This is a genomic window from Campylobacter sp. RM12654, from assembly GCF_020137585.1.
In the GTDB taxonomy this organism is placed as follows: domain Bacteria; phylum Campylobacterota; class Campylobacteria; order Campylobacterales; family Campylobacteraceae; genus Campylobacter_E.
The window spans coordinates 1-42,645 of the sequence record NZ_JACGAR010000016.1; the positions used below are offsets into that span (position 1 = coordinate 1).

The window sequence follows — 42,645 nt, forward strand, 5'->3', positions numbered from 1 at the left end:
GGGTTGGGGGGGGGGTAATGGGTGTTTTTAGTATTTAATGGATTAGTGGTTTATGGTGGGGGAATAGTTTATGTATTTATAGTATATTGTTTGGTTTAAAAAATTGAAAGGTTGAAAAATGAAAAAAATATTAGCTTTAATTTTATCGCTATTTGGATTATCTTCTAATATTTATGCTGATGATAATATTAATAATAAAATGTTGGTTAGAATTTCTGTTGTTGAAGTTTATCCAGAGTATCTTGATGAATACCTTGTTATTGCAAAAGAAGTTGCTGAAGCTTCAATTGAAAAAGAAAAGGGTGTAATATCTATTTATCCAATGATGCTTGTAAAAAATAATAATATAATTAATATTTTAGAAATTTATAAAGACCAAGAATCTTATAATAAACATATTAATTCCGAACATTTTCAAAAATATAAAAAAGGCACATTGCATATGGTAAAATCTCTTGAGTTGCTTGATTCTTATCAATTAAGTGATAAAAATTTTAAAGCAATTTTTAAAAGACAATAATTTCTATATGTTTTTTAATTAAAAGTATTAAATAGATTGTGTGTTTTATAGACAAGGAGTATAATAATTTATTTTAATATAAATTATTTTAATTAGTAATTATTATCTTAATTAATTATAGCAGTAATTTTTATAGTATTTTTAATGTATGTATTAATGCTTAATTGTACTAAAAATACATTATAAATATTAAAATATTATATTTTATACAGATATAATAGTCCCTATTAAAAAATAGGTTTAATTAAGTGGTAATAATGAATATTTTATATAGCTAAAATTAAAATAAATTTTTCAAATTCCATTTTAATTTATTGATGTAAGTAAAACTAATTTTTTATTAAATTAGTTTTACTTTATAATATTTATTTTTTTAAAATATCTTGAACGCATTCAAGTGGGGTTGTAAATATTTTATCGCAACTTTGCTTGAGAGTATTCATATCTGTGTATTCAAATAAAGTTACATAAGCATTCACTCCGGCAGCTTTAGCAGCTTCTGTATCGTTTAAAGTATCTCCTATCATATAAATTTTACTAAAGTCAAATTCTTTTTTAAGTTCGTTAATTTCAAGCATTTCAGAGCCTTTTAAACGACTTAGTGCTTTATAAATTGGTTCTGGATTTGGTTTGCAGTATTTTACTTCATCACCACCCACAACTACGCTAAAATCATCTAAAATATCAAAATCTTTTAAAATTTCTTTAGCAAAATAAACAGATTTTGTAGTTACTAACCCTACTTTAGCATTTTTACTAGCAAGTTTTACTGCTTCTTTTGCCCCATTTAAAAGACTAGTTCCGTCTTTATAATATATTTTATAATTTTGTCTATATAATTTAACTATATCAGCAACTTGCTCTTTTGGCACTCCTATTGTTTCAAACATTCCTTCAGTAGACATTCCAATTAATGTTTTTATATATTCATCACTTAAATTAAAATTATAACTTTCTAAGGCTTTTCTAAGGCTAGTAATTATTGGCTGGGTAGAATCGATTAAAGTTCCATCTAAATCAAAAAATATAATCATTTGTATCCTTTTTTTATTTTAAGCTTAGCAAAATAAAGCTAATTTATTGACAATTTACAAATTTAATTATAAAATCTAATTTAATTGACTTTATCAACTATTAGGAATAACATGTTTTTTAAAAAAATTACCTATGCAAATAGAAAAATCATCAGTAAAGTAAATGAAATTTTAAAGCCATTTAATATTAATGCGACTGATTGGAGAGTATTTTATTATCTTAGCTCAACAAAAAGTGCTAGTTTAAGTGAGATTTGCGAGTTTTATCAGATGGATAAGGCTATTGCGTCTAGGATTTGTAAGAAACTAGAAAAAGCAAATTATTTAGAAATTTCAAGCTCAAATGATAAAAGAGAAAAAATCATTTCACTTAGTTTAAAAGGTAAGGAATTGTTTTTTGATGCAAATATTTTAATTTCTAATTACGAAAAGCAAATTTGTGATGATCTAGACTATGCTGAATTTGGATTATTCATTAATATACTTGATAAAATCAATAAAAAATTATAAGGAGTTTTTATGGGATTATCCAAAAAGTATAATATTTGGAATAAGAATTTTATTTGTGTTTTTATTATTAATTTTGTTATTTGTTTAGTGTTTTTTATTACTACTATTGCTTCTACAGATTTTGCAAAAACTATATTACAATCTAGCACAGCAATAGCAGGTCTTGCCAATGGTATTTTTGTAATTGGAGCACTATTATCAAGACTTTATTTTGGCTCAATTATTGATAATATAAACATAAAAAAAGTTATGATTATTAGTTTAGTTTTGTATTTTATACCTAATTTATATTACTTGTTTTTATCAACTAATTTTGAATTAATATTATCAAGATTGCTTGCTGGTATGTGTTATGGTGCATGCTCTTGTGCTTGTGGTGCTGCAGTAGCTAGACTAGTACCTAGCAATAAAAGAGGAATTGGTATAGGATATTATGCGGTTAGTGTTGTATTAAGTTCTGCTATTGGACCATTTTTAGCAGTATATTTAGTGGGTAAAAATAATTTTAATTTATGTTTTATAATTTCTTTAATTAGTATATTAATAGCATTAATTTCAAGTGTAGTAATAAAAGTTAAAAGATTTAGAAAACATAAGATAAATCACGTTAAAAAATCTTTTTCAATTTTTAATTACATTGAAAAATCGGTTTTGGGTGTTGCTTATGTCGTATTTTGTATGGGTTTTGTTTATGGAGCAATTATTGCTTTTATAAGTTCTTATTCAAAAGAGCTTAATTTAATTGAAGCAGGTTCATTATTTTTTGTATTTTATGCTTGTATTAGTGTGTTTTCAAGACCAATTTCAGGTAAAGTATTTGATAAAATAGGTGCGGATTATGTAATAGTTCCTTCTATTTTGTTTTATGTAGCAAGTTTAATAATTTTAGCTTATACAAACAATTCTTTAATGATGTATTTATCGGCTATTTTTTGTGCTTTAGGATATGGAAACGCTACTTCAAGTCTTCAATCACTTGCTATAAAATTATCTCCTAAAGAGAAAATGGGCTTAGCAAATTCAACATTTTTTATAGCTTTAGATGTTGGAATGGGTATTAGTCCTTATTTATTAGGTTTGATTGAGCCTAGTTACGGGCATTCTAGGATTTATGAAATATGTGCGGGGATAATTTTGTTTTCTTTAATATTGTATTATGCCTTTGTTATGAGAAAATCAAAAGATTTTAAAAAAGATTTAAAAGATTATGAAGATAATTTTTTAGAAAAAAATCACTCGGATATTATCATTAAAGACTAGGAGAAAATATGAAATTTAGTGGAAAAAATGTATTAATTACAGGTGCATCTAAAGGCATAGGTGCTGAAATAGCTAGAGTTTTAGCGGGATTTGGTCTAAAAGTATGGATTAATTATCGTTCAAAACCTGAACTTGCAGAGAATTTGAAACAAGAAATTGAAAAAAATGGTGGTAAAGCAGCAATTATTTGTTTTGATGCAAGTTGTGAAAGTGATTTTACAAATGCTATTAAAACAATAATTGATTGCGATGGAGAATTAAGTTATTTAGTAAATAATGCAGGAATTACAAAAGACAAATTAGTTTTAAGAATGAGCGAAGCTGATTTTGATGATGTTATAAAGGCTAATTTAAATTCAACTTTTATAGGTTGTAAAGAAGCATTTAAAGTGATGAGTAAAAAGCGTTTTGGTAGTGTTGTAAATATTAGTTCAGTTGTTGGTGAGATGGGAAATGCAGGTCAAGTAAATTATTCTGCTAGTAAAGGTGGAGTTATTGCTATGACTAAGTCTTTTGCTAAAGAAGCAGCTAGTAGAGAAGTTCGTTATAACGCAATTACTCCAGGATTTATAGAAAGTGATATGACAGATGTATTAAGTGATGAAATTAAACAAACTTATTATAAAGCAATTCCACTTGCTAGATTTGGTAAACCTAGCGAAGTTGCAAATGCAGTTGCGTTTTTATTAAGTGATTATTCTAGTTATATTACAGGTGAGATTTTAAAAGTTAATGGCGGAATGTATGTGTAATTTATTTACACTTTTTTGTAAGAATACGAGTTTAATTTTATTTTAGGAGAAAAAAATGTCTATTTTTGAAGATGTTAAAAAAGTTATTGTAGAAGAATTAGGAGCTGATGAAGCTAGTATTACACCTGATGCTAAAATTATTGAAGATTTAGGTGCAGATTCACTTGATGTAGTTGAATTAATTATGGCTTTAGAAGAAAAATTTGATATTTCTATTCCTGATGAAGATGGTCAAAAAATCGCAACAGTTAATGATATAGTAAAATACATAGAAGCAAAAAAACAATAAGGATTTAAATTGAGAAGAGTAGTAGTAACTGGCATTGGAATGATAAATGCCCTTGGGCTTGATAAAGAAAGTTCGTTTAAGGCGATTTGTGATGGAAAAAGCGGTGTTGGAGAAATTACTCTTTTTGATACCAGTGATTTAAGTGTTAAAATTGCCGCAGAAGTTAAGGATTTCGATCCTTTAACAGTATTAAATGCAAAAGATGTTAAAAAAGCTGATAGATTTATTCAACTTGGATTACACGCTGCAAAAGAAGCTATAAGTGATGCTAATTTTAAAATGGTTGATGGCGTGATTAGTGAAGTTGATTTAGATGAATTTGGAGTAGTAAGTGCAGCAGGAATTGGTGGCTTACCTAATATTGAGAAAAATTCTAATGTATGTTTGCAAAAGGGCGCAAGCAGGATTTCGCCTTTTTTCATACCTTCAGCTCTAGTTAATATGCTAGGGGGAATGGCTTCAATTGATTATAAATTGAAAGGTCCAAATTTATCTTGTGTAACTGCTTGCGCAGCAGGAACTCACGCAATTGGCGAAGCTTATAAAACAATAGTTTGCAATCAAGCAAATAAAATGTTAGTAATTGGAGCTGAATCAGCTATTTGTGCAGTAGGTATAGGTGGATTTGCTTCAATGAAAGCTTTATCTACTAAAAATGATACTCCAGAAACAGCTAGTAGTCCATTTGACGCTAGTAGAGATGGCTTTGTTATGGGAGAAGGTGCAGCTGCTCTTGTTTTAGAAGATTATGAAGATGCTAAAAAAAGAGGTGCTAGAATATATGCTGAAGTTATAGGGTTTGGTGAAAGTGCAGATGCAAATCATATAACTTCTCCAGCTTTAGATGGTCCATTAAGAGCTATGAAAAAAGCTTTATGTATGGCAAAGGGATTTGATTGCTCTGCTAATAAAATTAAAATTGATTATATTAACGCACACGGAACATCAACTCCAGCTAATGATAAAAATGAAACAGCGGCAATGAAAGAATTGTTTAAAGATGATATGCCTTTAGTAAGTTCTACAAAAGGTCAAACAGGACATTGTTTAGGTGCTGCTGGTGCTATTGAAGCAGTAATTTGTCTAATGGCTATGAGAGATAGTATAGTTCCACCTACAATAAATTATAAAAACCCTGACCCTGATTGTGATTTAGATTATGTGCCTAATGTGGCTAGAAAGCATACAATTAAAACAGCTATGAGTAATTCGTTTGGTTTTGGCGGAACGAATGCTTCAGTGATTTTTAGAAAATTGGATTAATTAAGATGGCAGCTTATTTAGATTTTGAGAAAAATATTCAGCAATTAGATGAAGATATTATTAATGCTAATATTAAAGGCGATATAGAAGCAGTTAAGATTTTAAAAAAGAATTTAGAAAAAGAATTAACAAAAACCTATAAAAATTTAAGTGATTTTCAAAAGCTACAGCTAGCAAGACATCCTGATAGACCATATTCTCTTGATTATGTGAGAATAATTTTAAAAAATGCCCATGAATTACATGGAGATAGAGCATTTAGAGATGACCCTGCTATAGTTTGTTTTGCTGGTTATATTGGTGAGCAAAAAGTAATGTTAATAGGCGAACAAAAAGGTCGTGGAACAAAATATAAATTACATAGAAATTTCGGTATGCCACATCCAGAGGGTTATCGTAAGGTTTTAAGATTTGCTAAAATGGCTGAAAAATTTAAAATACCTATTGTATTTTTAGTAGATACTCCAGGTGCTTATCCTGGAGTAGGAGCTGAAGAGCGTGGTCAAAGTGAGGCAATTGCTACAAATTTATATGAATTAAGTGCTTTAAAAACAATAATTATTTCTATAGTAATTGGAGAAGGCGGAAGTGGTGGAGCTTTAGCTTTAGGTGTAGCTGATAAATTAGCTATGCTTAAAAATTCAGTGTTTTCTGTAATATCTCCTGAAGGTTGTGCTGCTATATTATGGAATGACCCAAGTAAAAGTGAAGCTGCAACAAAGGCTATGAAAATAAGTGCTGATGATTTATATGAGCAAGGATTAATAGATGATATTATAGAAGAAGGCATTGCTCATAGAAACAAAGAGATTACTGCAAATAATATACAAAATTATGTTTTAGAAAAAATAGAAGAACTAAAACCATTAAATCTTGATGAATTGGTTGCAAAAAGAATGCAAAAAATTCTCAAATTGGGTTCTTTTAATGAAGACAAATAATATTTATCCAAGTATCTTACTTGGATAATTTTAGGTTTGTATATGAAATATGTTTTTTTACTCAATATGGGTGGCGTAAATCAAATTGATGAATGTGAAGTATTTTTAAAAAATATGTTTAATGACCCAAATATTTTGGGAATAAAATCAGATTTTTTAAGAAGTCTTGTAGCGTTTATGATAAGAAAATTTCGTATTAAATCTATGAAAGAAAATTATAATAAAATAGGTGGTAAAAGTCCTTTAACTAAAATCCAAAAATCTCTTTGTGATAAATTAAATTCTTTGCAAAAAGATTTTCATTTTGATTTTATATCAACTTATGTTCCGCCTTTTGCTAAAGAAGTCTTAGCTAAATATGATTTTAAAGATAATGATGAAATAATACTATTTCCTTTATATCCACATCATTCTATAACCACTACTACATCATCTTTACAAGATTTTTATAAAAATTTTGATAAAAAAATCAATATAAAAGAAATACCTTATTTTTACCAAGATGAGCTTTATAATAATATTATTTTAAATGAGATACAAAAATATAAAAATATTGATTGTTTGATAATATCAGCACATTCTTTACCGATAAAAACTATAGAAAAGGGTGATATTTACGAAGAGCATATAAAAGAACATTTTGCTATATTAAAGGATAAATTGCAAAACGATTTTAAAGAAATTAAATTAGCTTATCAGTCAAAATTAGGACCTGTAAAATGGTTAGAACCTGCACTTAGTGATGAGTTAGATAAATTAGGCAATAAAAGTGTTTTAATATATCCACTATCATTTTGTATTGATTGTTCTGAAACTATTTTAGAATTAGATATTGAATATAGACATCAGTATAAAGGTGATTATAATGTGTGTAAATGTCCAAATGATAGTGAAGATTTTGCTAAATATATATTAAGTAAATTGGAATTTGCAAATACTAATTTAAATTATGAAAGTCAAAATAAAATTTAAGCTTAAAATGATTTTTTATAACTAATATAAATAACTTATCAAAAGAATTTCAATAATTTTACTTACTTATATTTGGTATCTTATTTATTCTTTACAATTTATATTAAGTTTTGAAATTCTTATTTTAATTTTTTAGATTTTATGGTATTTATAGATAGATTTATTTAGAGTATAAAATAGTAGTTTGGCTAAAATTAGATTTAAAAAATAAACTTTTATTTTAAATTCCATAGTTTTTAATATTAAATTTTAAACTAATTTTAAAATATAAAAGATTAGAGTTTTAAATATTTTTGTTAGCAAAGCAAATAAAATTATAATTAAAATTGTAAAAATAACATTAAAAAATGTAAGTAGTAAATATATATATCATATACAAAATGTGGCGAATTTTTAAAATCGCTTAAAGTTTTATAATGGAATTTAAAGAGCTTTTAAAGTATAAAAACTAATGCACGAAAAATATGTATAATCGTTATTAAATTTTACAAAATAGGCAAAATTAAATTAATCTTGCTAAGTCTTTAAAATCATATTTTAATGATATTTTATGTAGTTTGAGTTTTTAAAAATAATATTAAGTCAAGCTTAAGCAATATATTCCATAAAAATTCATCTAACTTTAGCGAGTAAAAAAAGTTCTTGGCTTTAAATATTTTTATCTATAATTTAAAGCTAATAGTAAGTTTTTGTTATCACAATTTTAAAATGTTGCAATGGTTAAGAATATTGATTTACAAGGCAAATATTTGCTTTGTAATTTTTTCTGTTTTCATTTAATAAATTTAAAAATTAATAGATTTTTTCTATTCAAAAACTTATTCTGATTTATGTTTACTTAGAAGGGGACGGATACAAACTTCATTTAGTTATTCTCGTATCCTTATTACATAATTAGTCATTATCTTTGTTTTAACATAATCTAGGTTTTTCTAACCTTTATACTTACTTATATTTATAAAAATCAAGGTAGGTTTATTAACAGCAGTTTTTATATTCTAGTTGTTATTTCATTTATTTTGATGTTAAATATTATGGAATTTAAAATAAGAATTTGTATTTGAAATTTCATAATTTAAATTCCATAATTTAATATAAAAAATCACTAATAAAAGCTATTTAAAATACTATTAATTGCGTATGTTTTAAATTCTAATATTTTAGATTTTACAAATAAGTTTAGTTTTAAAATTTAGAATTTAAAATGAGAATTTGATTTTTTAATACAGATTATATTTATGTTATTTTTATTAGCTGTAATACCTTTAAAACTCTTAATAACTTAGATTTAAATTTTAAAGATTTTATCTATAATGCTAAAAACATTATAAAATATTTTATCATCTATGATTGAAACTTGTTTGTTAATGCCTTTTGCGTTTAATAATTCTATGAATTTTTCTAAATCTTCTGGATTAAGCAATTCGGTGTTTATAATGCTGCTAAAGAATTTGTTTTTATAAGATAGATGCAAATTCTTGTGTGATGAAAATCTAATTTTTAAATATTCGAAATAATATTCTTTTAAATCATCATAATATATCCTTGTTTTACTAAAAAGTCTAATGATTTCAAAATATTCATCATAACAGATAATTTTTCTTATCATAAGTGGAAAAAGCACAAAACGAAAATGGTGAGGAAAGATAAGAAAAGTAAGTAACAATGCCAACAAATAACCATCATTAAAATACAAAATACAAGCAAAAATTATAATGATATACAAGCATACAAAAACATTAGGAAGTAATAAAAATAGTGATTTATATATAGAAAACAATAAGCTTTTTTTAAGATTTACTATCAGAATTATTTCTTTATCATTTTGCATAATATAAGCCTTTTTTGATAATTTAAGATTACATTATTTTAGCAATTAAATTAGTTAGCTTTAACACTAATTAAAATATATTTAAACTAAATTCTTATTTTCAATTATATAATGTTTTAATTTTTATGCTATTAAAATTGGGCTTTAATTAATAAGTAAATTGCGAGAAAATCTCGCAATTTTTTATTTAAAGTTTAGATTTTTTACATCCTCATCAACTTTTTTCATAGCTTCTGTTGGTAGAGAACCTGTTGGTGGTTTATGGTCTAGTTTTAGAGGTGCTGCTGGAATTGTTGCTGTTTTTGTTAATTCAATTTTAATTCCATAAGGAGCTAACGCATTTGCTAACTCTGCTTGTCCTTCTCTAGCTACTTCTTTACATTGACCTATAATTCTCATAAATTCTTGTGGTGAGTGGAAGCCATAGCTATTTTCACTAAATGATACGTCCCATCTAATATGTGCTTTTCTATGAGCATATTGTGCTTTTTCTATAACTTTTGAAATAGCATCATCTCTTGCTTTATCTTCAAGATTTGCAAATTCAGGAAGTTTTGCTAATTCTTCACGAGCTGTTTTTATATCAGCAATTAATGCTAATAAGTTATTTTCACAACCTCTAAGCTCATAAGCGTGGCGATTTTGAATAAAGCTAATTCTATCTTTTAATACTTGTTCGCTTTGTGGATGGCAAGTTTTACAAGCTGCATTTATATCAGCTAATGGAGATAGTATATTGTGATTAGTTACTTTGTTTGCTCCATCTCTTTTGTATGGCATATGACAATCTGCACAAGTTACACCACTTCTATAATGTAAAGAGCTTGAATACATTTCAGCTTCTGGGTGTTGCATTTTAATTATTTTTGTTTTTGTATCTTTTTGAATGTAATCATATGGGAATTCACCATTTGCAAATTTTTCATCATAGTATTCATCAAAATTCTCTATTTTAAATGCTTCATCTTTTTTCCATTTTGTCCATGGGAATGTTAAAGTGCTATCTTTACCTTCAAAATAATACTCAACGTGGCATTGCATACAAACATAATTTCTCATTTCTTTTCTACTAGCTTTGATACCACTTTTAGCGTCTGCTTCATAGCCTCTTAAAACCATAGCATTAACAAAAGCAGGGCGAGTTACACGAAGACTCATATCATCTGGGTTATGACAATCTGCACAGGTTGATCCCATATGAGAGCCGTGAATTCCATCTCCGTATTTTTCTTCTACTTTTTTCATAACATCAAAATAAGGCATTTTATTCATATTTGTCCAAGCTTCTTTCATAGCTTCGCCTTTTTCACCAAATGCGTCAAAAAATCCCATTTTCTTTGCACCCATTACTTCAGTTTTACCTAGCATAAAACTTGGGCTTAATTTATCACTTTTATAAATAGCAGTTAAAAATCCAGTATGGCAATTTACACAAGCACCAGGCTGACCTTTAAATGCAGGTAATCCGTGAGCATTTAGATATTCTTTATTGTTTCTTTTTGTTTCCATTTGGTCAATTTGTGAGTAATAGTGAGTTCTTGGTTTAGAATAATCAACCGCAAAAGCATATCCATTCCAAAATGTTGTCGCAGCCGGCCAGCGAATAATCTTACTATAAGGTAAGCTTCCGCCAAATGGTGTTTCAATATATTCATCTTTCATTTGTAAATAACCATCTAATTGAGCTGGGAAATTTCTACCCCATTTTGCAAAATCTGGTTCTTCATCACTAATTTCAAAAGTTTTTAATGGTTGAGTTTTACTTTCACCTTTATGTTCTGCAATGTTTGTATTAAGTGCAAATAAGCCTGCACCACCTAAAGCAGCTACCACAATAGCCGCAACATAAACTGATTTTGACATATTTTCTCCTTTTAATTATGTAAATGACCTATTGTTCTATGACAGCTAAGGCAATCAAGTGGCTCGCTATTTAATTTTGTCGTTGCATTGATTGCATTATGTGCGTAGTCTTTATGACAAGTCGCACAATTGCGATTAACATCTTCGTGTGTCATTTCGGTAGGTTCTAAATTAGGTGGATTTCCTCCTACTGTAAAATAATAGCCGTGTTTTAATCCGTGATAAGCTTTTTTAGTCCAATAAGCTACCACATCACCTTGAGGTAAATGACAATCTACGCAACCTGCATTGCTTGAATGCTCACCTTTTGCCCAGCTATCATAAACATCTGTCATAATATGACATTTGCTACAGGCTTCAGGTTTAGAAGTCATCATTAAAAAGCCATCTGCTATTATAAAAGTATAAATTCCACCACCAATAAAAATCCCAATTACTATGCAAAGGGCTAATAAAAGTTTGTTTGTTGGTTTTTTCATTTATACACCTTGTGAAAATTTGAAACACTACTTTAATATAAAAAAGCTTAAAAATAATTGATGGTAATTAATATATTTTTTTAAATTTAATTTAATTTTTAAATATTTTATATTATTTTATGAATGTTTTTTCAATTTTTATTGAATTAAGAATTTTAAGTTAATTTAATGTTGATAATATTTATGTGCTTTACTTTAAAAAAAATATTAATCTTAATCAATAAGATTTTAAAGCAAATAATCTAATCTATTTTTACATTATTATAAGGAGAATAAATGCAAAGACGAGATTTTTTAAAGAGCACAGCAGTTGCAAGTGCAGCAGCTTGCATAAATCCTACTATTGCCTTAGCAAAAGACGAAACAAGTGAATGGACTTGGGATAAAGCAGTTTGTAGATTTTGTGGAACTGGCTGTGGTATTATGGTTGCTACTAAAAATGGCAAAATTGTAGCTACTAAGGGCGACCCTGAAGCACCTGTAAATCGTGGTTTAAATTGTATTAAAGGATATTTTAATGCAAAAATTATGTATGGAGAAGACAGGCTTGTAACGCCTTTATTAAGAGTAAATGCTAAGGGCGAATTTGATAAGAACGGAAAATTTGCTCCAGTATCTTGGAAAAGAGCTTTTGATGAGATGGAAAAACATATGAAAAAAGCTTTAAAAGAACAAGGTGTAAATGGTATAGGAATGTTTGCAAGTGGTCAGCATACTATTCAAGAAGGATATGCTGCTTCAAAATTATTTAAAGCTGGTTTTAGAAGCAATAATATAGACCCAAATGCTAGACATTGTATGGCAAGTGCTGTTATTGGTTTTATGCAAACATTTGGTATTGATGAGCCTGCAGGTTGCTATGATGATATTGAACTTACTGATACTATTATTTGTTGGGGTTCAAATATGGCTGAAATGCACCCAATTTTATGGAGCCGTGTAAGTGATAGAAAATTAAGAGACCCTGAAAAAGTAAAAATTGTAAATCTTTCAACCTATACAACAAGAACTAGCGACATTGCTGATATGGAACTTATATTTACTCCAAGTTCTGATATTGCAATATGGAATTATATTGCTAGAGAAATTGTATATAACAATCCAAAAGCAATTGATTGGGAATTTGTAAAAAATCATTGTGTATTTACAACAGGATTTGCTGATATTGGATATGGAATGAGAAATAATCCAAATCATCCAAGCTTTAGCGAAGCTGAAAAAGATACCGTAGCTAAAGAAAATGCAATCACTTTAGATAAAGATGAAGCAATAGCATTAAGTCATTTAGGTGTAAAAGATGGCGAAAAATTTGAAATGAAACATCAAGCTCAAGCAGCACTTAACTGGCAAATTCAATTTGAAGATTTCAAAAAAGCACTTGAACCTTATACATTAGATTATGTTGCAAGCGTAGCTAAAGGAAATCCTGATGAAGATATAGAAGAATTTAAGAAAAAATTAAAAGCATTAGCTGATTTATATATTGAAAAAAGCAGAAAGGTAGTAAGCTTTTGGACTATGGGCTTTAACCAACATACTCGTGGTAGTTGGGTAAATGAACTTGCATATACTGTGCATTTATTAGTAGGAAAACAAGCAAAACCAGGTGATGGAGCATTCTCTTTAACAGGTCAGCCAAGTGCTTGTGGAACAGCAAGAGAAGTTGGAACTTTCGCACACCGCTTACCTGCTGATTGGGTTGTAGCAAATCCTAAACATAGAGCTAAAAGTGAAGAGCTTTGGAAAGTTCCTGAAGGAACAATTAATGGTGTTCAAGGAAATCACTTTATGCAAATGATGAGAAATCTTGAAGATGGAAAACAAAAATTCGCATGGGTTATGGTAAATAATCCTTGGCAAAATACTGCAAATGCAAATCACTGGATAAAAGCTGCTAGAGAAAAAGATAATTTTATAGTAGTAAGTGATTGCTATCCTGGAATTAGTGCAAAAGTTGCGGATTTAATTTTACCTACAGCTATGATTTATGAAAAATGGGGAGCTTACGGAAACGCAGAAAGAAGAACTCAACATTGGAGACAACAAGTATTGCCAGTTGGCGAAGCTATGAGTGATTTATGGCAATTATTAGAGCTTAGCAAACGCTTTAAATTAAGCGAAGTTTGGAATGAAGTAAAAATTGATGAAAAGACAACATTACCAAGCGTATTAGAAAAAGCTAAAGAAATGGGATATAAAGAAGATGATACTTTATACGATGTTTTATTTGCTAATAAAGAATGTAAAGAAATTTCATTAGATGATAGTGAAAGCTTAAAAGATTGGTTAAATAGCGAAGTTAAAGGCGATAGTAGAAATGTAAAAGGTAGTGATGGCAATGTATTTAAAGGCTATAATTTCTTTATTCAAAAATATTTATGGGAAGAATATAGAAAATTCGGAGCTGGTCACGGACACGATTTAGCTAGTTTTGAAACTTATCATAAGGTAAGGGGCTTAAGATGGCCTGTTGTTGATGGTAAAGAAACTCAATGGAGATTTAATACAAAATACGATGTATATGCTAAAAAAGCAAATCCTGAAGGTGATTTTGCATTCTATGGGGATTTTGATAAATCAATTAAAAGTGGTGATTTAGTAAAACCAACAAGCGAAGAAGCAACAGCAATTACAAATAAAGCTAAGATTTTCTTTAGGCCATTTATGAAAGCACCTGAAAGACCATCTGAAGAATATCCATTCTGGTTATGCACTGGTAGGGTTTTAGAGCATTGGCATAGTGGAACAATGACAATGAGAGTTCCTGAATTATTCCGTGCAGTTCCTGAAGCTATGTGCTATATTCATCCAGAAGATGCTAAAGCTTTAGGAGTTGAGCAAAGAGAATTAGTATGGATAGAATCTCGCCGTGGAAAAGTTAAAGCTCGTATTGATATGCGTGGAAGAAATAAACCACCAAGAGGTCTTGTTTATGTTCCTTGGTTTGATGAGAATGTTTATATTAATAAAGTTACATTAGATGCAACTTGTCCAATTTCAAAACAAACTGATTTTAAAAAGTGTGCAGTAAAAATAACTAAGGCGTAATATTTATGAGAAGGCAATTTTTTACAAATACTATAAAGATTTTAGCAGTTGGTGTTGGAACTTTTAGCATATTCAAACTAAACGATACACCAAAAAGTGAAAGCAAAATTGAACTTAAAAAGAGTTTTTTTCTACGCCCACCAGGAGTTGTTAGTGAAAAACATTTTTTGGCTAATTGCATTCGTTGTGCTAAATGTGTAAAAGCTTGCCCTTATAATACTTTAAGTTTAGCTAAGATAGGGGAATTTGCTAGTTTAGGAACTCCTAAATTTAGTGCAAATGAAATTCCTTGCTATTTATGCGATGATTTGCCTTGTATTAAGGCTTGTCCGACAGATGCGCTAGATAAAAGTATTAATAAAATTTCTTTAGTAAATATTGGTCGTGCAATAGTAGATGAAAGCTCTTGTGTAGCTCATTTTGGAATTCAATGTGATGCTTGCTATAGGGCGTGTCCTTTTATAGATAAAGCTTTAAAGCTTGAATATAAAAGAAATGAGCGAACTAAAAAACATGCAATGTTAGTGCCTAAGGTTGATTATGATTATTGTGTGGGTTGTGGTTTATGCGAAAAAGTTTGTATTACTAAAAAGCCAGCTATTGTTATTTTGCCTACTAGTTTTATATTGGGTGAGAGAAATGATAATTATGTTAAAGGCTGGGTTAGTGGTGATGATGAAAGATTAAAACACATAGATACTAGCAAAAAACACGATGAGAAAAAAGCTATAAATTACCTAAATGATGGAGAATTTTAATGAAGATATTAAAAAATAAATATTTGATTTTAAGAAGATTTATCCAATTAGGACTTTTAGCTTTATTTATATTACCTAGTGCTGATTTTATTTTAAAAGGAAATCTTAGCTCTTCGCTATTATTTAATAGTATTAGCTTAAGCGACCCTTTTGCGTATTTGCAAATATTTTTAGCAACTTTTACTCTTAATGTGGGATTATTTATATCTGCATTTTTAGTTTTTATTATTTATGCTTTGTTTTTGGGTCGCGCATTTTGTTCTTTTGTTTGTCCTGTTAATTTGATTACAAATTTAGCAGATTTTATCAAGCAAAACACAAGTTTTAAAAGCTCTAAGCTGACTAATTTTAAACAAAACACTAGATATTTTATATTATTTAGTATTTTGATTTTGTGTTTGATAGCAAATGAGCCAATATTTGAAAAGTATTCTCATATAGGAATAATTACTAGGGGAATAATTTTTATGCAAACTTCGGCTATATTTGTTGCAATTATTATATTTTTACTTGATTTATTTGTGCAAAGGAATTTAGTTTGTTCGCATCTTTGTCCATTAGGTGCTTTTTATAGTTTAATTTCAAAATTTGCTATGTTAAAAGTAAGTTATGATTTAAATAAATGCACTAAATGTATGAAATGCAAAATGATTTGTCCAGAAGCTCAAGTATTATCACTTATTACAAAATATAGTGGTAATGTTAGCAATAGTGAGTGCATTAAGTGTGCTAGATGTATTGAAGTATGCGATGATGATGCACTTAATTTTAATTTAATTAATTTTTTGAAAGGAAAAAAATGAAAAAAATATTTTTAAGTTTAGCTGCTAGTAGTTTGTTGATTGCTGCTAGTGTGAGTGATACTGAAATTGGTTTAAGAAAACATTCACTAAACGATGAAACAAAATTAGAAATCAAGAATTTTACATACTCTGAAAAAGAAGCTGGAGAAGCAGAGCGTTTTGAAAGAGCTTATTTAAATGCTCCACCACAAATTCCACACAATGTAGAAGATTTTTTACCAATTACTCAAGATAATAATATGTGTCTTAGCTGTCATGATTTAGGTGCTGATAATGAGCGTGTAAAGCTTAGTATTGAAGAAGCAACTCCTATGCCAGCAAGCCATTATTATGATTTAAGAAATGAGAAAAAACTTGATTCTATATCTCAAGCAAGATATAACTGCGTTCAATGCCACGCACCACAAGCAAATATTGATAGTGGAATCAAAAACACATTTAAGCCTGATTTTAGAAATGATGAATTAGGCAAACATCGTTCAAATTTACTTGATGTAATAAATGAAGGATTAAAGTGAAAAAATTGCTATTATTTATAGCTAGTTTAGGTTTAGCAAGTGAGCTAAACCTAAATGAATTAGAATATTTAGAATATGATTGTTATATAAACTATATCAATAATGAATTTGTAGCGTGTGGCAATGATATTTATAAAAATAATGATAAGGTTTTAAGCCTTGATGATAATATTATTTTTATTGATGATTACGATAGTAGCATTTTAGCAATTAGTTCAAAAGATGGATTAAAGACTTTAAACATTTATAAAGATAATAAATTATTGAAATTTAAAATCTCAAGCGATATTAATAAGGCATTTTTATACAAAGATAAAATAATTCTTACTTCTTTAGGAAGCGAACTAATCATAAGAGATTTATCATTTAACTTAATAAAAAAAGTTCATTTTTCAAATGCAAGCATAAATGCTGCAAGTATTAATAAAGAAAAGGCAAAAATTGCTTTAGGATTTGAAAGTGGAAAAATAGTTGTTTATGATTTAAATTCTAATGATTTTATAAGCAAGGAAGTTCATAAAGATAATATTTATAATGTAGATTATAAAAAAGATAATATTATTTCTTGCTCAACTGATAGAAAAGTTATAATTAATGATGATAAATTAAATGAAATTACTAATATAGAAAGTGATAATTTAGTTTATAATTGCGCTTTAAGTGATAATTTAAACTTTGCTTATTCTTGCGATTTAGAAAATAATATTTGTATAGGTAAGGATAAAATAAATATAGGTAATTTATATCTTAATTCAATATTATTTGATAAAAATACATTAAAGCTCAATGCTTATTCAAAAATTTTATACAAAAAGGATTTTTAATGATTTCATCTTTAGTAGTTATTGCAAATGAAGAATTTGAAAACGAAATAAAAAATATAAAAGATGCCAACATAGAACAAGTAATTGATAAAAAGTTTATCGTTTTAATTGAAGCTAGTGATTTTGACAATACTTTAGCAACTTTTAATGCCATTAAGCGATTAGATAGTGTTATAGATGTTAATATGGCTTTTAGTGAAGCTAGTGAATTTGATTTAGAAATTAACGCTCAAAAAATAGCAGATAAAGTAAATGCTTTAGGCAATGCAGAGAATATTGAGTATTATGGAAACATTTATAATAAATATTAATAATTTAACTCGTAATTTTTTTATATTTTTATCTTTTAATATAAAATTCTTATAAGTATTATAATTTTAGATTATAATACTTACTCACATTTTTAATTAGATTAAAAAATTAATTTATTTTTAAGGAGAAGCTATGAATAAGCTTTTATGGATAGTTGTTGCTATTCTTGGAGCATTTTGTATGGGCGTTATTGCTTTAAATAATGGCGAAACAATAAATGCTGCTTGGATAGTTGTAGCTGCTGTTTGTATTTATACAATCGGCTATAGATTTTATGCTTTGTTTATAGAAACTAAGCTTTGCGGCGTTGATGCTACTAAGATTACTCCTGCTGTAGCACTTAATGATGGAAAAGACTTTGTTCCTACAAACAAATATGTTTTATTTGGCCATCACTTTGCTGCAATTGCAGGTGCAGGACCACTTGTTGGACCAATCCTAGCAGCTCAAATGGGATATTTGCCTAGTGTATTATGGATATTAATTGGTGGTGTTTTGGTTGGTAGCGTGCATGATTTTGTTGTGCTTTTTGTATCAAGCAGACGCGGTGGAAAAAGTCTTGGCGAAATGATTAAAGACGAGATGGGGAATTTCGTTGGTGTTGTTTCTATGATAGGAATTTTTCTTATTATGCTAATTATCATTGCTATTTTAGCTATGGTTGTTGTAAAAGCTTTAGCACATTCTCCTTGGGGGACATTTACAATAGCTTCAACAATTCCTATTGCTATTTTTATGGGAATTTATATGAGATTTATTCGCCCAGGTGCAGTCGGAGAAGCTAGTATAATTGGCTTTGTTTTACTTATGATAGCTTTATATTTAGGAAAAGTTGTATCAAACGACCCTGATTTAGCAAGACATTTTGATTTTAGCGTTCTTGAACTTAGCTTTATAATGATGGGCTATGGAATGATAGCTGCGATTTTACCAGTTTGGTTTTTACTTGCACCAAGAGATTATCTTTCAACATTTTTAAAAATCGGTGTAATTTTGATAATGGCTATTTGTGTTGTTTTAGTTTCTCCTGAAATTAAAATGGCAAAAGTTACACATTTTATAGATGGCACAGGCCCTGTGTTTGCAGGTGGATTATTTCCATTTTTATTTATAAATATTGCTTGTGGGGCGATTTCAGGCTTTCACGCATTAATTTCTAGTGGAACAAGCCCAAAAATGCTAGAAAATGAAACACAAGCAAAAATGGTAGGCTATGGTTCAATGCTAATGGAGAGTGCGGTTGCTATTATGGCTTTAATTGCTGCTTGCATACTTCAACCTGGAGTATATTTTGCAATAAATTCAGCACCAGCAATTATAGGCACGACACTTGAGAGTGCGAGTGCAGCTATTAGTGCTTGGGGATTTAGCGTAACTCCTGCTGATATTCAAACACTTGCTAATGATATAGGTGAGAGCACTATATTAAGTAGAACAGGTGGAGCACCTACATTTGCAATAGGCTTATCATTAATTATTCACGAGCTAATCGGTGGAAAGGAAATGATGGCATTTTGGTATCACTTCGCTATTTTATTTGAAGCATTATTTATCTTAACAGCAGTTGATGCGGGAACTAGAACTTGTAGATTTATGGTTCAAGATATGTTAGGAAATGTTTATAAGCCACTTGCAAACACAAGTAATTTAGGAGCAAATATATTCGCTACTTTAATTTGTGTTGCTGGATGGGGCTGGTTTTTATATGGTGGTGCGATTGACCCACTTGGCGGAATTTATTCACTTTGGTCGCTTTTTGGCGTATCAAATCAACTTTTAGCAGTAGTTGCTATGTTTTTATGTGGCTCTGTATTTATTAAAATGGGAAAAAGAAAGTATATCTTAGCTATTGTTTTACCTGCGCTTTTTGTAATCTCAACTACATTTACAGCAGGTATTGCAAAGGTATTACCACAAAGTGAAAGTAAAATCGCAAACTCAATTTCTCACGTAGCAACAGCTCAAATTAATTTTGCTAAAGCTGATGAACTATTAGTAAAAATTAATGCAGGAGATAATAGTGAAGCGACTTTAAAAGAATTTAATAAAGCTAAACAAGTAGCACATTCTAATGTAGTAAATGCTATTTTAACGATTTTCTTCTTATTAGTTACCATAATAGTTGGAATTAAATTCGTTCTAATTTGGAAAGAAAGTTATTCTAATAGGTTTAGCATTCCACTTAAAGAAGTGGTTTATGAAAAAGCAGCTTCGTGAGTTTTTTTACGCAATGCTTGGAGCACCTGATTATGAAAAATATTTAGAGCATTTTAAGAAAATGCACCCTGATAAAACTCCTTTAACTAAAAAGGAGTTTTTCATAGAACAAACAAGCAAGCGTAAAACAAAATGCTGATAAATTTAAGTAGCTAGTTAGCTAATACAAATTATCTTTATTAGCAAATATTTTTATCTTTTTTTATAATTTTATTTTTAAAAATCTTGAATAATTATTAAATAATTTTAATCCATTAACTTCTTGTTAGCGGGGGGGGGTATTACAATAGCTCTTTTATTTAATCAAAGGAGTCATTATGGACAAAAGTTCTTATTTAATGTTGCTTGATAATAAAATATCAAGCGAGCAAAAGTTTATGCTAAGCAATAAACTTGACAGCTTAAGTGAAGAGAAATTCAAAAATCTTTCTTGTATTAATTACAAACACCCTATATTGGCAATGAATTTAGGGTTTTTCTTCGGGATATTAGGTATTGATAGGTTTTATCAAGGCAATAGGTCTTTAGGTTTTTTAAAATTAGGAATATTTTTAATAGGCTTAATTAGTATGCTTCTTTTTATAGGGATATTTATTTTATGGGCTTTATATATTTATGTTTTAATAGATATTTATTTTGTATATAAAGCAATTCAACAAAGTAATTATCAAAAAATTTTACAAGCTATAGGCTAAGTAATAATTGGTTTTCAATACCAAATAACGGCAAAATTAGTGCAAAAGATAATAGCATATAACAGAATTATTAAAAGCTAAATAATTTGTAAGGTTAAATATTGCAAAGTTATTTTGCCTATATTTTGCCTTTAATCCATTTTAAAATTAAAAATAAAGAAAATAAAATTAAAGGAAAAAAATGAAAAAAAAGAAAAATATCGCTATTGGTATTATTGTAGGTTTAATAGCTGCTAGTTTATTTAGCACTAAGGTATTTGCTTTTATGTTGTATTTAAAGAATCCTAATAACCCTTATAACTCGTTGAAAAATATTGAAGCAACAATTAACTTAGTAAAAAGTGTAGGGGAATTTGATAAATTTATATCGCAAGAGCGTTTGGCATTAGAACTATATGCTTCTTATGGTTTAACTTTTATCTTAGGATTTGTAATAGCGTTAATAGCATTATATTTTGTGCAAAAAGCTAAGAATAAAAATAAAACACAAAACTGATTTAATATTTTTATCTTAAAGTTATAAAAACATTAAGCTCTGTTATTTTTATAACAAAGCTTAATGTATAAATAAAAATTAAAATTATGATTAGACTAATTTTTTAAATACTAGAATTTAAAATCATCAAGAAGTTAAAATTAGAAAGCGTAAAATAATAACAAAAAAGCTATTTTATGGCTAATTGATTAAAATTTTTAATAAATCATAAGCTATATAAATCATTATTAGGCTAGTTAATATTTCTATAAAAAAATATATTTTTTTATTTAAAAGTATTTTACTAATTTTACTAACTCCTAATCCTAAAGAAAAAAACCACAAAAAAGAAGCACATACACCACCTAAGAAAAATAATATCCTTTCATTTTGTTGAATATTTATAGCGTTTGCTCCAACTAAAAATATGGTATCTAAATAAACATGTGGGTTTAGTAAAGTAATTGCTAAGGTTAAAATTATTGCTTTTTTTGCATTTAATTTTTCATTATCATTTTGAAAATCACAATTAGTGTTCATAAAGGCTGATTTTAGTGAAATCATCGCATAAGTGATTAAAAATAACATACCTAAAATTGTAACTATTAAACTCATTGTTTCGTTTTTTAATAATACTTTACCAACTCCAAATACTCCACAAGCAAGTAAAATAGCATCGCAAATAAAACAAATACTGCATATTAAAATTATATGATTTTTTAATATTGCTTGTTTTATTACAAACATATTTTGAGCTCCGATAGCAACAATTAATGATAATATTAATATAAAACCTTTTATAAAAACCATTGTAAAATCCTTTTAAAAATAATATTATATAAAAAAATAATTTTAAGGATTAATATGAAAAAACCAACAAAAGCACAAATGCAATTAATTAAAAAATTACCATTTAAATATCAAATAATTGCTTTAATTATTTTTTTAGTAGTTGCAAATTTTTCTTATTTTACTTCTTTTACTAAAGAGTATTTACTAGAAAAAGTAAGTGATGGAGATACTATAGTTTTGCTTAGCAAAGGAGAAAAAATCAAAGTGAGATTTTATGGCATAGATGCACCTGAAAGTGCTCAAGAATACGGGCAATTTTGTAAAAATATGCTAAGTGATTTTCTTAAAAATAAAGATATTAAGTTAGAGATTAAAGACAAAGATAAATATGGACGGGTTGTAGGTATTGTCTATGCTAATGGCGAAGATATAAATAAAGCAATGGTAAGAAATGGTTGTGCGTGGTCGTATCAAAACTATACGAAAAAATATTTAGATGATGAAAAATACGCAAGAGCCAATAAATTAGGATTATGGCAAGGTAAAAATCCACAAAATCCAAGAGAATTTAGATTAGAGCATAAAAGAGATTGATTAGCAAATCTTTTATGTTATCTTTAGATTTTATTTTAACTTAAGGAGAAAGCTATGGGATTTTTTGATAAACTCAAAGCAGCTTGTGGTATTCCTGATTATGAAGCTTATTTAAGAGAACATAAGGAAAAATACCCAAATGAAGAGCCTTTAAGCAAAGAAGAATTTTTAAAGCGTGAGAAAGAGCGTTTAAATTCTAATTGTGCTTGAGGTTAATTAAGAAGCAAGTTTGCTTATACAAGATTAAGGACAAGCAATGTTTAAAAAGCTTAAAGCATTTTTTAAAACAAAAACTCAAAGCTATGAAAAATACTTAGCTGAATGTGAAAAAACAGGCGAAAAGCCAAAAAGTGAAGAAGAATTTAAAACGATTAAAAAAAGTTGTTGATTATTTAAAAGAAGCTAGTTTAGTTTTACAAATTAATTTAAAATAATTCCTATTTTAAAATTAAAATAGGAATTATAAATATTAAAATCTTCTAAAAATTGTTGCTAAAATCCCACCTGAAATATTGTGCCACACGCTAAATAAAGCAGCCACAACAGCAGCTAAAGGATAAGCAGCAAAATGAGTAGTTGCTAGTGAAGCAGCTAAGCCTGAGTTTTGCATTCCTACTTCTATTGCTAGAGTTTTTTGTTTTGCTAATTCTAATTTAAAGATTTTTCCCGCAAAAAAGCCTAAAAGATAGCCTAAGACATTATGAAGCATTACAACTACTAAAATAATGCCTAAATTATCTAAGATTTTTGTTGCATTTGCACCAACTACGCTCATTACTATAGCTACAATTCCAAAGGTTGAAATAAGTGGCAAAGTATCTTGTAATTTTTCAGTAATTTTAGGTAAAAACTTATGAGCTAAAACACCTAATAAAATAGGAATAATTATTACTTGAATAATGCTAACAAACATTGAAATAGCGTTAATATCAATGCTTTTTCCAACTAATAAATAAGTAATAAATGGAGTAATTATCGGAGCTAAAATCGTAGTGCAGCTTGTAATACTAACTGATAAAGCAACATCAGCTTTTGCTAGGTAGCTAATCACATTTGAGCTAGTGCCACCAGGACAAGCACCAACTAAAGCAACACCTATTGCTAAAGCACTATCAAGTTTGAAAACAAAAATCAAAACAAAAGCTATAAAAGGCATTATTATAAATTGTGCAAAAATACCTATAATCACATCTTTAGGTCTTAAAAATAATTCCTTAAAATCACTAGCTCTAACGCTAAGCCCCATTCCAAACATAATAATTCCAAGCAAATAATTAACATAACTTGTCTTAATAATATTAGAAATACTTGGATAAAACAAAGCAAAAGCAGTGCAAACTAAAACCAAAATAGCTAAATTTTTTGAAATAAAATCGCTAATTTTTTTCATAAAATCTCCTTTAAAAAACACGAAATTTATTAAATTAAACTTTAAAGTAAATTAAAAATGAAAATTAGTTTTTTATTAGTTTTATTAATTATTCTTTTGATAACATAAAGGCAAAATCAAAGGTAGAAAATATGAAAAAAATAATAGTAGTAGATACTTTAAATGTGCTATTTCGCTCTTATTATGCGATGAGGAATTTAAAAAGTGCAAAAGATGAAAAACCAATAGGAATGATATTTGGTTTATTAAATTTTATGTTAAAAATTGTTGAAGAAATTGAATGTGATTATGTAGTTTTTGCACTTGATAGCTCTGGCGGGTCATTTAGAAAAGAGCTTTTGCCTGATTATAAGGCTAATAGAAAAGAATTAGAGCCTGAATTAAAAGAGCAAATTCCAGTATGTATCGAGCTTATTAAAAAATCAGGATTTTTATCAATAGAAATTCCTAATTATGAAGCTGATGATATTATTGCTAGTGTTAGTAAGTTTGCTAAGCAACAAGGCTTATTTACTAGCATTTATTCAACCGATAAAGACCTTTATCAATTGCTTGATGATAATAATACTGAGCTAATTGGTAAGAATTATGAGATTATAAATGAGTTAGCTTGTATTGAGAAATTTGGAGTTAAGCCTTATCAAATGCTTGATTATTTAACCTTAGTAGGCGATAGTGCTGATAATTTTAAAGGTATTCCTGGTATTGGACCAGTTGCTGCTAAAAAACTATTAAACGAATACGATAGCCTTGATAATGTATATAAAAATCTAAATGTATTAGGTAATAAAAGTTCTCAAAAAAAATTAGCCGAACATAAAGATGATGCGGTTTTATCTAAAAAATTAGCAAAATTAGTTGATGATTTGCCTTTAGGAGATTTTTTAAGCAAGGCTAGTAAGCCAAGTATTAATATATTTAATAATATTGAAGATGAATTAAGAGAATTTGAATTATTTAAATTCTTAAAATTTATAGATAAACAAAGCGAGATAAAAGAAGAAAAACAAGTAAGCTTAAAATATACAAAAACCTTATTAGATGATAAAGAAGAATTATTTAAGATTATAGATAATTTAGGTGATGAGGTTGGATTTGATACCGAAACAACAGGGCTTAATTATGATGATAAGATAGTTGGATTTTCGTTTTGCAATCAAGATAAAAGCTATTATGTTCCAATACTACATAAAAATGCAAAAAATATTGCTAAAGAAGATGCAATAAAAGCTATAAATAAGATATTTGAAAAAGTAATAATAGGTCATAATTTAAAATTTGATTTAAAAATGCTGAAAAATGACTTAGGTATTTCATATCCAAAGAAATTTAAAGATAGTATGATAGCTGCTTGGCTACTTGATTCAAGTTCTAAATACTCACTTGATTATCTTGCTAAGGAGTATTTTGATTATACTTGTTTAGCTTATGAAGAAGTAGTTAAAAAGGGCGAAAACTTTAGCGATATTGATACCAAATTAGCTTGTGAATATGCAAGTGAAGATGCGTTTATAACTAAAGCAATTTATGAACACGCTTTTAAAAACTTAGATGATGAACGCAAAAAAGAATTTGATTTTGAATGTGAGTTTATTAAAGTTTTAATTTCTTTAGAAAATAATGGAATTACACTAAATAAAGAAAAATTATTAAATCTTCAAAATATATTAGAACTTAATTTAAAAGAATTAGAAAATCAGATATTTAATATGGTTGGCTTAAGCTTTAATTTAAATTCTCCAAAGCAACTTAAAGAGATTTTATATGATAAATTAAAACTACCTGATAATCATAAAGGCTCAACCAATGAAGCAGCCTTGCAAAGCATAGAGCATCCTATTGCTGAATTGATTTTAGAATATAGAACCGCTAGCAAAGTCCTTAGCACTTATGTTTTACCATTGCTTGAGTTAAATGTAGATAATCAAGAGAATTTCAAAGTGCGTTCAAACTTTTTACAAACAGGCACAGCAACAGGAAGACTTAGCTCAAACAATCCAAATCTACAAAATATCCCTGCTAGAAGCAAATACGCAAGTTATTTAAAAGAAGCTTTTATCCCGCAAACTGGTTATTCATTTATTAGTCTTGATTATTCTCAAATTGAGCTTAGAATGTTGGCTCATTTTAGCCAAGATGAAAATTTATTAAAAGCATTTTTATTTGATGAAGACATTCATACAAGAACTGCTATTGAGATTTTTGGCACGAGCGATAAAGATAAAAGAAATTATGCAAAAAGCATAAATTTTGGTCTAATTTATGGAATGGGTGCTAGAAGACTTAGTGAAGAGTTAAAAATACCATATAGTGATGCTAGTGATTATATTAAAAAATATTTTGCTTCTTTTAGTTTGATTAAAGAATATTTTGAAAATACAAAAAAACAAACAAAAGATTTAGGTTATATCAAAACGCTTTTAGGTAGGAAAAGATTTTTCAAATATACAAATGATATTAAGATAAATAATGCAAACGATAGAGAATGTATAAATAGCATTTTGCAAGGTTCGGCAGCAGATTTAATTAAATTAGCTATGATTAAGATTTATCCATATTTGAGTGAAAATGCAAAATTGATATTGCAAATTCACGATGAGTTAATTTTTGAAGTAAAAGATGAATATGTATTGGAATTTTCAAAAATAGCTCAAAATATAATGGAAAATGCTTATGGTTTAAAAGTTAAACTAAAAACGAGTTTGAGTGTTGGGAAAAGTTGGGATAAATTAAAATAAAGGGAAAGGTTATGGAAATAATATTTGCTTGGAATAAAGACTATGAAACAAATATTGATAATGTTGATAAGCAGCATTATTATTTAGTGCAATTAATCAATGAACTAGCTTTAAAATTAAGCGAAAAGAATTTAAATAAAAATGAGTTAGATGAAGCTTTTAATGGTATTTTAAACTATGCTAAAGAGCATTTTTCAGAAGAAGAAACGCTAATGCAAAATGTAAATATTTTTAGTGATTTTTTTCAAGAGCATAAATTAAGTCATAAAATGTTTATAGAACAAACTAAGCAATTATATGATGATGTTGGAGATGGCACTAATAAAGAAGCTGTTAAGAGTTTGTTAGAGTTTTTGATTTCTTGGCTTGCTTTTCATATTTTAGGGATTGACCAAAATATGGCAAAACAAATAGAATTAATTAATCAAGGTCTTGAAGCTAAAGAAGCTTATGAGATAGTAGTTCAAAATGAAAATAAGCAAACAGCACCTTTAGTAAAAGCTCTTAGTAATCTTTTAAATGTTGTAGTTAAGAAAAATAGTGAATTATTAGAACTTAAAAGAAATCTTGAATTAAAAGTGAAAGAGAAAACAAGAGAATTAGCAGCAACAAATCAAACTTTAAGAAGTATAGCTTTAACAGATGTATTAACAAATTTGCCAAATAGAAGACATTTATTTGAAGTTTTAGAAGTTATTTTAAATGAAGCTAAAGAAAATTCATTAATTACAAGTGGTTTAATGATTGATTTAGATAATTTTAAAGAAGTAAATGACACTTATGGACACGAAATGGGCGATAAGGTATTAAGAGAGTTTTCGCAAACAATCAAAGAAACTATTAGAACTGATGATGTTTTAGCAAGACTTGGTGGAGATGAGTTTTTTGTTTTACTACCAAATACAGATATTGATGGTGCTATGTTATTAGCAAAAACACTTTTAAATGTTACTAGAAGTTTAAATATTCAAGTAGGAAATAAGCTAGATGATAGATGGAAAAGTAGTATTAGTATAGGAGTGGCTACAATTTTACCTACTACTATTACAAATTCTAATGATTTTATGAAAAAAACCGATTTAGCAGTGTATGCTGCTAAAAATGCTGGCAAAAATTGCATAAAAGTATATAATGAAGAAATTTTAACTAAATGAATGTAATATTTTAAGATTTAAATAAAGGAAAAAATGTGGATTTAACAACGGTCTTAGGAATGGTTTTAGCTCTTACATCTATTTGCGTAGGGGATATTTTAGAAGGTGGTAACCCATTACACCTTATTCATATTTCATCGGTTTTAATCGTTTTACCAACAGCATTTTTCTCTACTATGGTTGGAACGAATAAATATTTTATAAAAGGAGCTTTTAAAGAGCTTAAAATAGTTTTTAAAGGTAGTGGGGTTAATTTTCAAGCAAGAACCGATCAGCTAATAGAATTTGCTTCTATTGCTAGAAAAGATGGGCTTTTAGCACTTGAACCAAAAGTAGCTGAAATAGATAATCACTACTTAAAATCAGCAATGATGATGATGGTTGATGGTAAAGATGTTGAAGAGATAAAAGAAAGTATGGAGCTTGATATTTCTCATTCAGAAACTTATTATGATGAGTGTAGGGAATTCTTTTGTCGTGTAGGTGAGTCTTGTCCTACATTCGGACTTGTTGGAGCGGTGTGCGGTCTTATGTTAGCACTTCAATTACTTGATAATCCGCAAGCAATGGCGATGGGTATTGCGGGTGCATTTACGGCTACGGTTACAGGGATTTATTGTTGTTATGGAGTGTTTGTGCCTTGGGGAAACAAAATCAAAGGTAACGGACATGATTTAATAGTAGAAAAAGAGCTTATGATGGCTGGGGTAGTTGGTATAGCAGAAGGTGCAAATCCAAGAGATTTAGAGCAAAAGCTATTTTTATATTTCCCACATGGTTTAGTACCTAAATCACAATTTGGTGAATAATAATGTCTAAGAAAAAAAAGTGCCCACCAATACCAGCATGCGAGAAATGGGCTGTTCCTTTAGCAGACTTTTTCTCATTATTACTAGCGTTATTTATCGCACTTTACGCTATTGCTTCGGTAAATACTGATAAAGCAAAGGCTTTAACTAAAGAATTTGTAAAGATTTTTGATTTTCCAAGCACGCAGGTGGTAGAAAAAGAGAGTAAAACAGATGGCAAACATAGCCCATCAAATAACGAAGAATCTCGTGCTTTACAAGCTCAAAATATAAATCAGCAAGAAAGTATAGAAAAACTAAAAGCTATTTTAGATCAAAGAGAAAACCAATTTTATATGGAACTTCCTTCAATATTGTTATTTAATAAAGATGAAACTAGAGTTGCAAATAGTGATGATATTTTATATCTTAAAAGAATTAAAATGATTATGCAAGGCTTAGGAGATGGGGTTCAGCTTGAAATTCGTGGATTTAGCGATAATGATGATAGTTATTTAACAAGTTTTGATTTAGCGACTGCAAGAGCTAGAGAAGTCCTTGAGATACTTATTAAAAGCGGGGTTGATTCATCAAAACTTAGTATCAAAAGCTATGGAGCAAACAATCCTAGATTTGATAATAATAGTTTAGAATCTATCAAAAATAATAGAGTTGAATTATATTTTAAAACTGATATAAACGATATAAAATCTCAAAAAACAATACTTGATGCAGTAGAAAAAGTTAAATAATTTTATATATATTTAAAGTTTTAAGGAATTTCAAATTCTTTTAAAGCTTTAAATATTACATATTTACTACTTTTATCTTTTATAAATTAATAATAAAAACCTTATACTTATTTTACATATAATTAATTGTGTAATTTTGTAACAATTTTAGTTAAGTTTTTATATTTTTACTTTTCTTCACATTTTTTTTCACACTACAATTTCAAAAAGGAGAAAAAATGAGACCAGAAGAGTTAAGAGCTTTAATTTCAAAAAATATATTTTAAAATTAAAGCTTAAAACTATAATGCTAAAAATGATTTAATAATTTTACTTTGTAATTAAAATTAAAGCTATTTTTTAAAGCATTACTTACATAATCTTTTGCATTTTTACAAGCTGTTTTAATATCTTCGTTTAAAGCTAAATTACAAGCAATTGCAGAGCTTAGAGTACAACCCGTGCCGTGAGTTACAATATTTTTTATTTTTTCGCCTTTAAAAATCGTAATTTCACCATTTTCGCTTAAAAAATCACTTGCTTTTAAGTGTCCACCTTTTAACAAAACCTTACAATTTAGAGTTTTTTCTAGACTTTTTGCTGCATTTATTGCATCTTTTTCATTTGTGATTTTTTCTCCTAATAAAACTTCAGCTTCAAATAAATTTGGAGTAATTAAATAAACATTTTTTGCAAAATCTTTTATAGCATTAATCGCCTTTTCATCAAGTAATCTTGCACCACTTGTAGCTACCATTACCGGATCTAACACTATTTTTTTGTAACCTAAAAGGGTGTTTTTAACACAATTTATAATTTCTTCATTATAAAGCATTCCGATTTTTATAAAATCTATCTTACATTCATCAAAACAAGCTTTAATTTGAGCTTTTATAAAATCTGCATCAACCCTTAAAACGCCAAAAACCCCGCTAGTATTTTGAGCAGTTAGGGCTGTAATTACACTCATTGCATACATTTTATGAGCTTGAATTGTCTTTATATCAGCTTGAATTCCTGCTCCGCCTGAACTATCACTTCCAGCTATGCTTAATATCTTTTTCATTTAATTCTCCTATGTTTTTAATGTTTATTTTTGCATTTTCGCAGTTTATTCCAACGCTAAAAATATCGTTTTTATTAGCTAAATCAATTATTTTAAGGCTATCATCAATTAAAATAAATTTATTAGTATTTAGCTTATTCATACAAGTTTTTAAAGCTATTTGAGTAGTTTTTAAATATTTTCTTTCATCTTGAATGAAAGCAAATTCATCTAAAATATCAAATCTTTTTAAAACTAGTTTTGCAAATGGACTAGCTGTGTAAATACACTTTTTATAAGCTTTAAATTTGGCTAAAAAATCATTTACACCTATACATAAATTAGCTTCTTTGCTATAAAAATCAATGCAAATTTTAATGATTTTTTTACTTAATTTAGCTTTGTTTAATTCATCAATTTTTTTAAGCCCATCATAAAAACTTAAATCATCTAAATTATATCCATTAGCTAATTTTTGCCAAAAGCCAACGCTATCAATAATTACGCCATCAAGGTCAATTATAAAAGAGAAATCTTTTTCCATAATTTTTCGCAATTTGCTTTATAATTTTGATTTTCATAAATCGCACTTATGCAAGCTATATTTTTTATTTTAAATTCTTTTAAATTGTCTATATTTTGATAATTTAATCCTCCTATTGCCACTTTAGGAATGTTTATTTCTTGCACTATTTTTATTAGGTCATTTTTGCTTAACATTTTTGCATCTTTTTTAGTATTGCTCTCATAAATTGCTCCAATGCCTAGATAATTCGCCCCTAATTTTAAGCCTTTTAACGCTTCTTCATAATTACTTGCACTTATTCCTAAAAACATATTTTTTGGTATTTTTAGATTTTTGTTTATATCGCTTTGTCCTAGATGAATGCCATCAGCATTTAGCCTAATTGCAAGGTCTAAATCATCATTTATTATTAAAGCTACTTTTTTTATTTCACTAAGATTTTTTAATTTTAAAAGTGTATTAAGGCTATAATTATTCGCTTTATTTCTTACTTGAAAGCAAGTTACATAATTTGCAAATAAAATCTCACAAATATCTAATAATTCATCTTCTTTAATGTATCCATCATCACTAATTGCATAAAATCTTAAAATCTTATCTAAGTTTTTCAATTTTTATCCTTTCTTTTATAGTAGTTCCATCAATTTTGCTTAATTCATCAATTAAATGCATTTTAAACGACATAGTGCCATTTGCTTTAGTTTCGGCTATTTCAGCGCTTATATTAAATGCGCTTATGCCTGTGATTACGGCGTTTAATTTATCATCATTTGCACCCACAAAAACTGCTAAGATATTTCCTAGCATACAACCTGCACCTGTGATTTTCGTCTGCATTGCCGAACCATTGCTTAGCATAAAAACATTTGTTTTGCTGATAATAAAATCATTTTTACCTGTGATTACCAAAATAGTTTTATGTTTTTTAGCAAAATCAATGTATTTTTCTAAATCATTTTGATTTATTTCATCACTACTATCGCAGCCACTTGTATTTAATGTCTTATTTACTAGATAATTTATCTCGCTTGCATTGCCTTTAATTACACAAAACTTTATATTTTGTATTAAATATTTACATAAATTATTTCTTGCATTACTAACTCCTGCTGCAACGGGGTCAAAAACAATAGGAATATTTAATTCATTTGCCTTTAAGGCTGCGTTTTTATGGGCTTTTATTAGATTTTCGTTTAACTGCCCTATATTTAGCAAAACCGCATTACTAATTGTAACAATTTCGCCAACTTCTTCATAAAAATCTCCCATAATAGGTGAGCCACCAACAGCTAAAATAGCGTTAGCTGAGTCATTTATCGTTACATAATTTGTAATACTTTCTACTAAAGTTTTATGATTTCTTGTTTTTTGCATAATGTTTTGATACATATTCTCCTCCTAAGGTTAAAATTAAAATGATTAAAAAAGTTAAAATTGATGCTAAAAAATCAAAATAAATCAGTATTTGATAAATTAAAAATCCAATAAACCAAATTAAAAAATTTAATTTAGCTGAATTTTTGAGTTTAAAACAATATACACATACCATAACTGATGCCATAGGTAAAAATACTGAACTTAATGTATATAAAAAATTTTCATATAAAGAAAAAGGTATAAAAATAGCTATTAATAAAGCAATAAAGATTATTAATAAAATTGTAATTTTATTACCAAATTTATTATTTATATTTTTAATACTTTCATTGGCTGAAAAAATGTCTAAATATGTTGTTGTTATTGTTGAAAAAATAATCAAAAATATTATTAACATTGATAATTTTAAAGTGATTAAAAAACTAGAAAGGTCGCTATAGTATTTCATAGTTAAATATCCAATTATATACATAAGCGAACTTCCTAGAAAATACGCAACTGAAGCTATTAAGCTATCTTTTATTGGATTTTTAAAATATTTTGTATAATCACCAACTAATGCAAGCCAAGAAATTGGCATAGCAATACTTAATTCAATAGCATTTATCAAGTTTATTTTATTAACTTCTATTTGGTTTAAATTAAGATTAATTAAGTTATAAAAAATATAAATTACTATCAAAAAAAGCATGCAAACTATAAAATTATTTATTAACATTAATAAATTTTGTTTTAAGAATAGCCATATTATTAAAAGTGATGATAACAAAATTGTTACTAAGTTAAAATTTATATTTGGATATAGTCCATTTAGCAGTATTGCTGCATTCATAATCATAACTGCACTCCAGCAAATTAAAGCTAGAAAATTGCAAAATGAAAAGAATATTTTGCCATTTTGTGAGTAAAAATATTTAAGACTACCCATAGCATTGCATTTTAGTTTAGTACTAATATACATCATAGCAAAAAATAAAATTCCACTTAAAAAATGTCCAAAAAATATAGCAAATAAAGAATCACTTAAAATAAGACCTGAAAATAAACTACCGGCTTCAATTTCAGCTAGCGAAATACTAGCTCCAAGCCACAAGAAAAAATTACTCATACAACTCTCCATAAAATCAATTTATGGGAATGCTAAGAAAGGATTAGAAAAATTTTGCATCTCCCTACGCTGGCATTACCCAAACAGGTTCAAAGGGTCAAGACTATTACGCCTACTCTCAGCTTTCGCTCCCCTAAAATCATTATTCTAATTAAAATTAGTTATGAAATAGATATATAAAATATTACAATAATTATTTGTTATATTGCAATAATTTCTTAATTTTTAATATAAATAATCAATATATTTAATACTTATTTTATATATAATTAATTGTGTAATTTTGTAACAATTTTAGTTAAGTTTTTTATATTTTTACTTTTCTTCACATTTTTTCACACTACAATTTCAAAAAGGAGAAAAAATGAGACCAGAAGAGTTAAGAGCTTTAATTTCTAAAAATGAATTCAATAAACCTACAGCAGGGGTTTGTAAAGGTTATGTTCAAGCTAATCTTGCGATTTTGCCTAAAAGTGATGCTTATGATTTTTTATTATTTTGTCAAAGAAACCCTAAACCTTGTCCTTTAATTGAAGTCTTAGACGCGGGAGAATATCTTACAAAAATAAGTGCAAATAATGCAGATATTAGAACGAGTATTCCTAAATATAGAATATATAAAAAAGGCGAATTAGTAGAAGAGACAAGCGATATTATTAATCATTTTAAAGATGATTATGTGAGTTTTTTAATAGGTTGTTCGTTTTCATTTGAAGCAGCTTTATTAAATCACAATATACCTTTAAGACATATTGATGAAGAACATAATGTGCCTATGTATATTACAAATATTGATTGTGCAAGTGCTGGTAAGTTTTATGGAAAAATGGTTGTTTCAATGCGACCAATTAAACATAAAGATTTAATCAAAGCTACAACCGCAACAGCTCTTTATCCTAGCGTGCATGGAGCACCTGTTCATATAGGAAATCCTAGTGTAATAGGTATTAAAGATATTAATAATCCTGATTTTGGAGACGCATCTACTATTTATCCTGATGAAGAATGTGTATTTTGGGCTTGTGGGGTAACTCCGCAAAGCATAGCACTTACTAGTAAGCCTGATATTATGATAACTCATTCTCCTGGATATATGTTTGTAACGGATAGAAAAGATAGCGAATATAGTGTGTTTTAGTATTAAAAAATAAATTTAAAGGATGATTATGTATAACAAATTTAAAATTACAAGCGAAACTTCATTGCTTTTATATCTTGAGCCTCCAATAAGCATAGAAAAACAACGCCTATGCTATGCACTTAATTTAGTAATTAAAGATATGCCTTATATAAAAGAAGTAGTGGTCGGAATGAATACTCTTTATGTCTTAACAAGTGATTTAAATTATAAAGATTTATTAGATTTACAAAGTAAATTAAATGATTTAATTACTAGCACTAAACCACTAGAGCTATCAGGAAGATTGATTGAAATTCCTGTAGATTATGGTGGGGATTTAGGACTTGATTTAAAAGTAATTGCAAAGGCTAAAGGTATGAGTATGAGTGAGTTTGCTAAATTACACGCCGAGCCTATTTATGATGTTTATTTTATAGGTTTTCAACCAGGATTTGCATATTTGGGTGGATTAAATGAGATTTTACACACTCCAAGGCTTAGCACACCAAGACTTAAAATTCCAGCAGGTTCGGTTGGTATAGGCGGAGCTCAAACAGGAATATATCCTTATCAAAGTCCAGGTGGATGGAATATCATAGGAAATACAAAGGCAAAATTATTTGATGTAAATAGCGAAAATCCGAGCCTTTTAAAAGCAGGTGATAGATTAAAATTTGTAATCAATAGTATTAAGGAGAGATTATGAAAATTACAAAAATATCATCAATTGCAACTATTCAAGATTTAGGTAGGTTTTCGTATAAAGGTTATGGGGTAAATGAGAGTGGGGCTTTAGATAAGTGGAGCTTTATGTTAGGTAATGCTTTATTAGGAAATGACTTAAATGCACCTGCAATTGAAGTGATTTTAGGTGGGATAGAAATATATTGCAATAAGGCAATGACTTTTTGTATCACAGGGGCAAATTATGAAGCATTCATAGATGAAAAGCCAATTCATAATAATTATAGAATTAGAATTGAAGCAGGAAAAACTCTTAGATTAATAAGAGCTATGTCAGGAATGTGTGCTTATATTTGTGCTTATGGTGGTTTTAGTGCTGATTTTGTTCTTAATTCAGCTTCTACAAATCTTAGCGCATCTTTTGGTGGATTTAATGGTAGAGCATTAAAAGTAGGCGATGAATTAAGCATAGGTTCAAGAATGAATTTATCTCAAATAGCAGTATCTAGGATAAAACCAAGAGATAAAATAAGAATAATTAAAGGTGCTGAATGGGAGCTTTTTAGTGATGAAGCAAAGCATAATTTATTAAATCAAGAATTTAATATATCAAGCTCAAGTAATAGAATGGGATATAGGCTAAATAGTGATTTTAAACTTAATTTAATCAATGAATTAAGCTTACCATCTCACGGAGTTAGTGCAGGAACTATTCAAGTTCCAAGTAGTGGAGAGCCTATAGTTTTATTAAAAGACGCACAAACAACAGGCGGTTATCCAAAAATTGCTCAAGTAATTGAAGCTGATTTAGGGCTTTTTGCTCAAAGTAGAATTAATTCTAAGATTAGTTTTGAATTAGTAAGTATTGAAGAAGCTCTAATGGCAAAAAAAGAAAGAATTTCACATATAAATCAAATAAAGGAGTATGCAAGTGAGAATTGATTTTAATTCAGATTTAGCTGAAGGTATGCAAAATGATGATGAGATATTAGCTTTAATAAGCTCTGTTAATGTATGCTGTGGGCTTCACGCTGGCGGATATAAAGAAATATATAATACTTTAATTAAAGCTAAAGAATATAAGCTAAGAATAGGAGCTCATCCAAGCTTTAATGATAGGGCAAATTTTGGAAGAACTAATGAGAATTTGAATAAGGAATTATTACAAGCACTACTTGCTTATCAATTTGGTGCGATTAAGCAAATGTGCGAATTAGTGGGGATAAAATTAAGCTATGTTAAACCACACGGAGCTTTATATAATATGGCTTGTGTTGATTTAGACTTAGCAAAAAATATTGCAATAGAAGTTGCAAAATTAGGCAAAGATATAGCATTAATGGGGCTTAGCAATTCTTGTTTAATTAGTGCAGCAAATGATGTAGGTATTAATAGTATTAGTGAAGTTTTTGCTGATAGAAGATATACAGATGATGGTTTATTAGTATCAAGAACTAAAGAAAATGCTTTAATTGAAAATGAAGATGAAGCAATAAATCAAGTATTAAATATGATAAAACATTCATATGTAATCAGTGAAAATGGTAAAAAAATTAATATAAAAGCTGATAGTTTATGCGTTCATGGAGATAGCAAAAAAGCACTTTTATTTGCACAAAAAATCAAAAAAACTTTAGAAGAAAACAATATAAGCATAAGGAGTAATTAATGAAAAATAATAAAGCTATATTAGGTGCTGCATTTTTAATGGCTACTTCAGCAGTTGGACCTGGATTTTTAACTCAAACTGCTAGCTTTACGCAAAGCTTAGGGGCTAGTTTTGCTTTTATTATTTTAATGTCGGTTTTAATGGATATTGGGGTTCAATTTAATGTATGGAGAATTATTGCAGTTAGTAAATTAAAAGCTCAAGATATTGCTAATAAGGTCTTTCCAGGTGTAGGATATTTATTATCATTTTTGATAATTTTAGGTGGACTTGCATTTAATATAGGTAATATTGCAGGTGCTGGACTTGGATTTGAAACTATTTTTGGGATAAATCCTATTTTAGGAGCTTGTATTAGTGCAGTAATTGCTATAGGTATTTTCATTAATAAAGACGCAGGTGCACATATGGATAGATTTGCTAAGATTTTAGGTGCTATATTAATACTTATAATAATTTATATTGTGTTTAAATCAAATCCACCTTTAAAAGAAGTGGCTATTGAGACATTTGCTCCATCAAAATTTGATGCTTTAAGCTTGGTTACTTTAATAGGCGGAACGGTTGGCGGATATATTACTTTTTCAGGTGCTCATCGCTTACTTGATGCGGGGATTTGTGGTGTTGAAAACCTAAAAGAAGTTAGTAAAAGTTCGGTTTCAGGAATAATTATAGCTAGTATTATTAGGGTATTTTTATTTTTAGCAGTTTTAGGGGTTATTTCTTTAGGCGTTAGTTTAAATCCTAACAATCCAGCTCTTACTCCTTTTGAATATATTTTGGGTAATTTTGGTAGTGTTGTTTTTGGTATTGTAATTTGGGCTGCTTCTATTACTTCAGTGGTTGGTTGTGCTTATACATCAGTTAGTTTTATATCAAGCTTTAGTCCTTGGCTTAAAAAGAATGAAAATAATATAATAATAGCTTTTATTATATTTTCTACTTTAGTATTTTCAACTATAGGAAAACCAACTGCAGTATTAATTTTGGTAGGGACTTTAAATGGTTTTATATTGCCTATTGCTTTATGTGTGATATTAATTGCAGCTTATAAGAAAAATATAGTAGGAGATTATAAACACTCTAAACTACTAGCTTTAATAGGTTGGTTAATTACCATTGCTATGGCGTATTTGTGCTATGTAACTTTAATGAAATATATAAACTCTTAAAATAATTAGAATTTGAAATTAATATTTCAAATTCTAAAACCCCTTTAGCTTATTGTCTATAACCAAAAGTTATTATATAAGCTTCGTTTCTTGGTATAAAAAGTTCATCTTTTGGCTCATATACTCCTTTTGTCATATCCCAAGGAAAATATACATCAAGATTGCAATCTAAGCCATTATATTGTGTAAGTTGCAAAGTCCCTGCAAAAATTTGCTTGTGTTCTCCTTGCCATAAAGCATTTGTTGAATACAATTCATCATTTTCATTTGGTAATGTAAAAAATAATTCATATTCAATAGGAGCATTTTTTATTTTTTCTTGAAAATCTTTTGCTAAATAATCATTGCTTGTTGTTTTTATTTCTTCTTCGCTTAAAAATTTAACTCCATCTTTTGGTTTAAAAGTCCATCTAGCTGGAAATTTGTTATTGTTTTTATCATCAAAGAAAAAAGTATGAACGCTATAAAATTGAGTATTAGCAACGCTTTTTGAAAACCCTATATTTTTAGTATATTCTGCAAAATTTTTAAAAGATTGAACTTCGCTAAAAGCTTGTTTTATTTTTTCTTTATTTACATTACCATTTTCATCAGGTAATTGCATTTCGTGAAAATATCCAAATTCTTTTAGAGTTTTTGCAAAATTAATTGGATTGCTTAGCATTACCATAGTCCAATTATCATTATCTCCTTCTAGCTTAATAGCTAAACCCCTTGCTTTACTTTTATCATTTAATTCACCACCACCTAAAGAAACTCTTCCATTTACAGGTATGCTTTTTTGTTTAAATAGCTCAATGTTAAAATATTCATTAATATTACTATCTGGCTTAAAAACTCCACCTACGCAAAAACCCTTATGATGATTTGGTTTTTTGCTTTTATCTCCCATAACATTCAACTTTACAATAATATCTGCTAGTTTTTGAGCATCATATTCTTTTGTAGCAATTTCTTCATTTATATTGTTAGCATACAAACTAATTGAAAGGGTTGTTGCGACACTAATTTTTATAAGATTTTTCATTTTTATCTCCTTAATATAAATATAAAAAATCTTATAAGATAAATATTAATAATTAATAATTATTTTTAAGTAATAATTAATTATGTATATCAAATATATCTAATAAAGTAGAAGTTACTTCTTCTATGCTTTTATTTGTGATATTTAAAAATGGGATATTGTTTATCTTCATTAAAAATTCTGCATTTTTTACTTCATTTTTACAATTAATTATACTTGCGTATTCAGAATTAGGCAGCCTTTCGTTGCGTATTTCACTTAGGCGATATGGGTCTATGCTAAGACCAAAAAGCTTGTTTTTATAAGGCTTTAAAGCATTAGGCAAAGCACAAGCCTTAAAATCTTCAGGAGTTAGTGGATAATTAGCTACCTTAATTCCATATTGCATAGCAAGATAAAGGCTAGTTGGTGTTTTTGCTGATCTTGAAACCCCTATTAAAATTATTTGAGCATTATCAAGTGCGTAGATGAATTGCCCATCATCGTGTTCTAAAGTAAAATTAATAGCTTCTATTCTATTTTGATAATTTTTATTATGAGTGTTTGAGTGGGATAGACCTTGTTTTATGCTAGGTTTTACATTTAATTTATTTGAAATTAAGCTAACAAAAGGTTCTAATAAATCTATAAAAACACAATTAGAATTCTTAATATGATTAGCAATATTTACATTAATTAAAGTGCTAAATGCTAGCGGAATATCGGTTTTTGCTAATTCATTAATTTTATTTGCAACTTTAATCGCCTTTTCTTCAGTATTTATAAAAGGTTCTCTAATTTGTGTGAAAACATATTCATCTTCAAATTGAGCTAATACCGAGTGAGCAAATGTTTCAGCGGTTATTCCTGTTCCATCACTTATAAAAAACACAATTTTTTTATTTAATTGTTTCATTTAAGTTATCCTTGCTTGTTAAAATAAAATAATTCTATCAAAAAGGAGTGTGAAAATGGAATATGTTTTAGCTTTTTCAAAACTTAGAATGAGCGATGTAGAAATAGTTGGTGGTAAAAATGCTAGTTTAGGCGAGATGATTTCAAATCTTGCTAGTAGTGGGGTTAGAGTGCCTGATGGGTTTGCAACTACGGCACAAGCTTTTAGAGATTTTTTAAAATACAATAATTTAGATGAAATAATTACTAATGAGTTAAAGAATTTAAATCCTGATGATTTAGATGCACTTGCTAAGTGTGGAGCAAGGATTAGAAGCTTAATAACTAAAGCTAATTTTCAGCCTTTATTTTTAGAGCAAATCACTAAGTTTTATAAAGAATTAGATAGCGATGGATTAGGCACTTTTGCTGTCCGCTCATCAGCTACCGCAGAAGACTTGCCTGATGCTTCTTTTGCTGGTCAGCAAGAAACTTTTTTGAATGTTAGTGGAATTGATGATGTATTGGATAAAATCCGTTTGGTTTTTGCATCACTTTATAATGATAGGGCGATTTCTTATAGAGTGCATAAGGGTTTTTCACATTTTGAAGTATCGCTTAGTGCTGGTATTCAGCGTATGGTAAGAAGCGATAAAGGAAGTAGCGGGGTTATGTTTAGCCTTGATACTGAAAGTGGATTTAAAGATGTTGTATTTATCACTTCATCTTATGGATTAGGCGAATGTGTGGTTCAAGGCTCGGTGAATCCTGATGAGTTTTATGTATCAAAAACTTGCCTAAAAAACAATAATAAAGCAATAATCTCAAGAAAAATTGGCTCAAAGTTAATTAAGATGGAATTTAAAGAAGAAAGAAAAGCAGGAGAAAATGCCGTAAAAGTAGTAGATGTAGCTAAAAATATGCAAGATAAATTTAGCCTAAATGATGAGCAAATAAACGAACTTGCAAGATATGCTTTAATTATAGAAGAGCATTATAAAAGACCTATGGATATAGAATGGGGATTAGATGGATTAGATGGTAAGATTTATATACTTCAAGCAAGACCTGAAACCGTTCAATCTCAAAAGAAAAAAGATATAAGCTATAAATTAAAAGAAGAATCAAAAGTCCTAATAACAGGTAGAGCAATAGGACAAAAAATAAGCGTTGGGGTAGTTAAGGTTATAAACGATATTAGCGAGATTTCTCGTGTAAATGCTGGAGATGTAATAGTTACTGATATGACAGATCCAAACTGGGAACCTGTTATGAAAAAAGCCGCAGCAATAGTTACAAATAGGGGTGGTAGGACTTGTCATGCAGCAATTATTGCAAGAGAGCTAGGAATTGGTGCAGTTGTTGGCACTAGTAATGCTACAACTATATTAAAAGATGGAGATTTAGTAAGCGTTAGTTGTGTTCATGGAGATGAAGGTAGGGTTTATGAAGGGGCATTAAAATACGAAGTAATTGAAAATGAAGAATTTGAAATGCAAAATTGCGGTGTAAAAATAATGATGAATGTGGGAAATCCTGCATTAGCATTCAAATTCGCACAAATGCCAAATGATGGTGTAGGACTTGCTAGACTTGAGTTTATTATAAATAATCACATAGGCATTCATCCTAATGCTATTTTAGATTACGAAAATATAAATGATGATTTAAGAAATAAAATAAATGAAGCTAGCAAAGGCTATTCTAATGCAAGAGAATTTTTTGTATCAAAATTAGCCGAAGGTATAGCTACAATTGCAGCTGCTTTTTATCCTAAGCCTGTGATTATTAGACTTAGTGATTTTAAGACTAATGAATATAGAAAATTATTAGGCGGAGAATTTTACGAAATGCACGAAGAAAACCCTATGCTAGGATTTAGAGGTGCAAGTAGATATTTAGCTCCTAGTTTTGCGGAATGCTTTAAGCTTGAATGTGAAGCTTTAAAAATAGCAAGAGATGAAATGGGGCTAAATAATATTGAAATTATGGTGCCTTTTGTAAGGACTTTATCACAAGCAAATTCAGTTATAAATCTATTAGCAAAAAATGGCTTAAAGCGTGGTGTAAATGGCTTAAGAGTGATTATGATGTGCGAAGTGCCTAGTAATGCTATTTTATGCGATGAGTTTTTAGAATATTTTGATGGTTTTAGTATAGGCAGCAATGATTTAACCCAGCTTACTTTAGGACTTGATAGAGATAGTGGAATGGATATTTTAGTGGCTGATTTTGATGAAAGAGATGAAGCGGTTTTATTTATGTTAGAAAGAGCAATTACAGCTTGTAAAAAAGCAAATAAATATGTAGGAATTTGTGGTCAAGGTCCAAGTGATCATATAGATTTAGCCGTTTGGCTAAAGCAAAAAGGCATTAGCTCAATGTCGCTTAATCCTGATAGCGTTATTAGCACTTCAAAACGCCTAGCTAATATTTAAAAATAGTTAATTTACATTGCTAAAAATAAAAAAGCAATGTAAATTTATTTTTTTT

At 28.3% G+C, this 42,645-nt stretch carries 43 protein-coding genes, 1 pseudogene and 1 riboswitch; of the genes and pseudogenes, 31 read left to right on the forward strand and 13 right to left on the reverse strand.

The genetic code is table 11. The features are described from left to right. Positions 1 to 118 precede the first annotated feature (118 nt). Positions 119 to 520, forward strand: coding sequence for a putative quinol monooxygenase (locus AVBRAN12654_RS06330; RefSeq protein ID WP_214150678.1), 402 nt, complete (start codon positions 119 to 121; stop codon positions 518 to 520). A gap of 365 nt (positions 521 to 885) precedes the next feature. Here AVBRAN12654_RS06330 and AVBRAN12654_RS06335 read toward each other — a convergent pair whose 3' ends face one another. Next, positions 886 to 1,554, reverse strand: coding sequence for an HAD family hydrolase (locus tag AVBRAN12654_RS06335; RefSeq protein ID WP_214120537.1), 669 nt, complete (start codon positions 1,552 to 1,554; stop codon positions 886 to 888). Between the two features lie 111 nt (positions 1,555 to 1,665). On the opposite strand from AVBRAN12654_RS06335, the gene AVBRAN12654_RS06340 reads away from it, so the two are divergent. From AVBRAN12654_RS06340 to hemH, 7 genes are read left to right on the forward strand one after another with little or no spacing between them, the layout of a single operon-like run. Then, complete coding sequence (locus tag AVBRAN12654_RS06340; protein ID WP_336614153.1) at positions 1,666 to 2,064, forward strand: MarR family winged helix-turn-helix transcriptional regulator; 399 nt, start codon at positions 1,666 to 1,668, stop codon at positions 2,062 to 2,064. Between the two features lie 9 nt (positions 2,065 to 2,073). Beyond that, positions 2,074 to 3,324, forward strand: coding sequence for an MFS transporter (locus AVBRAN12654_RS06345; RefSeq protein ID WP_214118268.1), 1,251 nt, complete (start codon positions 2,074 to 2,076; stop codon positions 3,322 to 3,324). A gap of 8 nt (positions 3,325 to 3,332) precedes the next feature. After that, positions 3,333 to 4,076 carry a 3-oxoacyl-ACP reductase FabG gene (fabG, locus tag AVBRAN12654_RS06350; protein WP_214118270.1) on the forward strand — a complete coding sequence of 248 codons (744 nt, stop codon included), beginning with the start codon at positions 3,333 to 3,335 and terminating at the stop codon, positions 4,074 to 4,076. 55 nt (positions 4,077 to 4,131) lie between these two features. Then, positions 4,132 to 4,365: an acyl carrier protein gene (gene acpP / locus AVBRAN12654_RS06355; protein ID WP_214118272.1), complete on the forward strand. Its 234-nt coding sequence runs from the start codon at positions 4,132 to 4,134 to the stop codon at positions 4,363 to 4,365. A gap of 9 nt (positions 4,366 to 4,374) precedes the next feature. After that, positions 4,375 to 5,628 (forward strand): beta-ketoacyl-ACP synthase II, encoded by a 1,254-nt coding sequence (locus tag AVBRAN12654_RS06360; RefSeq protein ID WP_214118274.1) that lies wholly within the window; start codon positions 4,375 to 4,377, stop codon positions 5,626 to 5,628. A 5-nt stretch (positions 5,629 to 5,633) separates the two neighbouring features. Then, complete coding sequence (locus AVBRAN12654_RS06365; protein WP_214118277.1) at positions 5,634 to 6,569, forward strand: acetyl-CoA carboxylase carboxyltransferase subunit alpha; 936 nt, start codon at positions 5,634 to 5,636, stop codon at positions 6,567 to 6,569. Between the two features lie 42 nt (positions 6,570 to 6,611). Continuing rightward, positions 6,612 to 7,541 (forward strand): ferrochelatase, encoded by a 930-nt coding sequence (gene hemH, locus AVBRAN12654_RS06370; RefSeq protein ID WP_214118279.1) that lies wholly within the window; start codon positions 6,612 to 6,614, stop codon positions 7,539 to 7,541. A 1,288-nt stretch (positions 7,542 to 8,829) separates the two neighbouring features. Here the strand turns inward: hemH and AVBRAN12654_RS06375 are convergent. From AVBRAN12654_RS06375 to nrfH, 3 genes are all read right to left on the reverse strand, one after another. Next, positions 8,830 to 9,372 carry a hypothetical protein gene (locus AVBRAN12654_RS06375; RefSeq protein ID WP_336614154.1) on the reverse strand — a complete coding sequence of 181 codons (543 nt, stop codon included), beginning with the start codon at positions 9,370 to 9,372 and terminating at the stop codon, positions 8,830 to 8,832. A gap of 183 nt (positions 9,373 to 9,555) precedes the next feature. Next, on the reverse strand, positions 9,556 to 11,235 hold the full coding sequence (locus AVBRAN12654_RS06380; protein ID WP_214120425.1) for an ammonia-forming cytochrome c nitrite reductase subunit c552: 1,680 nt from the start codon (positions 11,233 to 11,235) through the stop codon (positions 9,556 to 9,558). An 11-nt stretch (positions 11,236 to 11,246) separates the two neighbouring features. Continuing rightward, positions 11,247 to 11,714, reverse strand: coding sequence for a cytochrome c nitrite reductase small subunit (nrfH, locus tag AVBRAN12654_RS06385; RefSeq protein WP_214118286.1), 468 nt, complete (start codon positions 11,712 to 11,714; stop codon positions 11,247 to 11,249). A gap of 276 nt (positions 11,715 to 11,990) precedes the next feature. Here nrfH and napA point away from each other — a divergent pair, with 276 nt between their 5' ends. From napA to AVBRAN12654_RS06435, 10 genes are all read left to right on the forward strand, one after another. Continuing rightward, a complete protein-coding gene (napA, locus tag AVBRAN12654_RS06390; RefSeq protein WP_214118288.1) occupies positions 11,991 to 14,762 on the forward strand; it encodes a periplasmic nitrate reductase subunit alpha in 2,772 nt (923 codons plus the stop codon). A gap of 5 nt (positions 14,763 to 14,767) precedes the next feature. Then, a complete protein-coding gene (napG, locus tag AVBRAN12654_RS06395) occupies positions 14,768 to 15,520 on the forward strand; it encodes a ferredoxin-type protein NapG (protein WP_214118289.1) in 753 nt (250 codons plus the stop codon). Next, a complete protein-coding gene (napH, locus tag AVBRAN12654_RS06400; protein ID WP_336614155.1) occupies positions 15,520 to 16,323 on the forward strand; it encodes a quinol dehydrogenase ferredoxin subunit NapH in 804 nt (267 codons plus the stop codon). Before napG ends, napH begins: the two co-directional genes overlap by 1 nt. Next, entirely contained in the window at positions 16,320 to 16,841 is a 522-nt protein-coding gene (locus AVBRAN12654_RS06405) for a nitrate reductase cytochrome c-type subunit (RefSeq protein ID WP_214118292.1), read from the forward strand. Before napH ends, AVBRAN12654_RS06405 begins: the two co-directional genes overlap by 4 nt. Then, a complete protein-coding gene (locus AVBRAN12654_RS06410; RefSeq protein WP_214118300.1) occupies positions 16,838 to 17,665 on the forward strand; it encodes a hypothetical protein in 828 nt (275 codons plus the stop codon). Before AVBRAN12654_RS06405 ends, AVBRAN12654_RS06410 begins: the two co-directional genes overlap by 4 nt. After that, positions 17,665 to 17,976, forward strand: coding sequence for a chaperone NapD (locus AVBRAN12654_RS06415; protein WP_214118302.1), 312 nt, complete (start codon positions 17,665 to 17,667; stop codon positions 17,974 to 17,976). Before AVBRAN12654_RS06410 ends, AVBRAN12654_RS06415 begins: the two co-directional genes overlap by 1 nt. A gap of 133 nt (positions 17,977 to 18,109) precedes the next feature. After that, the gene (locus AVBRAN12654_RS06420) at positions 18,110 to 20,194 is read left to right on the forward strand and encodes a carbon starvation CstA family protein (protein ID WP_214118304.1); all 2,085 of its coding nucleotides are present in this window, start codon (positions 18,110 to 18,112) and stop codon (positions 20,192 to 20,194) included. Further along, positions 20,175 to 20,333 carry a CstA-like transporter-associated (seleno)protein gene (locus AVBRAN12654_RS06425; RefSeq protein WP_214118306.1) on the forward strand — a complete coding sequence of 53 codons (159 nt, stop codon included), beginning with the start codon at positions 20,175 to 20,177 and terminating at the stop codon, positions 20,331 to 20,333. Before AVBRAN12654_RS06420 ends, AVBRAN12654_RS06425 begins: the two co-directional genes overlap by 20 nt. A 178-nt stretch (positions 20,334 to 20,511) precedes the next feature. Further along, the gene (locus AVBRAN12654_RS06430) at positions 20,512 to 20,889 is read left to right on the forward strand and encodes a TM2 domain-containing protein (protein WP_336607417.1); all 378 of its coding nucleotides are present in this window, start codon (positions 20,512 to 20,514) and stop codon (positions 20,887 to 20,889) included. A 181-nt stretch (positions 20,890 to 21,070) separates the two neighbouring features. Continuing rightward, positions 21,071 to 21,385: a hypothetical protein gene (locus tag AVBRAN12654_RS06435; protein WP_336614156.1), complete on the forward strand. Its 315-nt coding sequence runs from the start codon at positions 21,071 to 21,073 to the stop codon at positions 21,383 to 21,385. 180 nt (positions 21,386 to 21,565) lie between these two features. Here AVBRAN12654_RS06435 and AVBRAN12654_RS06440 read toward each other — a convergent pair whose 3' ends face one another. Further along, positions 21,566 to 22,174 (reverse strand): LysE/ArgO family amino acid transporter, encoded by a 609-nt coding sequence (locus tag AVBRAN12654_RS06440; protein WP_336614157.1) that lies wholly within the window; start codon positions 22,172 to 22,174, stop codon positions 21,566 to 21,568. 54 nt (positions 22,175 to 22,228) lie between these two features. On the opposite strand from AVBRAN12654_RS06440, the gene AVBRAN12654_RS06445 reads away from it, so the two are divergent. Genes AVBRAN12654_RS06445 through AVBRAN12654_RS06455 form a run of 3 tightly spaced genes read left to right on the forward strand, consistent with a single transcriptional unit; the run spans position 22,229 to position 23,138 of the window. Continuing rightward, a complete protein-coding gene (locus AVBRAN12654_RS06445; protein WP_336614158.1) occupies positions 22,229 to 22,750 on the forward strand; it encodes a thermonuclease family protein in 522 nt (173 codons plus the stop codon). Positions 22,751 to 22,804: 54 nt separating this feature from the next. Next, positions 22,805 to 22,960: a CstA-like transporter-associated (seleno)protein gene (locus AVBRAN12654_RS06450; protein WP_214118312.1), complete on the forward strand. Its 156-nt coding sequence runs from the start codon at positions 22,805 to 22,807 to the stop codon at positions 22,958 to 22,960. Between the two features lie 46 nt (positions 22,961 to 23,006). Next, the gene (locus AVBRAN12654_RS06455) at positions 23,007 to 23,138 is read left to right on the forward strand and encodes a hypothetical protein (RefSeq protein WP_275591981.1); all 132 of its coding nucleotides are present in this window, start codon (positions 23,007 to 23,009) and stop codon (positions 23,136 to 23,138) included. 81 nt (positions 23,139 to 23,219) lie between these two features. On the opposite strand, the gene AVBRAN12654_RS06460 is transcribed toward AVBRAN12654_RS06455, so the two are convergent. Further along, the gene (locus AVBRAN12654_RS06460; protein ID WP_214118314.1) at positions 23,220 to 24,140 is read right to left on the reverse strand and encodes a bile acid:sodium symporter family protein; all 921 of its coding nucleotides are present in this window, start codon (positions 24,138 to 24,140) and stop codon (positions 23,220 to 23,222) included. A 131-nt stretch (positions 24,141 to 24,271) separates the two neighbouring features. Here AVBRAN12654_RS06460 and polA point away from each other — a divergent pair, with 131 nt between their 5' ends. The 4 genes from polA to motB are packed head-to-tail and all read left to right on the forward strand — an operon-like array spanning position 24,272 to position 29,572. Next, on the forward strand, positions 24,272 to 26,878 hold the full coding sequence (gene polA, locus AVBRAN12654_RS06465; protein WP_336614159.1) for a DNA polymerase I: 2,607 nt from the start codon (positions 24,272 to 24,274) through the stop codon (positions 26,876 to 26,878). 11 nt (positions 26,879 to 26,889) lie between these two features. Beyond that, positions 26,890 to 28,032, forward strand: a complete 1,143-nt coding sequence (locus tag AVBRAN12654_RS06470; RefSeq protein ID WP_336609673.1) for a GGDEF domain-containing protein — start codon at positions 26,890 to 26,892, stop codon at positions 28,030 to 28,032. Between the two features lie 35 nt (positions 28,033 to 28,067). After that, on the forward strand, positions 28,068 to 28,841 hold the full coding sequence (gene motA, locus AVBRAN12654_RS06475; protein ID WP_214118320.1) for a flagellar motor stator protein MotA: 774 nt from the start codon (positions 28,068 to 28,070) through the stop codon (positions 28,839 to 28,841). 2 nt (positions 28,842 to 28,843) lie between these two features. Beyond that, positions 28,844 to 29,572 (forward strand): flagellar motor protein MotB, encoded by a 729-nt coding sequence (gene motB, locus AVBRAN12654_RS06480; RefSeq protein WP_214150479.1) that lies wholly within the window; start codon positions 28,844 to 28,846, stop codon positions 29,570 to 29,572. A 289-nt stretch (positions 29,573 to 29,861) separates the two neighbouring features. On the opposite strand, the gene thiD is transcribed toward motB, so the two are convergent. Genes thiD through AVBRAN12654_RS06505 form a run of 5 tightly spaced genes read right to left on the reverse strand, consistent with a single transcriptional unit; the run spans position 29,862 to position 33,607 of the window. After that, positions 29,862 to 30,617, reverse strand: a complete 756-nt coding sequence (gene thiD / locus AVBRAN12654_RS06485) for a bifunctional hydroxymethylpyrimidine kinase/phosphomethylpyrimidine kinase (protein WP_336614160.1) — start codon at positions 30,615 to 30,617, stop codon at positions 29,862 to 29,864. Then, positions 30,586 to 31,140: a hypothetical protein gene (locus AVBRAN12654_RS06490; protein ID WP_336614161.1), complete on the reverse strand. Its 555-nt coding sequence runs from the start codon at positions 31,138 to 31,140 to the stop codon at positions 30,586 to 30,588. Before AVBRAN12654_RS06490 ends, thiD begins: the two co-directional genes overlap by 32 nt. Further along, positions 31,116 to 31,733, reverse strand: a complete 618-nt coding sequence (locus tag AVBRAN12654_RS06495; protein WP_336614162.1) for a thiamine phosphate synthase — start codon at positions 31,731 to 31,733, stop codon at positions 31,116 to 31,118. Before AVBRAN12654_RS06495 ends, AVBRAN12654_RS06490 begins: the two co-directional genes overlap by 25 nt. Beyond that, entirely contained in the window at positions 31,717 to 32,511 is a 795-nt protein-coding gene (gene thiM, locus AVBRAN12654_RS06500) for a hydroxyethylthiazole kinase (RefSeq protein WP_336614163.1), read from the reverse strand. Before thiM ends, AVBRAN12654_RS06495 begins: the two co-directional genes overlap by 17 nt. After that, on the reverse strand, positions 32,474 to 33,607 hold the full coding sequence (locus AVBRAN12654_RS06505) for a cytosine permease (protein WP_336614164.1): 1,134 nt from the start codon (positions 33,605 to 33,607) through the stop codon (positions 32,474 to 32,476). Before AVBRAN12654_RS06505 ends, thiM begins: the two co-directional genes overlap by 38 nt. 44 nt (positions 33,608 to 33,651) lie before the next feature. After that, positions 33,652 to 33,752: riboswitch (TPP riboswitch) on the reverse strand. 216 nt (positions 33,753 to 33,968) lie between these two features. Between AVBRAN12654_RS06505 and AVBRAN12654_RS06510 the strand changes: the two are divergent. From AVBRAN12654_RS06510 to AVBRAN12654_RS06530, 5 genes and pseudogenes are all read left to right on the forward strand, one after another. After that, positions 33,969 to 34,745, forward strand: a pseudogene (locus tag AVBRAN12654_RS06510) (putative hydro-lyase); the annotation flags it as partial. 28 nt (positions 34,746 to 34,773) lie between these two features. Continuing rightward, positions 34,774 to 35,433 carry a 5-oxoprolinase subunit PxpB gene (pxpB, locus tag AVBRAN12654_RS06515; RefSeq protein WP_336614165.1) on the forward strand — a complete coding sequence of 220 codons (660 nt, stop codon included), beginning with the start codon at positions 34,774 to 34,776 and terminating at the stop codon, positions 35,431 to 35,433. Further along, entirely contained in the window at positions 35,430 to 36,353 is a 924-nt protein-coding gene (locus AVBRAN12654_RS06520) for a biotin-dependent carboxyltransferase family protein (protein WP_214120412.1), read from the forward strand. Before pxpB ends, AVBRAN12654_RS06520 begins: the two co-directional genes overlap by 4 nt. After that, entirely contained in the window at positions 36,343 to 37,080 is a 738-nt protein-coding gene (locus AVBRAN12654_RS06525; RefSeq protein ID WP_336614166.1) for a 5-oxoprolinase subunit PxpA, read from the forward strand. Before AVBRAN12654_RS06520 ends, AVBRAN12654_RS06525 begins: the two co-directional genes overlap by 11 nt. Next, positions 37,080 to 38,252: an NRAMP family divalent metal transporter gene (locus tag AVBRAN12654_RS06530; RefSeq protein WP_214118343.1), complete on the forward strand. Its 1,173-nt coding sequence runs from the start codon at positions 37,080 to 37,082 to the stop codon at positions 38,250 to 38,252. Before AVBRAN12654_RS06525 ends, AVBRAN12654_RS06530 begins: the two co-directional genes overlap by 1 nt. Positions 38,253 to 38,301: 49 nt before the next feature. Here the strand turns inward: AVBRAN12654_RS06530 and AVBRAN12654_RS06535 are convergent, their stop codons facing one another. Then, positions 38,302 to 39,279 carry a catalase gene (locus AVBRAN12654_RS06535; protein WP_336614167.1) on the reverse strand — a complete coding sequence of 326 codons (978 nt, stop codon included), beginning with the start codon at positions 39,277 to 39,279 and terminating at the stop codon, positions 38,302 to 38,304. 76 nt (positions 39,280 to 39,355) lie between these two features. Continuing rightward, positions 39,356 to 40,174 carry a posphoenolpyruvate synthetase regulatory kinase/phosphorylase PpsR gene (gene ppsR / locus AVBRAN12654_RS06540; protein ID WP_336614168.1) on the reverse strand — a complete coding sequence of 273 codons (819 nt, stop codon included), beginning with the start codon at positions 40,172 to 40,174 and terminating at the stop codon, positions 39,356 to 39,358. A gap of 55 nt (positions 40,175 to 40,229) precedes the next feature. Between ppsR and ppsA the strand changes: the two genes are divergently transcribed. Next, positions 40,230 to 42,590, forward strand: a complete 2,361-nt coding sequence (ppsA, locus tag AVBRAN12654_RS06545) for a phosphoenolpyruvate synthase (RefSeq protein ID WP_336614169.1) — start codon at positions 40,230 to 40,232, stop codon at positions 42,588 to 42,590. Positions 42,591 to 42,645 lie beyond the last annotated feature (55 nt).

Coding starts and splice junctions, on each gene's coding strand:
- AVBRAN12654_RS06440 (WP_336614157.1), bottom strand. CDS start 22,174: ATGGTTTTTATAAAAGGTTTTATATTAATATTATCATTAATTGTTGCT.
- hemH (WP_214118279.1), top strand. CDS start 6,612: ATGAAATATGTTTTTTTACTCAATATGGGTGGCGTAAATCAAATTGAT.
- AVBRAN12654_RS06425 (WP_214118306.1), top strand. CDS start 20,175: ATGAAAAAGCAGCTTCGTGAGTTTTTTTACGCAATGCTTGGAGCACCT.
- AVBRAN12654_RS06535 (WP_336614167.1), bottom strand. CDS start 39,279: ATGAAAAATCTTATAAAAATTAGTGTCGCAACAACCCTTTCAATTAGT.
- AVBRAN12654_RS06375 (WP_336614154.1), bottom strand. CDS start 9,372: ATGCAAAATGATAAAGAAATAATTCTGATAGTAAATCTTAAAAAAAGC.
- AVBRAN12654_RS06445 (WP_336614158.1), top strand. CDS start 22,229: ATGAAAAAACCAACAAAAGCACAAATGCAATTAATTAAAAAATTACCA.
- AVBRAN12654_RS06470 (WP_336609673.1), top strand. CDS start 26,890: ATGGAAATAATATTTGCTTGGAATAAAGACTATGAAACAAATATTGAT.
- polA (WP_336614159.1), top strand. CDS start 24,272: ATGAAAAAAATAATAGTAGTAGATACTTTAAATGTGCTATTTCGCTCT.
- thiM (WP_336614163.1), bottom strand. CDS start 32,511: ATGTATCAAAACATTATGCAAAAAACAAGAAATCATAAAACTTTAGTA.
- napG (WP_214118289.1), top strand. CDS start 14,768: ATGAGAAGGCAATTTTTTACAAATACTATAAAGATTTTAGCAGTTGGT.
- acpP (WP_214118272.1), top strand. CDS start 4,132: ATGTCTATTTTTGAAGATGTTAAAAAAGTTATTGTAGAAGAATTAGGA.
- motB (WP_214150479.1), top strand. CDS start 28,844: ATGTCTAAGAAAAAAAAGTGCCCACCAATACCAGCATGCGAGAAATGG.
- AVBRAN12654_RS06430 (WP_336607417.1), top strand. CDS start 20,512: ATGGACAAAAGTTCTTATTTAATGTTGCTTGATAATAAAATATCAAGC.
- AVBRAN12654_RS06490 (WP_336614161.1), bottom strand. CDS start 31,140: ATGGAAAAAGATTTCTCTTTTATAATTGACCTTGATGGCGTAATTATT.
- AVBRAN12654_RS06345 (WP_214118268.1), top strand. CDS start 2,074: ATGGGATTATCCAAAAAGTATAATATTTGGAATAAGAATTTTATTTGT.
- napA (WP_214118288.1), top strand. CDS start 11,991: ATGCAAAGACGAGATTTTTTAAAGAGCACAGCAGTTGCAAGTGCAGCA.
- pxpB (WP_336614165.1), top strand. CDS start 34,774: ATGTATAACAAATTTAAAATTACAAGCGAAACTTCATTGCTTTTATAT.
- thiD (WP_336614160.1), bottom strand. CDS start 30,617: ATGAAAAAGATATTAAGCATAGCTGGAAGTGATAGTTCAGGCGGAGCA.
- napH (WP_336614155.1), top strand. CDS start 15,520: ATGAAGATATTAAAAAATAAATATTTGATTTTAAGAAGATTTATCCAA.
- ppsA (WP_336614169.1), top strand. CDS start 40,230: ATGGAATATGTTTTAGCTTTTTCAAAACTTAGAATGAGCGATGTAGAA.
- AVBRAN12654_RS06435 (WP_336614156.1), top strand. CDS start 21,071: ATGAAAAAAAAGAAAAATATCGCTATTGGTATTATTGTAGGTTTAATA.
- AVBRAN12654_RS06415 (WP_214118302.1), top strand. CDS start 17,665: ATGATTTCATCTTTAGTAGTTATTGCAAATGAAGAATTTGAAAACGAA.
- AVBRAN12654_RS06405 (WP_214118292.1), top strand. CDS start 16,320: ATGAAAAAAATATTTTTAAGTTTAGCTGCTAGTAGTTTGTTGATTGCT.
- fabG (WP_214118270.1), top strand. CDS start 3,333: ATGAAATTTAGTGGAAAAAATGTATTAATTACAGGTGCATCTAAAGGC.
- AVBRAN12654_RS06520 (WP_214120412.1), top strand. CDS start 35,430: ATGAAAATTACAAAAATATCATCAATTGCAACTATTCAAGATTTAGGT.
- AVBRAN12654_RS06450 (WP_214118312.1), top strand. CDS start 22,805: ATGGGATTTTTTGATAAACTCAAAGCAGCTTGTGGTATTCCTGATTAT.
- AVBRAN12654_RS06335 (WP_214120537.1), bottom strand. CDS start 1,554: ATGATTATATTTTTTGATTTAGATGGAACTTTAATCGATTCTACCCAG.
- AVBRAN12654_RS06340 (WP_336614153.1), top strand. CDS start 1,666: ATGTTTTTTAAAAAAATTACCTATGCAAATAGAAAAATCATCAGTAAA.
- AVBRAN12654_RS06420 (WP_214118304.1), top strand. CDS start 18,110: ATGAATAAGCTTTTATGGATAGTTGTTGCTATTCTTGGAGCATTTTGT.
- AVBRAN12654_RS06530 (WP_214118343.1), top strand. CDS start 37,080: ATGAAAAATAATAAAGCTATATTAGGTGCTGCATTTTTAATGGCTACT.
- AVBRAN12654_RS06365 (WP_214118277.1), top strand. CDS start 5,634: ATGGCAGCTTATTTAGATTTTGAGAAAAATATTCAGCAATTAGATGAA.
- AVBRAN12654_RS06505 (WP_336614164.1), bottom strand. CDS start 33,607: ATGAGTAATTTTTTCTTGTGGCTTGGAGCTAGTATTTCGCTAGCTGAA.
- AVBRAN12654_RS06460 (WP_214118314.1), bottom strand. CDS start 24,140: ATGAAAAAAATTAGCGATTTTATTTCAAAAAATTTAGCTATTTTGGTT.
- ppsR (WP_336614168.1), bottom strand. CDS start 40,174: ATGAAACAATTAAATAAAAAAATTGTGTTTTTTATAAGTGATGGAACA.
- AVBRAN12654_RS06380 (WP_214120425.1), bottom strand. CDS start 11,235: ATGTCAAAATCAGTTTATGTTGCGGCTATTGTGGTAGCTGCTTTAGGT.
- AVBRAN12654_RS06455 (WP_275591981.1), top strand. CDS start 23,007: ATGTTTAAAAAGCTTAAAGCATTTTTTAAAACAAAAACTCAAAGCTAT.
- nrfH (WP_214118286.1), bottom strand. CDS start 11,714: ATGAAAAAACCAACAAACAAACTTTTATTAGCCCTTTGCATAGTAATT.
- AVBRAN12654_RS06330 (WP_214150678.1), top strand. CDS start 119: ATGAAAAAAATATTAGCTTTAATTTTATCGCTATTTGGATTATCTTCT.